At 73.8% G+C, this 55,297-nt stretch carries 54 protein-coding genes and 1 pseudogene (2 of these 55 running past the window's edge); 29 read left to right on the forward strand and 26 right to left on the reverse strand.

Features of this window, described 5'->3' with window-relative positions; translation table 11 throughout:
• The 3 genes from ACFVXH_RS23895 to ACFVXH_RS23905 form a co-directional block, all read left to right on the forward strand.
• Positions 1–327 carry the 3' portion of an FGGY family carbohydrate kinase gene (locus tag ACFVXH_RS23895; protein ID WP_380745223.1) on the forward strand. 1,107 nt of this gene lie to the left of the window's left edge, so 327 of the gene's 1,434 nt are visible here — the last part of the coding sequence; its start codon lies beyond the left edge, outside the window; it ends in the stop codon at positions 325–327.
• A gap of 100 nt (positions 328–427) precedes the next feature.
• Positions 428–1,831 carry a glutamate decarboxylase gene (locus ACFVXH_RS23900; protein ID WP_074000755.1) on the forward strand — a complete coding sequence of 468 codons (1,404 nt, stop codon included), beginning with the start codon at positions 428–430 and terminating at the stop codon, positions 1,829–1,831.
• 433 nt (positions 1,832–2,264) lie between these two features.
• Entirely contained in the window at positions 2,265–3,341 is a 1,077-nt protein-coding gene (locus ACFVXH_RS23905; RefSeq protein WP_387826993.1) for a DUF2690 domain-containing protein, read from the forward strand.
• A gap of 9 nt (positions 3,342–3,350) precedes the next feature.
• Here ACFVXH_RS23905 and ACFVXH_RS23910 read toward each other — a convergent pair whose 3' ends face one another.
• From ACFVXH_RS23910 to ACFVXH_RS23930, 5 genes are all read right to left on the reverse strand, one after another.
• On the reverse strand, positions 3,351–4,505 hold the full coding sequence (locus ACFVXH_RS23910) for an RNA polymerase sigma factor (RefSeq protein ID WP_387826996.1): 1,155 nt from the start codon (positions 4,503–4,505) through the stop codon (positions 3,351–3,353).
• Between the two features lie 171 nt (positions 4,506–4,676).
• Positions 4,677–6,584: a DNA primase gene (gene dnaG, locus ACFVXH_RS23915; RefSeq protein WP_049650216.1), complete on the reverse strand. Its 1,908-nt coding sequence runs from the start codon at positions 6,582–6,584 to the stop codon at positions 4,677–4,679.
• 101 nt (positions 6,585–6,685) lie between these two features.
• A complete protein-coding gene (locus ACFVXH_RS23920) occupies positions 6,686–7,996 on the reverse strand; it encodes a deoxyguanosinetriphosphate triphosphohydrolase (RefSeq protein WP_049650217.1) in 1,311 nt (436 codons plus the stop codon).
• Between the two features lie 173 nt (positions 7,997–8,169).
• Positions 8,170–9,177, reverse strand: a complete 1,008-nt coding sequence (locus ACFVXH_RS23925; RefSeq protein WP_387826999.1) for an SGNH/GDSL hydrolase family protein — start codon at positions 9,175–9,177, stop codon at positions 8,170–8,172.
• Between the two features lie 257 nt (positions 9,178–9,434).
• A complete protein-coding gene (locus ACFVXH_RS23930) occupies positions 9,435–10,379 on the reverse strand; it encodes a PAC2 family protein (RefSeq protein WP_049650218.1) in 945 nt (314 codons plus the stop codon).
• Between the two features lie 765 nt (positions 10,380–11,144).
• Between ACFVXH_RS23930 and ACFVXH_RS23935 the strand changes: the two genes are divergently transcribed.
• Entirely contained in the window at positions 11,145–11,879 is a 735-nt protein-coding gene (locus tag ACFVXH_RS23935) for a GNAT family N-acetyltransferase (protein ID WP_049650219.1), read from the forward strand.
• Here the strand turns inward: ACFVXH_RS23935 and ACFVXH_RS23940 are convergent.
• Positions 11,869–13,143 carry an ADP-ribosylglycohydrolase family protein gene (locus tag ACFVXH_RS23940; protein WP_387827004.1) on the reverse strand — a complete coding sequence of 425 codons (1,275 nt, stop codon included), beginning with the start codon at positions 13,141–13,143 and terminating at the stop codon, positions 11,869–11,871. The two genes, ACFVXH_RS23935 and ACFVXH_RS23940, sit on opposite strands and share 11 nt — an antisense overlap.
• Before the next feature lie 112 nt (positions 13,144–13,255).
• Between ACFVXH_RS23940 and ACFVXH_RS23945 the strand changes: the two genes are divergently transcribed.
• A complete protein-coding gene (locus ACFVXH_RS23945) occupies positions 13,256–14,251 on the forward strand; it encodes a hypothetical protein (protein WP_380779627.1) in 996 nt (331 codons plus the stop codon).
• A 30-nt stretch (positions 14,252–14,281) separates the two neighbouring features.
• Here the strand turns inward: ACFVXH_RS23945 and ACFVXH_RS23950 are convergent, their stop codons facing one another.
• From ACFVXH_RS23950 to ACFVXH_RS23975, 6 genes are all read right to left on the reverse strand, one after another.
• Positions 14,282–14,809, reverse strand: a complete 528-nt coding sequence (locus ACFVXH_RS23950) for a ribonuclease (RefSeq protein ID WP_375876416.1) — start codon at positions 14,807–14,809, stop codon at positions 14,282–14,284.
• 245 nt (positions 14,810–15,054) lie between these two features.
• On the reverse strand, positions 15,055–17,763 hold the full coding sequence (gene ppdK / locus ACFVXH_RS23955) for a pyruvate, phosphate dikinase (protein WP_387827008.1): 2,709 nt from the start codon (positions 17,761–17,763) through the stop codon (positions 15,055–15,057).
• 564 nt (positions 17,764–18,327) lie between these two features.
• Positions 18,328–19,497 (reverse strand): tRNA dihydrouridine synthase DusB, encoded by a 1,170-nt coding sequence (gene dusB, locus ACFVXH_RS23960; RefSeq protein WP_387827011.1) that lies wholly within the window; start codon positions 19,495–19,497, stop codon positions 18,328–18,330.
• Positions 19,498–19,681: 184 nt separating this feature from the next.
• Positions 19,682–20,497: a DUF4097 family beta strand repeat-containing protein gene (locus tag ACFVXH_RS23965; protein WP_387827014.1), complete on the reverse strand. Its 816-nt coding sequence runs from the start codon at positions 20,495–20,497 to the stop codon at positions 19,682–19,684.
• Positions 20,498–20,499: 2 nt separating this feature from the next.
• Positions 20,500–21,147 (reverse strand): response regulator transcription factor, encoded by a 648-nt coding sequence (locus tag ACFVXH_RS23970; protein WP_074000749.1) that lies wholly within the window; start codon positions 21,145–21,147, stop codon positions 20,500–20,502.
• Positions 21,135–22,349, reverse strand: coding sequence for a histidine kinase (locus ACFVXH_RS23975; protein WP_380740172.1), 1,215 nt, complete (start codon positions 22,347–22,349; stop codon positions 21,135–21,137). Before ACFVXH_RS23975 ends, ACFVXH_RS23970 begins: the two co-directional genes overlap by 13 nt.
• A 135-nt stretch (positions 22,350–22,484) precedes the next feature.
• Between ACFVXH_RS23975 and ACFVXH_RS23980 the strand changes: the two genes are divergently transcribed.
• Positions 22,485–23,060: a hypothetical protein gene (locus ACFVXH_RS23980; RefSeq protein WP_117487701.1), complete on the forward strand. Its 576-nt coding sequence runs from the start codon at positions 22,485–22,487 to the stop codon at positions 23,058–23,060.
• On the forward strand, positions 23,057–23,446 hold the full coding sequence (locus ACFVXH_RS23985) for a hypothetical protein (protein WP_049657058.1): 390 nt from the start codon (positions 23,057–23,059) through the stop codon (positions 23,444–23,446). The genes ACFVXH_RS23980 and ACFVXH_RS23985 overlap by 4 nt, the downstream gene beginning before the upstream one ends.
• A 43-nt stretch (positions 23,447–23,489) precedes the next feature.
• Here ACFVXH_RS23985 and ACFVXH_RS23990 read toward each other — a convergent pair whose 3' ends face one another.
• A complete protein-coding gene (locus ACFVXH_RS23990; protein WP_074000746.1) occupies positions 23,490–24,368 on the reverse strand; it encodes a helix-turn-helix transcriptional regulator in 879 nt (292 codons plus the stop codon).
• A gap of 111 nt (positions 24,369–24,479) precedes the next feature.
• Between ACFVXH_RS23990 and ACFVXH_RS23995 the strand changes: the two genes are divergently transcribed.
• On the forward strand, positions 24,480–26,000 hold the full coding sequence (locus tag ACFVXH_RS23995) for an MFS transporter (RefSeq protein ID WP_387827019.1): 1,521 nt from the start codon (positions 24,480–24,482) through the stop codon (positions 25,998–26,000).
• Positions 26,001–26,175: 175 nt separating this feature from the next.
• Here ACFVXH_RS23995 and ACFVXH_RS24000 read toward each other — a convergent pair whose 3' ends face one another.
• A complete protein-coding gene (locus tag ACFVXH_RS24000) occupies positions 26,176–27,024 on the reverse strand; it encodes an alpha/beta fold hydrolase (protein WP_387827022.1) in 849 nt (282 codons plus the stop codon).
• Positions 27,025–27,085: 61 nt separating this feature from the next.
• Positions 27,086–27,448: a MerR family transcriptional regulator gene (locus tag ACFVXH_RS24005; RefSeq protein WP_074000745.1), complete on the reverse strand. Its 363-nt coding sequence runs from the start codon at positions 27,446–27,448 to the stop codon at positions 27,086–27,088.
• A 78-nt stretch (positions 27,449–27,526) separates the two neighbouring features.
• Between ACFVXH_RS24005 and ACFVXH_RS24010 the strand changes: the two genes are divergently transcribed.
• From ACFVXH_RS24010 to ACFVXH_RS24020, 3 genes are read left to right on the forward strand one after another with little or no spacing between them, the layout of a single operon-like run.
• Positions 27,527–28,768, forward strand: coding sequence for an MFS transporter (locus ACFVXH_RS24010; RefSeq protein WP_387827025.1), 1,242 nt, complete (start codon positions 27,527–27,529; stop codon positions 28,766–28,768).
• Positions 28,769–28,799: 31 nt separating this feature from the next.
• On the forward strand, positions 28,800–29,093 hold the full coding sequence (locus tag ACFVXH_RS24015) for a type II toxin-antitoxin system Phd/YefM family antitoxin (protein WP_387827028.1): 294 nt from the start codon (positions 28,800–28,802) through the stop codon (positions 29,091–29,093).
• Positions 29,090–29,506, forward strand: coding sequence for a type II toxin-antitoxin system VapC family toxin (locus tag ACFVXH_RS24020; RefSeq protein WP_387827031.1), 417 nt, complete (start codon positions 29,090–29,092; stop codon positions 29,504–29,506). Before ACFVXH_RS24015 ends, ACFVXH_RS24020 begins: the two co-directional genes overlap by 4 nt.
• A 524-nt stretch (positions 29,507–30,030) precedes the next feature.
• Here ACFVXH_RS24020 and ACFVXH_RS24025 read toward each other — a convergent pair.
• Both ACFVXH_RS24025 and ACFVXH_RS24030 read right to left on the reverse strand, forming a co-directional pair.
• Positions 30,031–30,627: an alpha/beta hydrolase gene (locus ACFVXH_RS24025; protein ID WP_387827034.1), complete on the reverse strand. Its 597-nt coding sequence runs from the start codon at positions 30,625–30,627 to the stop codon at positions 30,031–30,033.
• 314 nt (positions 30,628–30,941) lie between these two features.
• Positions 30,942–31,121: a hypothetical protein gene (locus ACFVXH_RS24030; protein WP_380740177.1), complete on the reverse strand. Its 180-nt coding sequence runs from the start codon at positions 31,119–31,121 to the stop codon at positions 30,942–30,944.
• A gap of 34 nt (positions 31,122–31,155) precedes the next feature.
• On the opposite strand from ACFVXH_RS24030, the pseudogene ACFVXH_RS24035 reads away from it, so the two are divergent.
• A pseudogene (locus tag ACFVXH_RS24035) lies at positions 31,156–31,392 on the forward strand (phosphatase PAP2 family protein); the annotation flags it as partial.
• A gap of 207 nt (positions 31,393–31,599) precedes the next feature.
• Here ACFVXH_RS24035 and ACFVXH_RS24040 read toward each other — a convergent pair.
• On the reverse strand, positions 31,600–32,304 hold the full coding sequence (locus ACFVXH_RS24040) for a response regulator transcription factor (protein ID WP_074000739.1): 705 nt from the start codon (positions 32,302–32,304) through the stop codon (positions 31,600–31,602).
• A 91-nt stretch (positions 32,305–32,395) separates the two neighbouring features.
• On the reverse strand, positions 32,396–33,994 hold the full coding sequence (locus ACFVXH_RS24045) for a sensor histidine kinase (protein ID WP_387827037.1): 1,599 nt from the start codon (positions 33,992–33,994) through the stop codon (positions 32,396–32,398).
• 141 nt (positions 33,995–34,135) lie between these two features.
• Between ACFVXH_RS24045 and ACFVXH_RS24050 the strand changes: the two genes are divergently transcribed.
• The 3 genes from ACFVXH_RS24050 (at position 34,136) to ACFVXH_RS24060 (ending at position 35,545) form a co-directional block, all read left to right on the forward strand.
• Positions 34,136–34,630 carry a MarR family winged helix-turn-helix transcriptional regulator gene (locus ACFVXH_RS24050; protein WP_074000738.1) on the forward strand — a complete coding sequence of 165 codons (495 nt, stop codon included), beginning with the start codon at positions 34,136–34,138 and terminating at the stop codon, positions 34,628–34,630.
• Positions 34,627–35,160: a MarR family transcriptional regulator gene (locus tag ACFVXH_RS24055; protein WP_387827040.1), complete on the forward strand. Its 534-nt coding sequence runs from the start codon at positions 34,627–34,629 to the stop codon at positions 35,158–35,160. Before ACFVXH_RS24050 ends, ACFVXH_RS24055 begins: the two co-directional genes overlap by 4 nt.
• A gap of 151 nt (positions 35,161–35,311) precedes the next feature.
• A complete protein-coding gene (locus ACFVXH_RS24060; protein WP_049656043.1) occupies positions 35,312–35,545 on the forward strand; it encodes a hypothetical protein in 234 nt (77 codons plus the stop codon).
• Between the two features lie 48 nt (positions 35,546–35,593).
• Here the strand turns inward: ACFVXH_RS24060 and ACFVXH_RS24065 are convergent, their stop codons facing one another.
• Entirely contained in the window at positions 35,594–36,721 is a 1,128-nt protein-coding gene (locus ACFVXH_RS24065; protein WP_387827239.1) for a serine hydrolase domain-containing protein, read from the reverse strand.
• A gap of 176 nt (positions 36,722–36,897) precedes the next feature.
• On the reverse strand, positions 36,898–37,344 hold the full coding sequence (locus ACFVXH_RS24070; protein WP_387827043.1) for an Lrp/AsnC family transcriptional regulator: 447 nt from the start codon (positions 37,342–37,344) through the stop codon (positions 36,898–36,900).
• Positions 37,345–37,437: 93 nt separating this feature from the next.
• Between ACFVXH_RS24070 and ACFVXH_RS24075 the strand changes: the two genes are divergently transcribed.
• The 9 genes from ACFVXH_RS24075 (at position 37,438) to ACFVXH_RS24115 (ending at position 45,373) form a co-directional block, all read left to right on the forward strand.
• Positions 37,438–38,247 carry an LLM class flavin-dependent oxidoreductase gene (locus ACFVXH_RS24075; protein ID WP_387827046.1) on the forward strand — a complete coding sequence of 270 codons (810 nt, stop codon included), beginning with the start codon at positions 37,438–37,440 and terminating at the stop codon, positions 38,245–38,247.
• Complete coding sequence (locus ACFVXH_RS24080; protein WP_387827049.1) at positions 38,244–38,681, forward strand: nucleoside deaminase; 438 nt, start codon at positions 38,244–38,246, stop codon at positions 38,679–38,681. The genes ACFVXH_RS24075 and ACFVXH_RS24080 overlap by 4 nt, the downstream gene beginning before the upstream one ends.
• A gap of 107 nt (positions 38,682–38,788) precedes the next feature.
• Positions 38,789–39,424 (forward strand): DUF6939 family protein, encoded by a 636-nt coding sequence (locus ACFVXH_RS24085; RefSeq protein WP_387827052.1) that lies wholly within the window; start codon positions 38,789–38,791, stop codon positions 39,422–39,424.
• 144 nt (positions 39,425–39,568) lie between these two features.
• On the forward strand, positions 39,569–40,432 hold the full coding sequence (locus tag ACFVXH_RS24090) for an alpha/beta fold hydrolase (RefSeq protein ID WP_387827242.1): 864 nt from the start codon (positions 39,569–39,571) through the stop codon (positions 40,430–40,432).
• 91 nt (positions 40,433–40,523) lie between these two features.
• On the forward strand, positions 40,524–41,180 hold the full coding sequence (locus tag ACFVXH_RS24095; RefSeq protein ID WP_387827055.1) for a hypothetical protein: 657 nt from the start codon (positions 40,524–40,526) through the stop codon (positions 41,178–41,180).
• Positions 41,181–41,207: 27 nt separating this feature from the next.
• Positions 41,208–42,317, forward strand: coding sequence for a threonine aldolase family protein (locus ACFVXH_RS24100; protein WP_387827058.1), 1,110 nt, complete (start codon positions 41,208–41,210; stop codon positions 42,315–42,317).
• 88 nt (positions 42,318–42,405) lie between these two features.
• On the forward strand, positions 42,406–42,984 hold the full coding sequence (locus tag ACFVXH_RS24105) for an NADAR family protein (protein ID WP_079271723.1): 579 nt from the start codon (positions 42,406–42,408) through the stop codon (positions 42,982–42,984).
• The gene (locus tag ACFVXH_RS24110) at positions 42,981–44,147 is read left to right on the forward strand and encodes a hypothetical protein (protein WP_387827061.1); all 1,167 of its coding nucleotides are present in this window, start codon (positions 42,981–42,983) and stop codon (positions 44,145–44,147) included. The genes ACFVXH_RS24105 and ACFVXH_RS24110 overlap by 4 nt, the downstream gene beginning before the upstream one ends.
• A gap of 68 nt (positions 44,148–44,215) precedes the next feature.
• The gene (locus ACFVXH_RS24115) at positions 44,216–45,373 is read left to right on the forward strand and encodes a hypothetical protein (protein ID WP_074000731.1); all 1,158 of its coding nucleotides are present in this window, start codon (positions 44,216–44,218) and stop codon (positions 45,371–45,373) included.
• Positions 45,374–45,535: 162 nt separating this feature from the next.
• Here ACFVXH_RS24115 and ACFVXH_RS24120 read toward each other — a convergent pair whose 3' ends face one another.
• Entirely contained in the window at positions 45,536–46,918 is a 1,383-nt protein-coding gene (locus ACFVXH_RS24120; protein WP_030233601.1) for a glycine--tRNA ligase, read from the reverse strand.
• Between the two features lie 191 nt (positions 46,919–47,109).
• Between ACFVXH_RS24120 and ACFVXH_RS24125 the strand changes: the two genes are divergently transcribed.
• Genes ACFVXH_RS24125 through ACFVXH_RS24140 form a run of 4 tightly spaced genes read left to right on the forward strand, consistent with a single transcriptional unit; the run spans position 47,110 to position 50,304 of the window.
• A complete protein-coding gene (locus ACFVXH_RS24125) occupies positions 47,110–48,153 on the forward strand; it encodes a metal ABC transporter substrate-binding protein (RefSeq protein ID WP_387827065.1) in 1,044 nt (347 codons plus the stop codon).
• A 14-nt stretch (positions 48,154–48,167) separates the two neighbouring features.
• Entirely contained in the window at positions 48,168–48,932 is a 765-nt protein-coding gene (locus tag ACFVXH_RS24130; RefSeq protein WP_049651099.1) for a metal ABC transporter ATP-binding protein, read from the forward strand.
• Positions 48,929–49,858 carry a metal ABC transporter permease gene (locus ACFVXH_RS24135; protein ID WP_049651098.1) on the forward strand — a complete coding sequence of 310 codons (930 nt, stop codon included), beginning with the start codon at positions 48,929–48,931 and terminating at the stop codon, positions 49,856–49,858. The genes ACFVXH_RS24130 and ACFVXH_RS24135 overlap by 4 nt, the downstream gene beginning before the upstream one ends.
• A 35-nt stretch (positions 49,859–49,893) precedes the next feature.
• Positions 49,894–50,304 (forward strand): Fur family transcriptional regulator, encoded by a 411-nt coding sequence (locus tag ACFVXH_RS24140; protein WP_049651097.1) that lies wholly within the window; start codon positions 49,894–49,896, stop codon positions 50,302–50,304.
• Positions 50,305–50,381: 77 nt separating this feature from the next.
• Here ACFVXH_RS24140 and ACFVXH_RS24145 read toward each other — a convergent pair whose 3' ends face one another.
• From ACFVXH_RS24145 to leuA, 4 genes are all read right to left on the reverse strand, one after another.
• Complete coding sequence (locus ACFVXH_RS24145; RefSeq protein ID WP_049651096.1) at positions 50,382–51,215, reverse strand: isoprenyl transferase; 834 nt, start codon at positions 51,213–51,215, stop codon at positions 50,382–50,384.
• 4 nt (positions 51,216–51,219) lie between these two features.
• Positions 51,220–51,966 (reverse strand): DNA repair protein RecO, encoded by a 747-nt coding sequence (recO, locus tag ACFVXH_RS24150; protein WP_049651095.1) that lies wholly within the window; start codon positions 51,964–51,966, stop codon positions 51,220–51,222.
• 223 nt (positions 51,967–52,189) lie between these two features.
• Positions 52,190–52,885: a hypothetical protein gene (locus ACFVXH_RS24155; protein ID WP_049651094.1), complete on the reverse strand. Its 696-nt coding sequence runs from the start codon at positions 52,883–52,885 to the stop codon at positions 52,190–52,192.
• Positions 52,886–53,124: 239 nt separating this feature from the next.
• The gene (gene leuA, locus ACFVXH_RS24160; RefSeq protein ID WP_074000729.1) at positions 53,125–54,921 is read right to left on the reverse strand and encodes a 2-isopropylmalate synthase; all 1,797 of its coding nucleotides are present in this window, start codon (positions 54,919–54,921) and stop codon (positions 53,125–53,127) included.
• A gap of 342 nt (positions 54,922–55,263) precedes the next feature.
• Here leuA and ACFVXH_RS24165 point away from each other — a divergent pair, with 342 nt between their 5' ends.
• Positions 55,264–55,297 carry the 5' portion of a M4 family metallopeptidase gene (locus ACFVXH_RS24165; RefSeq protein WP_074000728.1) on the forward strand. 986 nt of this gene lie beyond the right edge of the window, so only the first 34 of its 1,020 coding nucleotides appear in the window; it begins with the start codon at positions 55,264–55,266; its stop codon lies beyond the right edge, outside the window.

Below are 55,297 nucleotides of genomic sequence, written 5' to 3' on the forward strand. Positions count from 1 at the left end.
GCCCTCGACGTGCTGCGCGCCCGGGGCGTCCCGGTGAAGCGGGTGTTCCTGCTCGGCACGGCCGGGCGGCTGCCCGCCGTCCGGCACATCGCCCCGATGCTGTTCGGCGTCCCGGTCGTGGTGCCGCCGCCCGGCGCGCACGCCGCCCGCGGGGCCGCCCGGCAGGCCGCCTGGGCGCTGGCCGGCACCCCGCAGCCCCCGGAGTGGGAGCTGCCGGACGCCGAGACCGTCGAGCCCGACGGGGAGCAGGACCTGGCGATCGGCTCGGCGGTGCGTCAGCAGTACCGGGCCGCCCGCGACCAGGTCCACCCGGAGGCGGCGGCCTGACCCCGGAGCGGGGGCGGCGGACCGCGCGGATGCGTCGCCCGGCACCCGGTGGCAGCGTGGGACGGGACACGGCCACCGACCCGAAGGACGGCAGGACGCCATGGCGCTGCACAAGGGGGCCGGCGGCGACCGCCGGCTGAGCATCGGCCCGTACCCGACCATCGCCGACCCGCTGGGCGCGATGAAGCTGGCCCCGCCGCTGCACCGGCTCGGCGAGGTCCCGGTCGCGGCCGAGACCGCGTACCAGCTGATCCACGACGAGCTGATGCTGGACGGCAACGCCAAGCTCAACCTGGCGACCTTCGTCACCACCTCGATGGAGGCCCAGGCCACCCGGCTGATGACCGAGTGCCTCGACAAGAACATGATCGACAAGGACGAGTACCCGCAGACCGCCGAACTGGAGCGGCGCTGCGTGGCGATCCTCGCCGACCTCTGGCACGCCCCCGACCCGGACGGCGCGGTCGGCTGCTCCACCACCGGCTCCAGCGAGGCCTGCATGCTGGCCGGCATGGCGCTCAAGCGCCGCTGGATGCACCGCAACGCCGACCGCTACGCCGCCGGGGCCCGGCCCAACCTGGTGATGGGCGTCAACGTGCAGGTGTGCTGGGAGAAGTTCTGCAACTTCTGGGAGATCGAGGCGCGCACCGCGCCGATGGAGGGCACCCGCTTCCACCTGGACGCCGAGCGGGCGGTCGCCCTGTGCGACGAGGACACCATCGGGGTGGTCGGCGTGCTCGGCTCCACCTTCGACGGCTCGTACGAGCCGGTCGCGGAGATCTGCGCGGCCCTGGACGCCTACCAGGAGCGCACCGGCACCGACGTCCCGGTGCACGTGGACGGCGCCTCCGGCGCCATGGTGGCGCCCTTCCTCGACCCGGAGCTGCTCTGGGACTTCCGGCTGCCCCGGGTGGCCTCGATCAACACCTCCGGCCACAAGTACGGCCTGGTGTACCCCGGCGTGGGCTGGGCGCTCTGGCGCGACCGGGCGGCGCTGCCGGAGGAGCTGGTCTTCCGGGTCAACTACCTGGGCGGCGAGATGCCGACCTTCGCCCTCAACTTCTCCCGGCCCGGCGCCGAGGTGGTGGCCCAGTACTACGTCTTCCTGCGGCTCGGCCGGGAGGGCTTCCGGGCCGTCCAGGGCGCCTGCCGCGAGGTCGCCACCTACCTGGCCGGGCGGATCGGGAAGCTGGACGGCTTCCGGCTGCTGACCCGGGGCGACCAGGTCCCGGTGTTCGCCCTCACCACCGAGGGGGACGTCCCGTTCGACGTGTTCGACGTCTCACGGCGGCTGCGCGAGCGCGGCTGGCAGGTCCCCGCGTACACCTTCCCGGCGAACCGGGAGGACCTGTCGGTGCTCCGGGTGGTCTGCCGCAACGGCTTCTCCCGGGACCTCGCCGACCTGCTGCTGGCCGACCTCGACCGGCTGCTGCCGGAGCTGCGGCGCCAGCCCGTCCCGCTCCGGGAGCTCGGGGTGCCGCCCCGGCCGGGCTTCCACCACTGACCCCGTCCGCGCGGCCGGGCGTGCATCCGGCCGGTCGTACGACCGGGAGAACGTCACGGCGGGGAGGGCGCAGCGAAGCGCCCTCCCCGCCGGAGCATCCCGGCGGACCCGGGGCAGCCTCCCCCCGCGAGGCTGCCCCGGACCGGTGGGGGCCGGGAGCGGGTGCGGACCGACGACGGGTGATCGATCGGGGTCCGAACGGTTCCACCGACGGGTGGACCGCACCGGCCAGAGAACTCTGCACGATGACCACATGGATGTTCGAGCGTCTCCGGGGGTTGTGAGACACTTCCGTCCGTCTCAGCGCCATGACCTGGGGTTTGGGACGCCAGGCCGATCAGGTTGGAGAAGCGGAGACGCCGAACGGCCCGGACCGGGACCCTGCCGCTCCCCCGTTCCCCGCCCCCCCGTTTCTCGAGTTTGGAGCGCCGCCGTGGGTTCCGCCTGGAAGCAGCTGCCCGACGAGCTGCCCGAGCCCGCCAGACGCCTGGCGGAGGAGCTCCGGGCCGTCAAGGACGCCGCCGGACTGTCGCTGTCCGAACTGGCCGCCCGCACCCACTACAGCCGGGCCTCCTGGGAGCGCTGGCTCAACGGCAAGCGGGTCGTCACCGAGCAGGCGCTGGACGCGCTGGCCGGGGCGGTCGAGTGCGACGGGGCCGCGCTGCGGGCGCTGTGGCGGCGGGCGGTGGCCGGGCCGGAGGCCGTCACTGACGGGCCCTCGGGCGCCGAGGAGCCCGCCGTGGAGGAGCCCGCCGTAGCGGAACCCGCCGCCGAGGAGGCCGTTCGGGAACCCGTCTCCGTCGAGGAGGCGCCGGTGGCCGGGCCCGCCCCCGCCGTCTGGTGGCGGCGCCCGGCGGCACTGGTCTCCGGTGCGGCCGCGCTGGCGCTGCTGCTGGTCCTGGTGGGCCTGCGGATCAGCCGGCACGACGGGCAGGCCGCGGCGGCCGACCGGCCCGCCGCGACGACCGGTGCCTCCGCCGCTCCCAAGCCCGGGCCCACCGCCCCGGCCTGTCAGGCCGTCGGCTGCGCGCACAAGGACCCGAAGACCACCGGCTGCGGCAAGGACGCCCGGACCCTGCAGACCCAGGTGGTCGGCAAGGTGGTCGTCTACCTCCGGTACAGCCAGACCTGCCGGGCCGCCTGGGCGGCCATCACCGAGGGCCAGCCGAAGGACTACGCGACGATCACCGACGGCACCGGCGAGAGCGAGACGGCGCTCATCCACTGGGGCTACGACAACTACTCGGCGATGCTGGACGCGGCGGACCCGACCGTCACCTTCCAGGTCTGCGGCTACCAGCCGGCCGGCCACGACTGCACCGCGGTCGTCTCCGACCTGGCCATGGTGGTGGCCTCCACCCCGATCCCGATCGGGCCCGCCTCTCCCCCGCCGGGCACCGGCGCGGGCGCGTCCACGACCCCGGCCCCGGCCACCCCGGCCGACCCGGCACCGGCCGACCCCGCGCCGGCCGACCCGTCGGCGCCGGCCGCGTCGCCGACCCCGCTCTAGGGTCCGGGCTCAGTCGAGGTAGCCGCGCAGCTGCTCGGCGCAGGCGTGGTCGCGGAGCTTGACCAGGGTCTTCGACTCGATCTGGCGGATCCGCTCCCGCGTCACGCCGAACACCGCGCCGATCTCCTCCAGCGTGCGCGGGCGGCCGTCGTCCAGCCCATAGCGGAGCTGGACGACCTGGCGCTCCCGATCCCCCAGGGTGGCCAGGACGGCCTCCAGGTGCTGGCGCAGCAGCAGGAAGGTCGCGGACTCGGCGGGCGAGGCGGCGTCGGCGTCCTCGATCAGGTCCCCGAGCGCGACGTCGTCCTCCTCGCCGACCGGGGTGTGCAGCGAGATCGGCTCCTGGGCCAGCCGGAGCAGCTCGCGCACCCGTTCCTCGGTCAGCTCCAGGGCGGCGGCGATATCGGCCGCGGTCGGTTCCAGGCCGCGTTCCTGGAGCAGGCCGCGCTTCGCCCGGACCACCCGGTTGATCAGCTCGACCACGTGCACCGGCACCCGGATCGTCCGGGCCTGGTCGGCCAGGGCCCGGCTCATCGCCTGCCGGATCCACCAGGTCGCGTACGTGGAGAACTTGAAACCGCGGGTGTAGTCGAACTTCTCCACCGCCCGGATCAGGCCCAGGTTGCCCTCCTGGACCAGGTCCAGCAGGGTCAGCCCGCGCCCGACGTAGCGCTTGGCGACGGAGACGACCAGTCGCAGGTTCGCCTCGATCAGCCGGCGCTTGGCGATCCGGCCCCGCACCACCAGGGTGTCCAGCTCGCCGCCCAGCGGGTCGGGCGGCGGCGGGTCGCCGTTCAGCCGCTCCTCGGCGAAGACGCCGGCCTCCACCCGGCGGGCCAGCTCGACCTCCTCCTCGGCGGTGAGCAGACGGATCCGGCCGATCTCGCGCAGGTACTGGCGCAGCAGGTCGGCGGACGGCCCGGTGTCGTCGCCGGGCCCGCGGCGCTCGTCCGGGTCCTCGGCGTCGGCCCGCGCCCCGGACCCGGCTTCGGGGTCCGGGCTGTCCGGATGGCCCTCCGGCAGGCCCTGGGCGGGGATCCGGGCACCGTCCGGGGGCACCGCCCCGGCCCGGCCGTGGTGGGTGTCCTGCTCCCCGTCCGGTTCGGCGGGGTTCGCTCTCGTACTGGTGGTGGTCGCTGCGACGACGCCTTGCTCCACGGGCATCCCCTCGGGGCGGGCGCGACTCTGGCGGACCCGCGCAGTACGGAGGTGGGACGCCCTCCAGTGTGCGGTACGCCACGCTCCGTGGCCGAGACTCGTGCGCCGACTTTCTGCGCGCGGGTTCGGGCGCCGGGTCCGGACACCGCGTCCGGGCGGCGGGTGCCGCGGGGCGCGCTACAGCGCCGCCGCGCCCTGGCTGCGCAGCTGCTGCCCGTACTGCTGGAGCTGCCACAGCTCGGTCTGCACCGCGTGCAGCTGCTCGGCCTCGGCCCGGGGGCCGAGCCGCTGGAGGTAGCCGCGGACCTCGGTGATCCGCCGGTCCACCGCCAGCAGGCGCAGCTTGACCAGGAACTCCCCCGCGTAGATCGCGTCCGCCTTGCGGCGCGAGCGGACCGGCTCGACGGTCAGCTCGGTGACCAGCGAGCGCACCTGGTCGTCCGGGGCCGCCTCGCGCACCGCGCTGGTGAAGTCGGGCAGGGTCGCCCCGTACGCGGCGCCGCCGGCCTTGGCGACGGCCTGCCGGACGGCGGTGTACGGCGGGGTCGGGAACTCGTCCTCGCCGTAGTGGTCGAAGGCCGGGCTGACCAGGTCCGGGTGCTGGAGCGCCAGCTTGAGCAGCTCCCGCTCGACGAACTGGGCCGGGTCGCGCGGGTTGAGCCGGTAGGCGGGCTGCGCGGCGCGCTGCGGCTGGGCCGGCTCGGGGCGGCGCTGGGCGGCCGCGCCGCGCGGGTTCTGCTGGCGCTCGCGGTCCCAGCGGGCCAGCTGGGAGATCCGGCGGACGACGAACTGCTCGTCCAGGATGCCGAGCATGCCGGCCAGGCGGACGGCGTACTCGTGCTGGATCGAGCGGTCCTTGATCTTGGCGACGATCGGGGCCGCCTCCTCCAGCGCCGCCGAGCGCCCCTCCGGGGTGTCCACCCGGTGCCGGGCGACGGCCGAGGTCAGCGCGAACTCGAACAGCGGGACCGGGTTGTCGATCAGGTGCTTGACCGCCTCGTCGCCCTGGGCCAGGCGCAGGTCGCACGGGTCCATGCCGCCCGGGCTGACCGCGATGGAGGTCTTGGCGGCGAACTTCTGGTCGTCCTCGAAGGCGCGCAGGGCGGCCTTCTGCCCGGCCGCGTCACCGTCGAAGGTGAAGACGGTCTCGCCCCGGTACTGCGAGGTGTCCATCAGCAGCCGGCGGATGATCTTGATGTGGTCCTCGGCGAAGGCGGTGCCGCAGGTGGCCACCGCCGAGGTGACCCCGGCCAGGTGGCAGGCCATCACGTCGGTGTAGCCCTCGACCACCACCGCGCGGCCCGACTTGGCGATCTCCTTCTTCGCCAGGTCGATCCCGTACAGCACGTGGGACTTCTTGTAGATCGGCGTCTCGGGGGTGTTGAGGTACTTCGGGCCGTTGTCGTCCTCGCGCAGGCGGCGGGCGCCGAAGCCGACCACCTCGCCCGCGATGTCCCGGATCGGCCAGACCAGCCGGCCCCGGAAGCGGTCGATCAGGCCGCCGCGCTGGCCCTGCGAGGCGAGGCCGCCGAGCAGGATCTCCTTGTCGGTGAAGCCCTTGCCGCGCAGGTAGCGGACCAGGTGCTCCCAGCCCGCGGGGGCGTAGCCGACGCCGAAGGTCTTGGCGGCCTCCTCGTCGAAGCCGCGCTCGGCCAGGAAGCGGCGGCCGATCTCCGCCTCCGGCGAGGCCAGCTGCTCCTGGTACCAGGCGGCGGCCACCTTGTGCGCCTCGACCAGCCGGGTGCGCTCGCCCTGCTGGTGGCGGGGGCTGTAGCCGCCCTCCTCGTAGCGCAGGGTGATGCCGGCCTGGGCGGCCATCCGCTCGACGGCCTCGGCGAAGGTGAAGTGCTCGATCTTCATCAGGAAGGCGATGGTGTCGCCGTTCTCCTGGCAGCCGAAGCAGTGGAAGACGCCCTTGGCGGGGTTCACGTAGAAGGAGGCGGACTTCTCGTCGTGGAAGGGGCAGACGCCCTTGTACTCGCCACCGCCACCGTTGGTCAGCTGTACGTAGTCGCCGACCACCGCGTCGATCGGCAGTGCGCTGCGCACCGCCTGTACGTCTTCGTCCCTGATCCGCCCGGCCACCCCGGAAGTCTACTGGGGCGGCGGGGCATTCCGGCCGCGCCGAGGGCTCGGCCCCGGTCGGGGCACGGCCGCACCGGAGCCGTCGCGGCCGCGCCCGGCGGCTACGCCCAGGCGGCGCCGACGAGTTTGGCGTGCAGGGCCAGGGCGGAGGCGTCCGTGAGGGTGGCGATCTGGTCGACGACCGTGCGCAGGGCGGCGCGGTCGTCCTCGGCCTCGTGGTACATGGCGGCGAACACCGGGTCCAGCCCATCGGGGGCGCGCTGGGTGAGGACGTACGCCAGCTCGGCGATCACGATCCGCTGCCGGGCCCGCAGCTGGGCCTGCTCGTCGCGCTGCATCACGAAGCGGACGGCGACCGCCTTGAGCACCGCGCACTCCAGCCGGACGTCCCTCGGCACCACCAGCTCGGCGGCGTAGCGGGTGAGCCGGCCGGGGCCGTAGCGGGCGCGGGTGGCCTGCTCGGCGGCCAGGCAGAAGCGGCCGATCAGCTGGCTGGTGAGGTCCTTGAGCCCGGCCCGGGCCCGGGCGGTGCCGTCGTAGGAGCGGGGCCACCACTCCTGGGCGAGCAGCCGGTCCAGAGCGGCGGCCAGCTCCTCCGGCTCGGCGTCCGGGGCGTAGCGCTCGGCGACCTTGAAGAGTTCGGCCCGCTCGCCGGGGGCGCGCAGCACGGCCGGGTCGATGTGGCCGGCCTGGAGGCCGTCCTCGACGTCGTGGGTGGAGTAGGCCACGTCGTCGGACCAGTCCATCACGGTGGCCTCGAAGCACTTGCGCCCGGCCGGGGAGCCGGCCCGCAGCCAGCGGAAGACCGGCAGGTCGTCGGCGTAGACGCCGTACTTGGAGGAGGCCGGGTCGGTGGGGTGGGCGCCCTTGGTCCACGGGTACTTGCCGGCGGCGTCGAGCGCGGCCCGGCTCAGGTTGAGGCCGACGCTGCGGCCCGGCCAGGGGGCGAGCCGGACGGCCGGCTGCTCCCCCTCGGGCGCGAAGCGCTTGGGTTCGAGCCGGGTCAGGATGCGCAGCGACTGGGCGTTGCCCTCGAAGCCGCCGCAGGCCTCGGCGGCCTGGTCGAGGGCCTCCTCGCCGGTGTGGCCGAACGGCGGGTGGCCGATGTCGTGGGCCAGGCAGGCGGTCTCCACGAGATCCGGGTCACAGCCCAGGGCGGCGCCCAACTCCCGCCCGACCTGGGCGCATTCGAGGGAGTGGGTGAGGCGGGTGCGCGGGAAGTCGCTGCGCATCGGGGCGACCACCTGGGTGGTGCCGGCCAGCCGGCGCAGCGCCGCCGAGTGCAGCACCCGGGCGCGGTCCCGCTGGAAGGCCGTACGGCCCGGGCGCTTGTCGGGTTCGGGGACCCAGCGGGCCTCGGCGGCGTGGTCGTACGTGATCGGGGCGGCGAGGCGGTGCGTGGTGTCGTCCATATGTCCTTCACCGTACGCCGCGCCCCCGACACGCGGGGTGTGCCGCGCACGAAGGGGTGCGGGCCGGGGCGTGAACGGTGCGCGGCGCGCGGGTGCCCGCCCCGGTGGGTCCGCCCCACCCGGCCCGCGCACCCCTCGCGTCCCCTCCATCCCGCGCCCCGGCGCGGGCGTCCTCAGCCCTTGATCGCCTTCAGGACCACCCCGGACATCGCCTCCTGCCCCTTGGCGTTGGGGTGGATCGGCGCCGACCCCTGGGCCGGGAGCGGCGGCTCCACCCAGCGCTTGTCCTCCCCCGCGCACATGTCGTGCCCGGCCGAGGGCCCGGCGAGGTCGACGAACACCGCGCCGGCCGCGTCCGCGCGCTTCTTGAGCATGCCGTTGAGCTGCTGCTGCTTCTCCACCAGGAAGGCGAGGTCGGAGGCGGCCACCGCGTTGCCCAGCACCGGCAGGCAGCTCGCCGGGTCGGCCGGGAGCAGCCCCGGGTAGCCGATCACGTACACCTTGGCCTTCGGGGAGCGCTTCTTGACGTCCTGGAGCACCTGGCCGATCCGGTCGCCGGCCGCGTCCACCTTGCGCTGGACCTCGTCGGTGCCGCTGCCGGCGGCGTAGTGGTCGCGGCAGGGCGAGTCGCTGATCCGGTCCGCGCTGTCGCTGATCACGCCCTTGACGATGTCCACCAGGTTGGCCTTGGCGCACTCCGTCACGACCTCGATGAAGCCGGCGTCGTTGCCGCCGATCCCCAGGGTGACCAGCCGGGTGTCCGCGGTGAGCGCGTCCAGCTGGGCCGGGTTGGTGCCGTCGGCGACCTTCTGCGGGCCGGTCAGGTCCCCGGTGCGGGCGCCGCTGCAGCTGACGTCCTTGAACTGGTCGGCGGCGAGCGAGAGCCCCTTCGCCACCAGGGACGGGTAGTTGGCCCCGGAGCGGTAGCAGGCGCCCGGCTCGCCGACCTGCGGGGAGATCTTCATCCCCGCGGTGTACGAGTCGCCGAGCGCGACGTACGGGCCGGTGGGCGGCGGGGCGGCGGTCGGCGACGCGGCCGCGCCGGCCCGCGCGCGGTCGGACGCCGTGCCCGCGGCGCCGCCGGCCCCGCTGTCCGAAGCGGTGTTGTCGGTGCAGCCGGCCAGCAGCGCTGCGGCCAGTCCGACGGTCAGGGCGATGGTCGGGCGAACGGTCCTCGGCATGGTCTCCCCCCGGGGATACGGGTCACGGTCGGCTCCTTGCGGCGGCCCGTCCCCCGGGCACATCAGGGGCCAACGAACGATCGCGGCCGATGACTCCCGCCCCGGCCGAATCGCCTTACGGCGGGCCCGAACCGGCCGGAAACCGACCCCGGGGCCGTCCGGGCACCGGCTTCCGACCGCTTCCGCGCGCCCTCTCCGGCCGGCGCACCACGAAACCGCGTGCGCGTCGGCCGCTCCGCTCGACTACTCCGCGCCGACTACTCCGCGCCGCGCTCGTGCTCGGCCAGGAACTGCTCGAAGCGCCGCCCCAGTTCGTCCGCCGAGGGCAGGTCCACCGGCTCGGCCAGCAGGCTCTCCCGGCCCTCCGCGCCCGCCACGGCGTCGTACTGGCCCTCCATGCCGCGGATCGCCGAGCGCAACTCGCCGTCCCCCTGGGCCAGCTGCTCCTCGATGTCGGCGTAGACCTCGGAGACCTGCTCGCGCAGCCGGGTGCCGGGCAGCACCAGCCCGGTGGCGGACTGCACCGCCTCCAGGACCTGCACGGCCGCCGCCGGGTAGGCGGAGCGGGCCACGTAGTGCGGGACGTGCACGGCGAAGCCCAGGACGTCGCACCCGGCCTCGGCCAGGCGGTACTCCACCAGCGCCTGGGCGCTGCCCGGCACCTGCGCCTGCTCGAACCACTGCGGGTAGCCCGGGGCGAGGTCCAGCCGGTTGCCGTGCGGCGTCATGCCGACCGGGCGGGTGTGCGGCACGCCCATCGGGATGCCGTGGAAGTCGATCGAGAGCCGGACCTCGAAGCGCTCCACCAGCTCGCGGACGGCCCGCGCGAAGCGCTCCCACTCGACGTCCGGCTCGGGGCCGCTGAGCAGCAGGAACGGCGCGCCGGCGGCGTCGTGGACGAGCTGGAGCAGGATCTCCGGGGGGTCGTAGGACGTCCAGTGGTCGTGGTCGAAGACCATCGCCGGGCGGCGGGCCCGGTAGTCCACCAGACGGTCGTGGTCGAAGCGGGCCACGACCTGCGGCGAGCCCGTCTCCAGCAGGTGGGCCACCACCTGGCCGCCGGCCTCCCCGGCGTCCATGAAGCCCTCGTAGTGCTGCAGCAGCACGAGGCCGGCACCGGTGTCGCGCAACTGCTCGTTGGCCGCGGCGACGGCGGCCACGCCCTGCTGATCCAGCTCGTACAACGCCTGGAAGTCACGCACCGCGCACCCAACCCCGTTCCCTGCTCGTTCCGGTCGACCGGCTTCTCGTCCTCTGCAGCGTGCCGGGCGCCGCCGGAATTCCCGCCCCGGCCCCGCCCCGCCCCCGCCCCGCGGACGGACACGTCCACGGGGCCGCGCCGGGGCCGTTCCGGAGCCGCTCCACGGCCGCTCCGGTACCCGTCCGACGGCTCCCCGGGGGGCGCGCCCGACGGCCTCGGCCGACCGCTCCGGACCATGATCGCACCCGACCGAAGAGCCCCTGGTCACGGCCCTGGTAGCGCCCCCGCGGGAGGCCCGTCCGCGGGGCCCCGGAACGGCCCGCGCGGCCATTCGCGTGCCGCGAAGTGACGCACCGCCTTCTGGCGGGTATCGTCCTCTCGCTGCCTCGCATCGTCGCGTCGTCGCCACGTCGTCCGTAACGCCGTCGGCCACGTCCCGGTCCGCTGCTCGGCCAGCCCCCACGACGCATCTTGCCTTCACCTGGCCGCCCGCTTCCCTTCGCGCTCTCGTCTCCTCTTCGGCCATTTCGCGGACGCACACTGTCCCCTCGCTGTTCCCGCCGGACCGGTCCGAGGACCCGTGTCCGTTCCGGCACCCCCGCGCCGCCCGCTCCGGGCCGCCGCCCCCACCCCGTTCGACCGGACCTCCGGCGTGCGCGGGTACCCGGCGGACGGACCCGGGCCCAGGCGTACCCATGTCCAGCGCACCCCGTGCCGTACCCCGGCCCGGGAGGCTCCCTCCGACCGATGAAGGACAGAAGGTTCCGTGCCCGTACCTGTCACCCTCACCGGCCGCACCGTGCGGCTGGAGCCCCTCGCCGCGCACCATGCCGAGGCCATCGCCGAGGCCGGCGCCGAGGACCGTACGACCTACGCCTTCACCCCCGTCCCGCACGGCCTGGAAGCCGCCCGCGACTACGTCGCGCGGGCGCTCGCCGACCAGGCCGCGGGACGGTCGCTGCCGTTCGCGACGGTGAACGTCGCCGACGGCCGGGTCGTCGGCTCCACCCGCTTCCTGGAACTCGACTACTGGCAGGGCCCGATGGTGTGGCCGCCCGTGCCCGGCGTCCCGTTCGGCGATCCGGCCACGGCCGTCCCGGACGCGGCCGAGATCGGCAACAGCTGGCTCTCGCCGCGCGCCCAGGGCACCGGCATCAACACCGAGGCCAAGCTGCTGATGCTGCGCCACGCCTTCGAGACCTGGGGCGTGCAGCGGATCTCGATGCGCGCGGACGCCCGCAACATGCGCTCGCGCGCCGCCATCGAGCGGCTCGGCGCGACCTCCGAGGGCGTCCGCCGGGCGCACTCGCGCGGGCTGGACGGGGTGGTGCGCTCCACCGCGTTCTACTCGATCCTCGACGACGAGTGGCCGGCCGTCCGGGACATCATCGAGCTGCGGATCGCCGCCGCCACCTCGCCGAGCGCCCCGGATCCGGCGATCAACCAGGAGTGCCTTAGACAGGGCGGCAGCGGCGCCGGGCAGCTGATGATCACGGTCTGAGGCCGGCCCGGAGCGGCTCGTAGCCGAGGCGCGCCAAGCCCAGGACGGCCGGCAGGGTCGTGCGGTCGTCCCAGGCCCGGTGGCGTCCCGGGTGCGCCTCGACCAGCGCCTCCACCGGCCGCCAGCCGCCCCGCACCCGGGCTACCCGGACCCGGTAGACCTCCGCGCCGCCCACACTGCGGTGCAGGTGCAGCACGCCCTCGGAGACCACTGACACCCAGCGCTCGTCCACGTCCCGGGCCCGCAGGCCGCGCCTGATCCGCTCCCAGTCGGCGTCCGACCAGAGCAGGTCCGGCACCGGGTGCGGGCGGGGCAGGCGGATCGGCGTCAGGTGCGGCTCCCCGGCCGCGCGGACGCCGCCCGGCTCCGGGAACGCCCACGCGGGCAGCGGCTCCCGGGCGGCCAGCCAGGCCCGCGGGATGCCTCCGGTGCCGGTGTGCGCCGCCACCACTCCCCCGGTGATGGCGGCGACGGTGTCCATGTCGCCGCCGGCCGCGACCGCCTCCCACACGGCGGTGCGGTAGTCGGCCAGGTTCCGGGCGGCGCACCACAGGGCGTACGGGACGGTGTCGGCCGCGGAGGTCCGGCTGCCGTTGCCGAGCACCTGCGCGGCGAGCCGGAAGTCCGGCCGGGCGAGCAGCCCGCGGGCCTCCTCCAGGCCGTCCCTGACCGCCCCGTTCGGGGTGAGGTCGGCGACCGCCGCCAGGAAGGCCTCCGGCGTCATGGCCTCCGCCCGCGCCCGCACCGCGTACGCGGCCGCCACCGCGACCGCGATCGCGCCGTCCACGGCCTGCGGGTGGGTGTGGGTGATGACGGCGGTGTCGGCGGCGGGCCGGACGACGGCGGCCGGGTCCTCGGCGTACGCGGCCCCCAGCGGGGCGACCCGCATCGCGGCGCCGTTGCCGTACGAGCCCTGGCCGTCGAAGAGTTCGGCGGCCAGCCGACGGGCGTCGCCGCCCTCGCGGACCAGCCGGAGCAGCCGGTTGGCGGCCGGGCCGTACCCGCGGTCGAAGTCGTGGCGGAGGGCGAAGGCGTGGGTGAGGTCGAAGGTGTCGATCGCGCCGCGCTCGGTGTGGGCGGCGTGGACCGAGCAGGCCATCTCGGTGTCGTCGGTCCAGGGCCAGGGACCGGGCGGTTCGGTGCGGGCGGCGAGGTGGGCCCGGGCGGTCTCGGGGACGAACATCTGGGCGCCGAGGGCGTCGCCCACGGAGAGGCCGTTGAGGGAGTCCAGCGCGGGGCCGGTGTGCGTGGATGGAATGGTCATATGCCCTCCAGCTCAGCGGGTTGACCGCCGTCCCGTCAACACCCGTGGCCGGCGTCCCCACCGACGGGGGATGTTTCGCATACCTCCGATTCCGGCGGGCAGGCACCGGGGCATGACCCGCGCGAACCCCCTCGACCCGGTCGCCCTGCTCGGCGCCGACCAGCAGCACATCGCCACCCGGGCGCAGCTGCGCCGGCTCGGGGTGCCCTCCGGCACCATCGCCCACCGGCTGCGGCCGGGCGGGCCCTGGCAACAGGTCCTGCCCCGGGTGATCTGCCTCCAGAGCGGCCGGTTGACGTTCCACCAGAAGCTGCGGGCCGCGCTGGCGTACGCGACGCCGAAGGGCCGCGACCCGCGGGCCGGGGAGGTGCTGCTGACCGGCTTCGCGGTGCTGGCCGAGGCCGGGCTGCCGAGCGCCGGGCACCCGTCCGACCTGAACGCCGTGGACATCCTGATCCCGACTCAACGGCGGGTCGGGGACAGGGAGTTCGTCCGGATCCACCGGGCCTCCGGGGCGATGCCGGGCGGCTTCGAGCGGGACGACGGGCTGTGGAGCACCACCGTCGCCCGGGCGCTGGCCGACCTCGCGCCGGGGGAGACCGGGCAGCGCCGGTTCCGGGCGCTGTGCGCGGAGGCCGTCCAGCGGCGGCACTGCGAACTCGGCGAGCTGCTCGACCAGTTGCTGTCCCGCCCGGGTGCGCTCGGACTGCCCCAGGTGGCCAGGGTGGTGGAGGACCTGACGGTCGGGGTGCGGTCGGTGGTGGAGGGCGAGGCCCGCGAGCTGCTGGCACACGCGGGGCTGCCGGAGCCGCTGTGGAACCCGGTGCTCTTCCTGGACGGCCGCTTCCTCGCCGTCCCGGACGCCTACTGGCCGCACGCCTGCGTGGCCCTGGAGATCGACTCCCGCGCCTGGCACCTGCGCCCCGCCGAGCACGAACGGGGCCTCGCCCGCGCCAACCGCCTCACCGCCGCCGGCCTCCCGGTGGTCCGCACCACCCCGGTCCAGCTCCGCCGCGACCCGGCCCCGGTGCTCCACGAGCTCACCGCCCTGGTCACCACCGGCCCGCACGCCCCCCACCCCCGCGTCACCTGGCGCCGGGCCCGGTGAGGGGCGCGGCGAGGGCTGCCCAGGCCCCGCTCAGCAGCGGGAGTCGATCTCCTGGAAGGTGGCGTAGTGGTCGGCGGACCAGTACTGCTCGCCGGAGTCGCCGGTCACCACGCGGCGGGTGCCGCGGTCGTTGGAGCCGGGGGTGACGACGGTGTACTCGTGGTAGTAGCCGCCGGACTTCTTGGGGAGGCGGCTCTCGCGGTTCTCGAAGACGATGCCGTCGCGGTTGTACGGGTAGGGGCCGCCCTTGGCGATCAGGCCGAGGGTGTCCTGGGCCTGGCTGGGGAGCTTGGTGCGGCAGACGTCGGCCATGGCCGGGTCGGTCGGGACCCAGGTGCCGGCCGCGGCGGGGGTGGTGCCGGCGCCCCCGGCGGGCGGGCTCGGCTTGGGCGCCGAGGGCTTGGGCGCCGTGGACCCGGACGTCGTGGCACCGGCGGCCGCGCTCGCGGCGGCCTTGGGGTGGCCGCTCCCCTGGTTGGCGAGGAGGTACCCGGCCCCGGCCAGGACCGCCAGGATCAGCACGGCCACGGCGACGAGCGGGTTTCTGCGGTTGGTCATGCGGTCCAGCTTGGCAGGCGGCCGGGCCGGGCCGGGCCAGGTACACACGTGGCCGCCGCCACACCGGCCGGTGCGCCGGCCCGTACGCGGACGTACGGCCGGGCGGGAACGGACGCCGTTGTCCGTTCCCGCCCGGCCGTGTCACGTACGCCGGTTCTCCTGCGCCGAGCTCCGGTGTACGCCCTCCCGACGGGAGGGGAAGCGGTCAGTCGTGCCCGCGCGTGAGGTGGGGATGCCTACCCTCCTCAGCGCGAGTCGCTGCCCGCCGTCTCGATGGCGGCGCGGCCTGCCTCCAGGCGCGCCACCGGGATCCGGAAGGGGGAGCAGGAGACGTAGTCCAGCCCCACCTCGTGGAAGAAGTGGACCGAGTCCGGGTCGCCGCCGTGCTCGCCGCAGACGCCGAGCTTGAGGTCGGGGCGGGTGGCCCGGCCGGCCTCGACGGCGTGCTTGACCAGCGAGCCGACGCCGTCGCGGTCGATGGTCTCGAACGGGGAGACCCCGAAGATGCCCTTCTCCAGGTAGGCGGTGAAGAACGAGGCCTCCACGTCGTCCCGGGAGAAGCCCCAGACCGTCTGGGTCAGGTCATTGGTGCCGAAGGAGAAGAACTCGGCGGCCTCGGCGATCTGCCCGGCGGTCACCGCGGCGCGCGGCAGCTCGATCATGGTGCCGAGCTTGATGTCCAGCTTGACGCCGGTGGTCCGGGCGACCTCGGCGAGCACCCGCTCGCACTCGTCGCGGACCAGCTCCAGCTCCTGGACGGTGCCGACCAGCGGGATCATCACCTCGGGGCGCGGGTCCCCGCCGGCCAGCCGGCGCTCGGCGGCGGCCTCGGCGATGGCCCGGACCTGCATGCCGAACAGGCCGGGGATGACCAGGCCGAGGCGGACGCCGCGCAGGCCGAGCATCGGGTTCTGCTCGTGCAGCTTGTGCACCGCCTGGAGCAGGCGCAGGTCGTTCTCGTTCGGGTCCTTGCGGGCCTCGGCGAGGGCGACGCGCACCGACAGCTCGGTGATGTCCGGCAGGAACTCGTGCAGCGGCGGGTCGAGCAGCCGGACGGTGACCGGCAGGCCGTCCATCGCCTGGAAGAGCTCCAGGAAGTCGCCCTTCTGCAGCGGCAGCAGGGTGGAGAGGGCGAGCTCGCGGTCCTTGTCGTTGTCCGCCAGGATCAGGTGCTCGACCTCCTTGCGGCGCTCCTCGCCGAGGAACATGTGCTCGGTGCGGCACAGGCCGATGCCCTGGGCGCCGTAGCGGCGGGCGCGCCCGCCGTCCTCGGCGTTGTCGGCGTTGGCGCGCACCGCGAGGCGGCGGCGGCCGTCGGCGTGGGACATCAGCCGGTGCACGGCCTGGACGAGGCCGCCCTGGACGTCGGCGCCGGCGTGCAGGGTGCCCTCGAAGTACTCCACCACCGCGGAGGGGAGCACGGGCACCTCGCCGAGGTAGACCTTGCCGGTCGCGCCGTCGATCGAGACGACGTCGCCCTCCTCCAGCACCAGGCCGTCGGCGGTGGTCATCCGGCGGCGCTTGGTGTCGACCTCCAGCTCCTCGGCGCCGCAGACGCAGGTCTTGCCCATGCCGCGGGCGACGACGGCGGCGTGCGAGGTCTTGCCGCCGCGCGAGGTGAGGATGCCCTCGGCGGCGATCATGCCGTCCAGGTCGTCCGGGTTGGTCTCGCGGCGGACCAGGATGACCTTCTCGCCGGAGCGCGACCACTTCACCGCGGTGTAGGAGTCGAAGACGATCTTGCCGATCGCGGCGCCGGGCGAGGCCGCGAGGCCCCTGGCGATCTGCTTCGACTCGGAGTCGGGGGCGAAGCGCGGGAACATCAGCTGCGAGAGCTGGCCGCCGGTGACCCGCATCAGGGCCTCGTCCAGGTCGATCAGGCCCTGGTCGACCAGCTGGACGGCGATCCGGAAGGCGGCCGCGGCGGTGCGCTTGCCGACCCGGGTCTGGAGCATCCAGAGCTTGCCGCGCTCGATGGTGAACTCGATGTCGCAGAGGTCGCGGTAGTGGTTCTCGAGCGTCTGCATGATCGCCATCAGCTCGTCGTACGACTTCTTGTCGAGCTTCTCCAGCTCGGACAGCTGCAGCGTGTTGCGGATGCCGGCGACGACGTCCTCGCCCTGGGCGTTGGACAGGTAGTCGCCGTAGACGCCCTGGGTGCCGGTGGAGGGGTCGCGGGTGAAGGCGACGCCGGTGCCGGAGTCCTCGCCGAGGTTGCCGAAGACCATGCTGCAGACGTTGACCGCGGTGCCCAGGTCGTTCGGGATGCGCTCCTGGCGGCGGTACAGCCGGGCGCGGTCGCCGTTCCAGGAGTGGAAGACGGCGTGGATGGCGAGGTCCATCTGCTCGCGCGGGTCCTGCGGGAAGGCCCGGCCGGTCTCGCGCTCGACGATGCCCTTGAACACCTCGACCAGCGTCTTGAGGTCGGCGGCGTCCAGGTCCAGGTCGTTGACGGTGCCCTTGGCGTGCTTGGCCTCGTCCAGGGCCTCCTCGAACAGCTCGCCGTCGACGCCCAGCACGGTCTTGCCGAACATCTGGACCAGGCGGCGGTAGGAGTCCCAGGCGAAGCGCTCGTTGCCGGACTGGGCGACGAGGCCGACCACCGAGGCGTCGGAGAGACCGATGTTGAGGACGGTGTCCATCATGCCGGGCATGGAGAACTTCGCGCCGGAGCGGACCGAGACCAGGAGGGGGTTGTCGGCCTGGCCGAGCTTCTTGCCCATCTCCTGCTCGAGGGCGTCCAGGTGGGCGCTGATCTCCTCGTGCAGGGAGGACGGCTCGCTGCCGGTCTCCAGGAAGACCTTGCAGGCCTCGGTGGTGATGGTGAACCCCGGAGGGACGGGGAGGCCCAGGTTGGTCATCTCGGCCAGGTTCGCGCCCTTGCCGCCAAGAAGATCCTTGAGGTCCTTGTTTCCTTCGGTGAAGGAGTAAACAAACTTCTGCTGGGACGGCACGGGTCGGTCTCCTCGTACGCGGTTGCCCTGACGCCGGAGAACATACCCATTTCGAAGGCACTTCTCTGCCCTGAATAGGCCACCCGAGGCTGGTACCCAGCGGTAACCCGCTAGATCGAAAGCACATAAAGGCGTTCACCTCTGTTGGTGAAATCGTCCGCCTGACGCGAGCAAGCATTCAACTCTTGAAGGCATGCACCCGCGAAGATCGTGCGATCCGGACGCACCGTAGCGACCGCGGGTCCATGGCGTTGCCCCGGCTTGATTTCCTGCACCCGGATCGCCCGATCACCGGTCGACCGACTTCGGGAAGCGATTCACAGCCGACCTGTCCATTTCGTCCACTGACCGGCCGTCAGCCCCCACCGCGTGTGGCAAGCGTCACCAGAGCGTCTCAGCGGTCGAACGTAGAGCGCCTGCGCCGATCGTCGCACTGCGTCCAGAAACGTGCCCGCTCCGTGATGTTCGGACGCCGAAAAGGAGCCCTCTTGTCCAGGATGGACAAGAGGGCTGGGACCGGGTGGCCATCGACCCGAACGGGTCATTTTCGCCAGGTCGTACAGATCATCCGCCGGAGGTGTCCGATTCGGCGTCAACACCCGGGCGGGCGCAGTCGTACGGATCGTCCAACCAGCCCTCCGGCAGGACCACCCGGTTGTTGCCGCTGGTCCGCCCGCGCGGGCCGTCCGCACCGTCCGGCCAGCCCTGGGACTGCTCCACCTGGGCGAGGGTTTCGGCCAGTTCGGCCAACGAGGAGGAGCCGGCCAGCCGCACCCGCAGCTCGGAGCCGACCGAGAAGCCCTTGGTGTACCAGGCCACGTGCTTGCGGAAGTCGATCACGCCGCGCGCCTCGTCGCCCAGCCACTCGCCGAGCAGCTGCGCGTGCCGCACCATCGCCGCGGCCACGTAGCCGAAGTCGGGGCGGGCGTAGTCCACGTCGCCCTCGAAGATCGCGACCAGGTCCTTGAACAGCCACGGCCGGCCCAGGCAGCCGCGGCCCACCACCACGCCGTCGCAGCCGGTCTCGCGCATCATCCGCAGCGCGTCGTCGGCCGACCAGATGTCCCCGTTGCCCAGCACCGGGATGTGCGCCGGGACGGACTCGCGCAACCGGGCGATCGCCGACCAGTCGGCCGTGCCGCCGTAGTGCTGGGCGGCGGTGCGCCCGTGCAGGGCGATCGCGGCCACCCCCTCCTCGGCGCCGATCCGGCCGGCGTCCAGGTAGGTGAGGTGGTCGTCGTCGATGCCCTTGCGCATCTTCATGGTCACCGGCAGGTCGCCCGCGTTGGCGACGGCCTCGCGCAGGATCTCGCGCAGCAGGTTGCGCTTGTACGGCAGCGCCGAGCCGCCGCCCTTGCGGGTGACCTTGGGGACGGGGCAGCCGAAGTTGAGGTCGATGTGGTCGGCCAGGCCCTCCTCGGAGATCATCCGGGCGGCCTTGCCGACGGTCACCGGGTCCACCCCGTACAGCTGGATGGAGCGCGGCTTCTCGCTCGGGTCGAACTTGATCAGCTGCATGGTCTTGGCGTTGCGCTCGACCAGCGCCCGGGTGGTGATCATCTCCGAGACGTACAGCCCCTTGCCGCCGCTCTGCTCGCGGCACAGGGTGCGGAACGGCGCGTTGGTGATGCCGGCCATCGGCGCCAGCACGACGGGCGGCCACACCTGGATCGGGCCGATGTCGAGCGGCGCGAACTCGGTGCCGGACGCGGTGGGTGCGGGCGTGACTGTCATGCGCGGCTGACCTCGGGTGGTGGGGACGGGACTCTCCATTGTCCCCCACCCGGGTGAGCGGCCTCCGCCCGCGCCGGGGCTCCCCCGCTACGGGGCGCCTCGGCCACCGGCCGCCTCCCCTTACCGGCCGCCTCCGCTACCGGCCACCTCCTCGGCCGGACGCCTCCGGAACGGGCCGCCTCCGCTACGGGGCCGACGGAGCCGCCGGGGCGGTGGGCGCCGACGAGGCCGGCGCCGGAGCGATGGAGATCGACCCGGAGGTGACCGCGGCGTGCACCCGGTTCGGGCTCGCCGAGTCCGCCAGCCCCGGGTCGATCCGGCCGTTGCCGCTGCCGACCTCGCTGGAGACGGCGTACCGGCTGTCCTTCGGCAGGCTCATCTCCACCGAGCCGGAGGTGGCCGTGGCGTCCACCTCGCGCGGAGCCCTCGCGAAGCTCAGCTGCACCGAGCCCGAGGTGAGCTGCGCCGTCAACCGCGGGGCGCTCAGGTTGGTGCCCTGCACCAGACCGGAGGTGGCGTGCACGGTCACGTTCCCGGAGGTGTCGGACAGCAGCAGCTGGCCGGAGGTCAGGTCCAGCCTCACGTCCCCGCTCAGGCCCTCCACCTGGACGGAGCCGGAGGTCACCGAGCCGGACACCTCGGTCGCGGCCGGCACCTCCAGCTCGATCTCGGCACCGCAGCCGAGGTCCACGAACGGCAGGACCAGCCGGCAGTGCATCCCGACCGTGAGCACGCCCTTGTCGAAGACGGCGGACACCACCGGCTTGCGCACCAGCCAGTCCAGGCTCTGCCGGACCACCACGTGGCCCTCCCGTCCGGCCCGCACCCGGACCGACGCGGGGCCGGTCTCCAGCTGGACCCGGTGGATCTCCTCGTCGTACGGCCGACTGCTGCTGGTGCGCTGCTGCACCGCCATCGACCAGGTCTGCAGTCCGGCACCGATCATGACCAGGACGATCACGAGCGTCCCGGTGGCCCGCCAGCCCTTCACCCCCTTCACCGCTACCCGACCTCCAGGAAGCGCAGCACCGCCATCACCCGGCGGTGGCTGTCCTCGGCCTGCGGCAGTTCGAGCTTGGTGAAGATCGAGTTGATGTGCTTGGCCACCGCGCTGTCGCTGACCACCAGCGAGCCGGCGATCGCCGCGTTGGAGCGGCCCTCCGCCATCAGGGCGAGCACGTCGCGCTCGCGCGGGGTCAGCTTCTCCACCGGGTCCCGGTGCCGGCGGCGCACCAGCAGCTGGGCGACCACCTCCGGGTCCAGCGCGGTGCCGCCCTCGGCGACCCGCTGGAGCGCGTCCACGAAGTCGTCGACGTTGGCGACCCGCTGCTTGAGCAGGTAGCCGACGCCGCTGGTGTTGGTCGCCAGCAGGTCCGCGGCGTAGCGCTCCTCCACGTACTGGGAGAGCAGCAGGACGGCGGTGTCCGGCCACTGCCGGCGGATCACCATCGCCGCCTTCACCCCCTCGTCGCTGAAGCCCGGGGGCATCCGGACGTCGGCCACCACCACCTTCGGGCGGTGCTCCTCGACGGCGGCCAGCAGTTCGGTGGCGTCCCCGACGGCGGCCACGACCTCGAAGCCCACCGCCTCCAGGACCTTGACCAGGCCGACCCTCAGCAGGACCGAGTCCTCGGCGATCACAGCGCGCACGGCAACTCCACGGTGATGGTGGTGGGGCCCCCGAGGGGGCTGAGAACGGACATCGTGCCGTCGACCGAGGCGGCGCGCTTGCGCAGACCGGTGAGCCCGGTGCCGCGCGAGGCGTCCGCGCCGCCCACGCCGTCGTCGCTGATGACCAGGCGCAGCCGGCCGCCGGTCGTCCGCACCGAGAGGTCGACCCGGCGGGCCCTGGCGTGCTTGGCCACGTTGGTGAGCGCCTCGGAGACGGTGAAGTAGGCGACCGCCTCGACGGTCGGGGCGATCTGCTCGGAGAGGTCGACGTCCAGGTGCACCGGCAGCGGGGCCCGGGCGGCGATGCCGGACAGCGCCGCGTCCAGGCCGCGGTCCTCCAGGACGGCGGGGTGCAGGCCGCGGACCAGGTCGCGCAGCTCGTCGATGGCCGCCTGGGCCTCCTCGTGCGCGTCGATGATCACCTGCATCACCTCGGGCGGCACGTCCTTGAGGGTGCGCCGGGCCAGGCCCAGGTTCATCGCGAGGGAGGTGAGCCGCTGCTGGGCGCCGTCGTGCAGGTCGCGCTCGATCCGGCGGCGCTCGGCGTCCACCGCGTCGACCAGGCCGGCCCGGCTCTCGGCGATCTCCTCGACCCGCCGCTCCAGCGCCTCCGCCCGGTCCGGGCCGAGCAGCCGCCGGGCCACCCACACCTCCAGCCGGGCCAGCTGGGTGCCCGACAGCGGGAGCACCGCCAGCAGCAGCACCCCGCCGAGGGTGAGCAGGACGTCCTCCCCGGCCAGGCCGGTGCGCAGCGCGGTGCCGGCGGGCAGCAGCCAGATCCAGCCGTACACGGTGGCCAGCACCACGGCGGCCGCCCAGGCGTACAGCACCACCAGGGCGCCCGCCGCCAGCAGCGGGCCGGCCACCAGGTGGTGGAGGACCTGGCGCCAGGTCACCCCGAGCAGCCAGACCCGGCGCCCCGTCGGCGGGCGCAGCCGCGGCACCTCCACCCCGTACAGGGCGCGCAGCCGGCCGCGCTGGACGGCGGTCAGCGGGTGGGTGCAGAGCAGGACGGCGGCGAGCACCGGGAAGAGCAGCTTCGACTCGGTGACGGCCAGCCAGACCGGCAGCGCCACGGGTATCCCGGCGGCGGTGAAGCGGACGTCCCGCCAGACCTCGGGCGACCACGGGGGGCGCCGGAGGCTCCTGACGAACGCTCGGCGCAACGTGGTGGAGGGCATGGCCGACAGCGTAGGGCCCGGTGATCACGAGCCGCCATGAAGGGGGGTTCCCGATGGGGGTGTAGCTAGCTACACCCCCGATTCGGTGTGGAGCACCACCGACAGGAGGGGGGTCCGGGCGGAAGGCTTGAGGGCATGACGAGCACTGCATCGCACTCCGCCACTCCGCCGCACGGGCGGCCCGGCCCCGGGAGTGCCGCCGGAGCGGCGGCGGCCCAGGAGGCGCTGCCGGAGCGGGCGCTGCCGGCAGGAGCCCTGCCGGAGGAGACGCTGCAGGAAGGGGAGCTGCCGGAGGGCGCGCTGCCCGCCGGGGCCGGCCCCTGGTCGGTCCGCTGCGTCGCGTCCGGCCGCGGCCGCGCCGCACTGGAGCTGTACCAGTACGGGGAGTTGGCCGATGTCCTGGTCGCCGCCCGGCTCACCCCGCACCTGCTGCGCGGGGCCCGGCACTGCCCCTCCGCCGGGCGGAGCCGGCACGTGCTGGCCTGGGGCCGGCTGGCGGCCGACGGCACGGCGCCCGCGGTGGTGTTCACCGGGCGGCGGCCCTTCCGCCGGGTGTGCTCGACGGCCGAGGCGGTCACGGTGGCCGACCGGTTCTGGGTCGCCTGGGCCGAGGGGCCGTTCGACGCGGTGCGGGTCGAGCACACGGCGGGCGGGGCCGCCGAGCGGCTGCCGCTGGAGCGGGTCCGGGAGCGCGGCCGGGGTGCGGCGTGAGCGGCACCTTCGCCCTTGCCCTCGGCCCCGCCCGTTCGTCCGTCCTGCCCGCGCGCTTCGCCCAGGTCCCGGTCCTGGCCGCGGTCGCGCTGCTGCCCTGGCTGGCGGTCCTCGCCGTCTGCCACGAGACCCCGTGGGTCGTGCTCGACCTCACCGAGTTCGCCGCCCTGCTCTCGCTGGACGCGCTGCTGCGCCGCCGCAGCCCCGCCGCGCTGTGGGCGGGCGCGGCGGTGGCCCTGCTGCTCACCGGGGACGCGCTGGCCGACATCGCCTGCGCCGGGCCGGGCCACGCGGTGCTCGCCGCGCTGGTCATGGCCTCCTGCATAGAACTGCCGCTCGCCGTGGTGTGCCTGCGGCTCGGGCGGGACGCGGCGGTACGGGGCTGAGGCACGTCGACGCCGCCCGGCCGACGCGAGCCCGAGGAACTCCCTAGGCCCCGGTGGGCAGGCGGTCCATCAGCGCGCGGGTCTCGTCGTCCAGCGGGGTGTACGTGATCATCCGTGTCCCCAGCTGCGGGCTGAGCCAGAAGTTGGTGTACTCGCAGCGCAGCAGCCCGACGTCCGGCACCTGGAAGCGCTTGATCCCGTTGCCCGGCCGCATCACGTCGTGCCGCTGCCAGACCTCCGCGAAGTCCGGAGAGGCCTTGAGCAGCCGGGCCAGCAGCGCCTTCCAGGCCGGCTCCGAGCTGTGGTCGGCCATCGCCGAGCGGAACCGGGCCACCATGCCGAGGCGCTCGGTGCGGTAGTCGATCAGCACCTCGCGGAACTGCGAGGGCGTGAACGCCATCCACATCAGGTTCCGGTCCTCGGGAGCCATCCGGTCGAGGTCGCCGACGACCGCGGTGTACTGGGCGTTGTACGCCAGCACCTGGTAGCGGGAGTTGAGCACCACGGCGGGGTACGGTGCCAGCCGCTCCAGCAGCAGCCGCACGCTCGGGGTCACCGAGGGGCACTCCTTCACCGGCGCCGGGTCGTCCGTGCCGGCCAGGGTGAACAGGTGGGCGCGCTCACTCGGGTCCAGCAGCAGCGCCCGGGCCACCGCGTCCAGCACCTGGGCGGACACCTGGATGTCCCGCGCCTGCTCCAGCCACGTGTACCAGGTCACCCCGACCGCGGCGAGCTGGGCGACCTCCTCCCGGCGCAGCCCCGGTGTCCGGCGGCGGCCGGTCATCGGCAGGCCCACCTGCTCGGGCCCGAGGCGCTCCCGGCGGCTGCGCAGGAACGCGGCCAGCTCGTGCCGACGGGCTTCGCCGGGGGCGCTCCGGCGCTGTGCGGCGCTGTGCGCGGCGTCTTGCGCGGCGGGGGTCATCAGGCTCATGCTCCCCAGCATGCGCCAGCCGTAAGCCTGTTGCCAGGTACTTCTTATACCTGGATAACCACACTCTGGTACCAGGGTACGGCGCGGCGGATCGTAGGAGCCGTGACCCAACCACTCACCGTCGCCCCCGCATCGAGCCGCACCGCCACCACCCCGGGCAGCGCGGCCGCCCGTACCTCCGGCACCGGGCCGGCCGGCTCCACCGGTCCCGCCGGTCCCGCCACCGGCTCCACCGGTCCCGCCGCCACCCTCGGCACCGCCGGACTGGTCACCGTCCTGCTCGGCGCCTTCCTGCCGATGCTCGACTTCTTCATCGTCAACGTCGCCCTGCCCACCATCGACCACGACCTGGCCGCCGGACCCGCCGTCCTGGAACTGGTCGCCGCCGGCTACGGCATCGCCTTCGCCGTCCTGCTCGTCCTCGGCGGACGCCTCGGCGACAGCTACGGCCGCCGCCGGCTCTTCGTCATCGGCGCCGTCGCCTTCGCCCTCACCTCGCTGGCCTGCGGCCTCGCCCCCGGCGCGTGGTCCCTGGTCGCCGCCCGGGCCGCCCAGGGCGCCTCGGCCGCACTGCTGATCCCGCAGGTGCTCGGCACCATCACCGCCGCCACCGAGGGCGCCCGGCGCGGCCGCGCGCTCAGCGTCTACGGCGCCGTCGGCGGGATCTCGGTGGTGATCGGGCAGGTGCTCGGCGGGATGCTGGTCGCCGCCGACCTGTTCGGCACCGGCTGGCGCTCGGTGTTCCTGCTGAACGTGCCGTTCGCGCTGCTCGCCGTGGTGCTCGCGGTCCGCTACGTCCCGGAGAGCCGGTCCACCACGGCCGCCCGGGTCGACGTCCCCGGCACCGTCCTGCTCACCGCCACCCTGCTCTCCCTGCTCGTCCCGCTGATGGAGGGCCGGGCCGCCGGCTGGCCGCTCTGGTCCTGGGTGCTGCTGGCGCTGTTCCCCGTCTTCGCCGTCGCCTTCGGTGTCGTCGAGCGGCGCGCCGAGCGGCGCGGGGACACCCCGCTGGTGCCGCCGTCCCTGCTGCGCATCCCGGAGATGCGGCGCGGCCTCGGCATCGCGCTCCCCTACTTCGCGGGCTTCGGCGGCTTCATGTTCGTCATCGCGGTCGCCCTCCAGCAGGGCCTCAGGCTCGGCCCGGTCGCGGCCGGCTGGGCACTCGTCCCGATGGCCGTCGGCTACTTCTCCGCCTCGCTCGCCGGCCCGCGGCTGATCGGCCGCTGGGGCAGCCGGGTGCTCAGCGCGGGCGCCGTCGTCCAGGCCACCGGCCTCGCCACCCTCGCCCTGACCGTCCTGGCCGACTGGTCGCACTTCTCCCCGCTGCGGATGGCCCCGGGCGTCGCCCTCGCCGGCATCGGGCAGGGCCTGATCGGCACCCCGCTGTTCCGGGTCGTCCTCGCCAAGGTACCCGCCGCCCGGGCCGGCGTCGGCAGCGGCGTCCTCGCCACCGGCCAGCAGTCCAGCCTCGCGCTCGGCGTCGCCACCCTCGGCACCCTCTACCTCTCCCTCTCCCCCGTCCTCGGCATGGACCGCGCGCTCGCCCTCTGCCTGGGCATCCAGCTCCTCGGGTCCTTCACCATCCTGTACCTGACCACCCGCCTGCCCCGCTCCATCGGCTGAGCCGTGGCTCCGGGGGCTCCGGGGGCCGGTTTCCAGGTTCTGGGCTCCGGGCTCCTGCTTCCAGGTCCGGTTTCCGAGCTCCTGGCTCCGGGCTCCGGGCTCCTGCGACGGCGGTGGACGGCCTCGCGACCGGTACGACCGGTCGCGGGGCCGTCGGCGTTCCCGGGGCCGGCCCTCAGCGCCGAAGTGCGTCGAGCCAGCGGCCGACCAGCGTGCGGACGGTGCCGGCGGCCTCGACCTGGGGGTTGTGGCCGACCCCGTCGAGGACGGCGGCGGCCATCCGGGGGTAGTGGTCGAGCAGGGCGAGCTGGTCGCGCCAGCCGACCAGGGCGTCCTGCCGGGTGGTGACCAGCAGGTGGCGGCCACGGTGCCGCGCGGCCCGGTGCTCGGGCCAGTGCGGCAGCAGGAAGTCGGCTTCGAGCTCGGCGGCGGCCGCCCGGTCGTGCGCCTCCCAGCCGGGCCGGACGTACCGCTGGAACAGCTCCCAACTCGGGCCGGTGTGGCGGGCCATGACGTACCGGAACAGGTCGCGGTCGGCCGCCGGGAGCCGGGCGAGGAGGTCCTCGTCGCGTTCGACCACGGACTCCTCCGGCAGGTCGCGGTCGGCACCCCAGCGCACCACCGGCACCAGCAGCGCCGAGCCCAGCACCTGCTCGCCGAAGCGCGCGGTCACCGCCCGGGCCAGCTGGCCGCCGAAGGACTGCCCGACCACGGCGAAGGGCCGCCCGCCGACCTGGGCCTCGATCCACTCGGAGAGCACCTCGGCCAGGGCGGCCGCCGAGGTCGGGCCCGGCAGCCGGGGGCTGGCGCCGTGGCCGGGGAGGTCGACGTAGAGGCGCCGCCAGCCGGGGCGGTCGGCGAAGGCGGGTTCGAGCGGGAGCAGGACGCGGTGGTCGACGGTGTAGCCGTGGATCAGGACGATCGGGGTGCCGTCGCCGAAGGCGGTGTGGTGGATCGCAGGGGCGGTCGCGACGGTCGTGTCGGTCGCGGCGACGGCGTCGTTCAGGTCGGTCGTGTCGGTCATGACGGCAGCGTCCAACCCTGACACCCGTGGCAAGGTCAAGCCGTCGAGTTCGGGTGGTGGATCAGGAGAGGCCCTTGACCACGTCCAGGTACTCCCGGATGGCGTCCCGGTTGCGCGTCAGGCACAGGATCCGGCGGGTCATCCGGTCCGTCTCGGACTCCAGGGTGGCGAGCATCTCCGGTGTGGCGTCGGCGAAGTGGATCGTCCGCGGGGCGTCCAGGCAGGGCAGGATCTGCTTGATGATCCGGGTCGGCAGCCCCGCGTCCAGCAGCCCGCGGATCTGCAGCACCCGGTCCACGAGGTACTCGTCGTACGCGCGGTAGCCGTTCGCCTCACGGCGCGGTGTGATCAGCCCCTGCTGCTCGTAGTAGCGCAGCAGGCGCGGAGTGGTCTCCGCCCGCCGGGCGAGCTCGCCGATGCGCATGTGTGACCACCCTCACCCCTGGCCGGCGCCATCCCGGCTGGACCTTGACACGAATGTCAACGATAGACGATCGGGCCCATGCCCACTCCCGAACTCCGCACCCCCGCACAGCCGGTGACCCCCGCCCCGAGGCTGCCCTGGCCCGCACTGCTGGCCATGAGCACCGCCGGATTCGTCACGATCATGACCGAGGCCCTGCCCGCCGGAGTACTGCCCGCGATGAGCGCCGACCTCGGCGTCGGCCAGTCCGCCGCCGGGCAGTCCGTCACCCTCTACGCCGTCGGCTCCATCGCGGCCGCCATCCCGCTGACCGCCGTCACCGGCCGCCTGCCGCGCAAGCGCCTGCTGCTGGTCGCCGTCGGCGGCTTCGCCGCGGCCAACGCCGTCACCGCCGTCTCACCCGACTACCCGCTCACCATGGCCGCCCGGTTCGCGGCCGGCCTGGTCGCGGGACTGCTCTGGGCACTGCTGGCCGGGTACGCCCGGGGCATCGTCGCGCCGGAGCAGCGCGGACGGGCGATGGCCGTCGCCATGGCCGGCTCGACCGTCGCCCTGTCGGTGGGCGTACCCGCCGGCACCCTGCTCGCCGGCCTGGTGGGCTGGCGGGTCACCTTCGGGCTGATGAGCGTGATCGCCGTGGCACTGGCCGGCTGGATGCTGCTCGCGCTCCCGCCACTGCCCGGCCGCGCCGACCAGGCCCGCGTCCCCGTCCGACGGGTACTGCGGACGCCGGGCGTGGCCACCGTCCTGGCCGTCACCGCGACCTTCGTGCTCGCCCACAACGTCCTCTACACGTACGTCGCCGCCCTGCTCGCGCCGCTGGGGCTCGACGGCCGGACGGACACCGTCCTGCTCGTCATCGGACTGTCCTCGCTGGTGAGCATCCTCGGCACCGGCGCCCTCATCGACCGGTACCTGCGCCCCCTGACCATCGCCGCCTCCGTCCTCCTCGCGGCCGCGGCCCTGCTCCTCACCGCCGCCCTGCTCGGCTCGACCGGCCGGCCCGCCTACGCCGCCGCCGCACTCTGGGGCCTCGGCTTCGGCGGCGCCGCCACCCTCCTCCAGACCGCCGTCGCCGACGCGGCCGGCCCGGCCGGGGACATCGCCCAGTCGCTGCTCGTCACCTGCTGGAACCTCGGCATCGCCGTCGGCGGCCTGGCCGGCGGCCTCCTCCTCGACCACGCCGGGCCGACCGCCCTGCCCTGGTCCGCCCTCGTCCTGCTGGCCGCCGCCCTCGCCACCACCATCGGCGGGCGCCGGCACGGGTTCCCGGGGCATGGCGGCACTCGTTCGTGTGAAATCGACGCACATTCCTCGTGATCGCCGCACGCTTGGCTCTACCGTGAGTCGTATGGCAGCCAGAGTCCCCATCCGACAGCTCCAGCAGCACGCCAGCGAGTTGATCGACCGGGTCGCGGCCGGCGAACGCGTGGAGATCACCCGCAACGGGCGGCTGATCGCCGTCCTCGCGCCGCCCGACCCGGAACAGCGGGTGCTGGAGGACCTCGTTCGAGACGGCACGATCGCCCCCGAGAACGCCGCCACCGCGCGTGGCCTGGCCGACTGGACGTTGCCCGAATCCGGCGCCGGGCTCGCGTCGGCCGCCAACGCCCTGCACGCCATGCGGGAGGAGGAAGGCCATTGATCTACCTCGACTCATGCGCGATCCTCAGGCTTCTGGTACCTGCCGACGAATCCACCGCACTGCGCACGTTCCTCTCCTCGCACGGCTCCGAGGGCCACGCGACCAGCGCGCTGGCCCAGGTCGAGGTGCCGCGCGCGCTGATCCGGGTCGGCGCACCACAGGAGTTGCTGGACGCATCGGTGGACCTGCTCGACCGGCTTCTCCGCATCCGGCTCTCCGAACCCGTCCTCAGGGCCGCCTGCCAGTCCCCCACCCGACACCTCCGCACCCTCGACGCCATCCACCTCGCCACTGCCGAGCACCTCGAGCACGCGCTCACCGCCTTCGTCACCTACGACAAGCGCCTGGCCGACGCAGCCGAGGAGCGAGACCTGCCAGTGGTCGCGCCCGGACGGCCGACCGACTCCCGGTAAGCGGGCATCCGGGCGCCCTTGGCCACATCGGCGCCGGACGGTGGCACCGGCGGGCGATGACCGGCTCGCTGCCGCGCTTCCACGAAACCAGGCAGTGATACCTGTCGACGTCGTAGCCGCGGTCGGGGAACAACCGCCACGGCCGTTGGCGCGGCCGACCGGTCTTCCCGTGGATGCGCGGAATCGCGTACGGCAGCGGCAGCAGCCGGGTGACGTCGTGGCGGTGGCCGGCGGTGTGCCCCGGCCGGCGGTGACCACGTGATGCTTCAAGCGGCCGGGCGCGGCCGCTCCCTGGCCTGGTGCCGGTCCCCGCGGTCGGCGCCGGCAGGTCATGCCCGAGCCGAAGCCGGGCTCCCGCGGCAGCCGATCCCCTTGGATCCCGGTATGCGACACGAACAGGCTCCCCTGCGGACAGCCCCGGTCGCCCGGCGACCGACGGCCGGGCTTGCGAAGCCGGTGCGGCCGCACCGGTAGCAGCGGCTCGGCCCGGCCACGGCGGTCTCTGCCCCGCAGGGCTTCCGTCCCTACGCCCCCGTCGCCAGAGAGGCGACGAAGCGGTCCAGGCGGGAGGTGACCTGCCGCAGGACGTCGATCGAGCCCAGGGGGTCGTCCGGCAGCTCCAAGCCGTGGTCGGCGGCGGGTACTTCCAGGACCTCGTGTCCGGTCGATCCGGCGATCCGGCGGTCCCACAGCTTGTCGGCGCCGCCGCCGACGAGGAGGGTCGGGGCTTCGGCGCGGGCGAGGGCGCGGGCGACCGGCTCGGAGGTCAGGACGGGGGTCAGCCAGGCTGCGGCGAGGCCGCGGTCGGCGGCGACGCCGCAGGCGAAGGAGGCCAGGGACTTGCCGACGAGCAGGCGGCAGGCGCCGCGCTCGGCGTCGACGGCCTCGGCGACCTGCCGCTCGACCCAGGCGGTCCGGTCCTCCGGCTCGAACGCCCGGAAATCGTCTGGGAGTTGCCACCACAGCTCCTGGACCGTCCAGCCGTGCCGGAGGAGCACCGAGCGGGCGAAGTGGAGGAGGGGCCTGGCGGGCGTGTACCCGACACCCGGGACGACGAGCGCGACACGGTCGGGGGCTCCGTCGAAGCGGGTGGGGACGACGAGCGGGGAGGGATCCGGCATGGGCGCAGGGTACGTGGCCAGTCGCTGTGACGTGATGTCAACCCTGACCATCGTCAGGGGCATTGCTTGACTTTCGGGTCGGGTGCCAAGGGGGTCTCGGCCTCTACCGTCCGGACCATGACGTACACGGACAGGGATTCGAGGCAGACCGGCGCCACCAGGGTCATCGCCAGGCCCAGGGCCAAACCCGGAGTGAGGCCCAGGCCCGTCCTCGCCGTGGCCCTGCTCTGCGCGGGGGCCGGGGTGGTGGCGTGGCTGGCGCCGGAGCGGGGTGGCGGGGCGGGGCCGGTGTCGGCCGGGTGGTCGACCGGCGGCTACCGGCGGGTGGCGGAGGCCGTCGGCGAGGCCCCGCACGCGGTGGCCTCGCTGCTGGAGCCGGCCACCGAGGTCGGGCTGCTGGTGCTGGGTCTCCTGCTGGCGTTCTGCTGGTGGACGGCCCGGGCCCGGCGGGCCACCGGGGTGGTCGCGGGGGTGGCGCTGGTCGGGCTGGGCACGGTGCTGGCCTACGGGGCGAGCGAGGTGCTGAAGGTGGTCCTCGACGAGGAGCGGCCCTGCCGGGCGCTCACCGGGCTGCCGGGCACGGCGGTCGCCGCGTGTCCGCCGCCGGGCGACTGGTCCTTCCCCAGCAACCACGCCATCCTGGCGGTCGCGCTGGCCACGGGGCTGGTGCTGCTGCGCCCGCGCTGGGCGCTGCTGGTCATACCCGTCGGCGGCGCCACGGCCGCGCTGCGGGTGGCGGCCGGGGTGCACTACCCGCACGACGTGATCGCCGGTGCCGCGCTCGGCGGCACGGTCACGGCGGCGGTCCTCGCCCTGCGGCCGACGACCACCACTGCCGTGACGGCCCTGGCCGGGGTGCCGGTCCTCGGGCGGCTGCTGTCGGCACCGCCGATACCGTCGGCCCCGGGCTCGGGCTCCAGCTCAGGCGCGGGCTCCGGCTCCGACTCCGGCACCGCCCCGGGCGCGGCGGCCTCAGTCCCGTGGACCGCCCGCGCAGGTCGCGCCGAGGGTCAGTCCGGCCTCGTGCGCGAGGACGGCGGCGGCCGCCCGGTTGGCCACGCCCAACCGGGCCAGGATGGAGCTCACATGGGCCTTCACGGTGCCTTCCACCACCCCCAGCCGACGGGCGATCTGACCGTTGGACAGCCCGGCGGCGATCAGCGTCAGCACGTCCCGTTCCCGGGTGGTCAGGGCGGCCACCTGCTCCCGGGCGCCGGCACGCCGGTCGGCGGGGCCGCCGGCCCCGGTGGCGGCCAGGTGGGCGACCACCCGGGCGGCCACTTTGGGTGAGAGGTAGGCCGCCCCTCCGGCCACCGCGTGCACCCCGGCGAGCAGTTCCTCGGGCTCGCCGGACTTGATCAGGAAGCCGTTCGCGCCGCCGCTGAGCGCGCGCAGGATGTAGTCGTCCTCACCGAAGGTGGTCAGCATGAGTACTCCGGTAGCCAGGCCGTTCCGGCGGATCTCGGCGGCGGCCGTGATGCCGTCCGTCCCGGGCATCCGGATGTCCAGTACGGCGACGTCCGGCCGGTGGCGCCGGACCAGTTCGACGGCCTCCCGGCCGTCCCCGGTCTCGGCGACGATCTCGATGCCCGGGTCGGTGGCGAGCACCGCGCGCAGTCCCGCGCGGATCATGGGCTCGTCGTCGGCGAGCAGCACCCGGATCGGTGCGGTGGTCATCGGCGGCTCCTGTCGGTCGCTCGGTACGGAGGTGGTGGGGAAAGGGAGTTGCGGCGGGAACGCGGGACGTGGAAGGCCGGAAGACAGGGCTTCAGGAGACGAGCACGTCCCGCGAGACCAGCCGGGAGTCCTGGAAGCAGAGCCGGTAGGCATCACCGGCCCGGTCCACGAACAGCTGGGCGGTGATGGCGTAGTACGCGCACGAGACCCCTTCCCCCGGCGGCGGCGCGGGCGTCGCCGGCCCGCTCGGCGGGCGGTACGGCAGCCGGTGGCCCGGCAGCAGACGCTCGACGGAGGCCTGGTCCTGCCCCATCTGGAGGGCGGCGTAGACCTCCGGGTCCAGCACCGACAGGCTGACCACGTAGAGCGTCCATACTCGCAGCGCCACGGTCAGCAGTACGGCCGTCCCCAGCGGGACGAGCACCACGGCGGCCAGCGTACGGCCCACCCTGCGCCGCGCCCGTCGCAGCTCGCGCACCGGCGACGACGGGGCGGCGGGCGGCAGCGGGACGGGCCCGGCGGCGCGGCGCGGCAGAGTGGCCTCGACCTCGAACCCGCCGTCCGGGCGGGCCCCGTGGGCGAAGGTGCCGCCCGCGAGCCGGACCCGCTCGGCCAGCCCGACCAGGCCGCAGCCACCGGTGGGCGGCACGGCAGGCGTCGAGGCGGACCTTCCCGCGGGTGCGGCGGACGTGCCGACGAACGCTCCGGTGAACGTTCCGGTGGGCGTTGCGCCGCGCGGGGTTGACGCGGGTGCCGAGCCCGTCGCCCGGGCGACGGTGAGCGCGGACGCAGGTACGGGCATGGGCGCGGGCGCAGGCGCGGACGCAGATGCAGGCATGGGCGCGGGCACAGGCCCGGGGCCGTTGGCCACCCGGAGGCAGGCGCCGTCGGCCGAGTACGCCACCTCCACGGTGACGGCCGCTCGCGGTGCGTGCTTGGCGGCGTTGGTCAGCGCCTCCTGCACCACCCGGTACGCGGCGTGCTCGGTGGCGCGCGGGAGCCCGTCCGGCTCACCGGTGATCTCCGAGCGGACGTCCAGGCCGGCGGCGGCCGCCTCGGCGACCAGGTGCGGGATGTCCGAGTCGGCCGGTCCGTGGGCCGCGCGGGCGGCGGCGCCGCTCTCGTCCCCGTCGCGCAGGATGCCGATCACCTCGCCGAGCCGGTCGACGGCGGCGGCCGCGCCCGCCCGGATCTCCTGGACGGCCTCCCGGTGGGGCGGGGCCAGGTCGGGGGCGAGCTTGAGGGCCCCCGCGCGCAGGGCGATCAGGCTGAGGTCGTGGCCGAGGGCGTCGTGCATATCCTGGGCGATCCGGGCCCGTTCGCGCAGTCGGGCCTGCTCGGCGACGAGTTGCTGCTCGCGCTCCAGCCGCTCGGCCCGCTCCCACCCGGCGCGCACGAGTTCCTGCGACTGCCGCCAGAACCGGCCCAGCAGCCAGGGGCCCATCCCGGTGCTCACGGCGAGCGCGACGAACCGCAGCCCCAGGACGATCCAGGAGGGCACCGCCCCGACCACCAGTACCCCGGCCGCGACCAGCACGGCGAACACCACCGCCGCCGGCCGCACCCGTTCCATCCGCAGCCCGGCCAGGAAGGAGAACCCGATCGCCGGCAGCGCCCACCAGAGGCTCGTGACACCGAGCCCGATACACACCGACGCCACCACGGGCAGCGCCGCCCCACTCATCCGCATGCCCACGACCCTACGAGGGCCGCCGCCGCACCGGATCTGTCGAAAGTCATGCCCGAGGCGCTCCGCCCGGCGCCCCGAGCCCCATTCCCCGGCCCCGAAAAATAGTAGCCATGGACATAGTAGCTATGTACTGTATTCGCCGTGAGTTCAACAGCTGAGGGCGCCACCGCAGGATTCCTGGTCTGGCGCCTGTCGATGAAGTGGCGGGTGGCGGTCGACCGGGCGGTCGCGCCGCTGGGTCTGACGCACGCCCAGTACGCGGTGCTGGCCTCCCTGTACGGCATGTCGCGCTCCGGGCTGCGCCCCAGCCAGCGCCGCCTCGCCGACCACACGGGTCTCGAAGCGCTCTACGTCTCCAAGCTCGCCCGCGCCCTGGAGGCCGCCGGGCTGGTGGCCCGCACCCGGGACCCGGACGACCCGCGCGCCATGCAGCTGTCGCTCACCGAGCAGGGCGGCGACGTCACCCGCCGCGCGATCACGGTGGTCCAGGGCCTCCTGGACCAGCTGCTGGCGCCACTCGGTGGCCAGGACAGCCCCCGCGCCCGGGAGTTCACCCGCGAACTGGCCGCCCTGCTCGACGCACCTCTGGATCCGCCGCACGCCGAGACCGTCGAGAACGCCGAGGAGCCGTCATGACCACCGCCGCCGCGCCCGACACCGCCACCAACACCGCCGCCACGGCCAACGCCGCACCGGCGACGGCCCCCGCCGCCCCCACGGCCCCCACGGCCCCCACCGCCGTCAACGGCCGGGTCATCGCTCTGGCCCACTACGCGGCGCGCGCCCTCCTGGAGGGCGTGCTGGACCGCCACGGAGCGACCTTCCACCAGAGCGTGACGCTCCGGGTCGTCACGGTCGCGGGCGGCTCCATCGCCCGGGACGCGCTCGTCCGCGACGTCACCGGGTCGCTGAAGGCCGAGGAGTCGGTCGTCCACGGCGTGATCGGGGAACTGACCTCCGCCGGGCTGCTCTCGCAGGACCCGGCGGAGGCGTCCCGGCTGCACCTCACGGCGGCCGGCCGCGAACTGTACGAGCGCACCACCACCGAGGCCGCCGGGATCACCGCCCGCCTGTACGCCGGCATCCCGGCCGAGGACCTCGCCGTCGCGGGCCGCGTCCTGGCGCTGGTCACGGAGCGCGCGAACGCCGAACAGGCCCGCCCCTGACGCCCCGTACGGTCGCCGGAACAGTCGGCCGTCGCGACGGTCTGCCGTCCCGACCACCCGACTGTTCCGGCTGTTCCGACGACTCGGGTGCGACCGCCCTACGCCCGTGAGATAAAGGTTGGACGCATTCGAACGGGGGGAAGGTGACGGCATGGTCTTCGTCACGGTGTTCCTGGTCGCGCTCGTCGGCGCCATCGTCGGTGCCACGGCCTTCCTGGTACTCCGGGAACGCGCGCGGCGGCACCAGTCCGACAACGCCGAGGGAATGCTGATCGAACAGCACCGGACGGCTCACGCCACGCGCATGCGGGCGACGTACTCCAGCGTGTCCGTCCACCACGGGAACGGTGTGATCGGCGACGAGGGGAACCACCACCGCTCCTGACCGCTCACGGCCCGGCTACCAGCTCAGCGGCACAGGGCGGCTATCACCTCAGCGGCACAGGGCGGCGTCGACGACGCCTTCGAGGTGCCGGGTGACGGCGTAGTCGGCCGGGATGGTGGTCATCGCGATGTTCACGGCACGGCCGTCGTCGGTGGCGCCGCCCCGGGTCTCGTAGCCCGGGATGTCGCCGCCGTGCCCCCAGTAGACCCCGCCGCAGGTGAGCGTCCGGCTGAAGATGCCCAGTCCGGCGGCCATGCCGTCCCCGACCGGGACGGTGGTGCGCATCTGGGCGAGTTGGGCCGCGGGCAGCAGGCGGTCCGGGACCAGCAGTTCGGTGAAGAAGCGGTTGAGGTCCGAGTTGGTGGAGATCATCTGCCCGGCCGCCCAGGCCGCCGACGGGTCCAGCTCCGTGAAGTCGGCCAGCGGCGCGTCGGCGGACTCCCTGCGGTAGCCCTTGGGGTGGGTCTCCCGGATCGTCCGGTCGCCCACGGCCGGGAAGTAGGTGTGCCGCAGCCCGATGCGCCGGATGATCCGCCGGTCGATCTCCTCGGCGATCGGCCGTCCGGTCACCCGCTGGACGATCAGGCCGGCCAGCACGTAGTTGGTGCTGCTGTAGCCGAACTTCTCCCCGGGCGCGAAGGCGGGCTTCTGCCCGAGGGCCATGTCCAGCAGCTCCCGGGGCTCGAAGTACCGGGTCCGCAGGGCGGTTTCCTCCAGCAGCCCCTCGTAGTCGGGCAGTCCGCTGGTGTGCTGGAGCAGCTGCCGGACGGTGATGCCGTGCCCGTCGATGCCCTCGCCGCGGACCAGGCCGGGGAGGTACGTGTCGACGGAGGCGTCGAGGTCGACCTTCCCCTCCCCCGCCAGCTGGAGCACGACGACGGCGGTGAAGGTCTTGGTGTTGCTGCCGATCCGCACCTGCCCGTCGACGGGGACCTTGGCGCCGGTGGCCAGGTCCCCCACCCCCGCGGTGTAGTCGCGGGTCCGGCCCCGCCCGTCCCGGACGGTCGCGAGCGCGGCGGGTATCCCGTCCGTCCGCACCAGCGCGTTCAGTCCCTGCTGCACGGCGTCCGAAGAAGCCGCGGCCGGCGCGGCCGCCGGTGCCGCCATGGCGGACGGTGCCGCCGCCCCGACGGCCGCGACGGCCCCAGCGGTCGAGAGCGTGAGGGCGAGTGCCATGTGGCGGATGCGCGAACGACGCACGGGTCAACTCCTGTGGAATCGTGGGGGGTAGGAAACCCCCGGTCACGATCGCCAGTCTGTCCGCGCGACGGCCGGCCGACCTCCCCCGATCGAGGGAGCACCTTTCCCTCCCGACTCCCCTCCGACGACTCCCCTCCGACGCCCCTCCGACATCAGGGCCGAGCGGGCCCGCGCAGCGGCAGCGTCCGGCTGTAGACGACGCTCGTCGTGGTGCTGCCGAAGCCGGCCAGCTCGTCCACCAGGGTCTCCAGGTGCTCCATGGAGGTCGCCGCCACTTTGAGGGTGTAGCAGTCGTCGCCGGTGGTCCGCAGGCACTCCAGGACCTCCCGCCGCTCGGCGAGCAGTCGCCGCAGCGGCTCGTGCCGGTTGCCCGGGTACTTCAGCCGGACGACGGCGAGTACCGGGTAGCCGACCTTCGCCAGGTCCACCGTCGCGTGGTAGCCGGTGATGACGCCCAGCGACTCCAGGTTCCGCACCCGTTCCGTGGTCGCCGACGGGCTGAGGGACACCCGCCGCCCCAGCTCGCTGAGCGAGACGCGGGCCTCCTGTTGCAGCTGCTCGATGATCGCCCAGTCGGTGTCGTCAAGATTCACGGCCATGGCGCGAATCTACCGGGAAATCCCCGGCGATCCGCAGGTGACAGAGGGAGGATGCCGTTCCGTCCGCCATGATCACGGGGATAGCCTCGATCCATGCAACTTGGCGTCAACGTACCGAACTTCGGCCCCGGGACCGACCCCGGCGTGCTGCGCGAGTGGGCCCGGACCGCGGAGGGCCTCGGCTTCGACCTCCTCATGGTGTCGGACCACGTCGCGGTGACCCCGGACGTGGCCGAGCGGTACCCGGAGCCGTTCTACGAGCCGTTCACCACGCTGTCCTGGCTCGCCGGGACCGCCCCCGGCCTGCGGCTGGGCACGACCGTCCTCGTCCTGCCCTACCGGCACCCGCTGCTGGTGGCGCGGACGGCGAGCACCCTCGACCGGCTCAGCGGCGGCCGGTTCGTCCTGGGCGTGGGGATCGGCTGGGCGCGCCGGGAGTTCGAGGCCCTCGGCGTGCCGTTCGGCGCCCGCGGCAGACTGACCGACGAGTACCTGGCCACGCTGCGGGACACCTGGGCGGGCGAACCGGGCCACCGGCCGGTACCGGTGTGGGTCGGCGGCCACAGCGAGGCGGCGCTGCGCCGGGCGGTCCGGTTCGGCGACGCCTGGCACCCGCTGCGGCTCCCCGTCGCCCGGATGCGGTCGGTCCTGGCCGAGCACCCGGTGCCGGGGTTCGCCCCCCGCATCGCCCTGCGGCTGACCACCGCGCCGGTCGACGACCCCGAACGACCCGCCGGCGTCGGCACCCTCGACCATGTCCTCGACGACCTGTGCCAGTTGCGCGACCTCGGGGCCGAGACCGTCGTGTTCGACCCCTACCACGGCGATCCGGAGGACACCCGTCGTCCGCAGCAGGCCTGGCGGGCCCTCACCACCGTCGCCACCCACTGGAGGACCGCGTGATCACCGAAGCCGACGAGGCCCTGCTGCGCCGCGCCATCGCCATCGCCGCCCACGCGGTCGCCCTCGGCGACGCCCCGTACGGCTCGCTGCTGGCCGGCCCGGACGGCGAGGTCCTCGCCGAGGCCCACAACACCGTCCGGCGCGACGACGACATCACGGCCCACCCCGAACTGAAGCTCGCCCGCTGGGCCGCCCGCGAACTCACCCCGGACACCGCCGCGCGCACCACGATGTACACCAGCTGCCAGCCCTGCGGCATGTGCGAAGGGGGCATCCTCCGCTCCGGCATCGGCCGGGTCGTGTACGCGCTCGCCACGGAGCAACTCGTCGAGCTCAACCCCGACTCGGGCGCCTGGCCGGCGGTGCCGACGGACGGCCCCGCCCTGCCCGAGGAGGCCCGGGCCCCGGTCGCGGCCTACTACCGGCGCACCTGACCACCGGCCCCGCGCCGGATCCGCTCGTCCGCCCGCACTCCGGCGAGGAATGTCAGTGGCACCGGGGACACTCGGTGGCCCGCGCCGTCGAGCAGGAGAGCCCGCACATGCCGATCCACATCGCCGGCCGTCGCCGTACGGCGGCCGCACTGACCGCCGCGTTCCCCGGCGCGGAGATCATCGACGTCACCTCCAGGGCGCCGGACCCGTGGGTGCGGCTGAGCCCGTTCTACCCGCACGGCGGCATCCCGGTCCCCTACGGCGACGGCGCGACCAGCCAGTCCGTGGAGGGGATCTGGCAGGCCCTCAAGGTCTTCCGGGACGCCGATGTCGACCCCGCGAAGCTGCACGTCACCTCGATGAAGGGCCTCAAGCGGACGGTGCGCCGCTTCGGCCCCGTCCAGGGCCACCGGACCGGCCTGCACGGCGACCGGCTCCTGTCCTACGAGACGGCCCGCCGCCGGATCTACCTGCCGACCTACCGATGGGTCCTCGAACACCGCGCCGCCGACCTGGTCGAGCGGCTCCGGGAGAAGGACGAGGTCGTGCTCCTGGACTACACCACCAACGGCGACGTCGCCGACCCCAGCAGCCCGCTCTCCCACGCCGCGCTCGTCCGGCTGTACGCGGAGGGCCGCTGGCCCGCCGAGGACGGCACGGACCCGCACGCCGAGCAACCCCGGGGTGGGCGGTGGGGCACCGAAGCCGTGCCGCCGGAGGGTGGGCTGATGATCATTCACTGAGTAGGGTGAATCACCGGACCGTGGGCAGCCGTTCGCACGCCGCCCTCGCGCGTCCGCAGGTGACCGCCGGCGCCTGCCACGCACGAAGCAGTCCCCGCGGCCGGCCAGTGCGGCGCAGGGGACCGGAAAGTGAGCAGTAGACAGATGCAACCCACCTTCGTCCTGGTCCACGGGGCTTTCGCGAACTCCTTCTCCTTCGCGCCGCTCCAGGCCGAACTCGGCCTCCTCGGACACCGTTCCGTCGCCGTCGACCTCCCCGGCCACGGCTTCGCCGCGACGTACCCCCGGGCCTACCAGGCGCCGCAGGACCTCGAAGGGCTCGCCACCGCGCCCGGCGCCATCAAGGGCGTCACACTCGCCGACAACGTCGCGCACCTCATCGGGATACTGGAGCGGGCCAAGCGGAACGGGCCCGTCGTCCTCGTCTCCCACAGCCGCGGCGGCCTGACGGCCACCGCCGCGGCCAACCAGCGGCCCGACCTGGTCGACCGCATCGTCTACGTCTCCGCCTGGTGCCCCGTCGACCTCGACATCAACGCCTACTACGCCGAGCCCGAGATGGCCACGGCCGACGCCGCGGGGCTGATGGCGGCGCTGGTCGGGAACCCGGCCGAACTCGGCCTGCTGCGCATCAACTTCCGCACCGCCGACCCCGGCGTCCTCGCCTCCTTCAAGGCGTCCTTCCTCGCCGACGGCACGGACGACGAGTTCATGCTCTTCCTCAACACCTTCCAGCCCGACGAGAACCTCGACACCGGCACCCCCGACGACCGGGCCCGGCCCGACACCTGGGGGCGGATCCCCAGGTCGTACGTCCGGCTGGCCGAGGACGCCGGCATCCCGCTCGCCATGCAGGACCGCATGATCCGCGAGGGCGACGCGCTGACCCCGGAGAACCCCTTCGACGTCCACACGCTCCCCGGCAGCCACCTGAAGTGGCTGGTCGACCCGGCGCCGGCGGCCCGGCTCCTGGAGGACATCGCCGCGCTGCTGCCCGCCGCGTCCTGACCGGAGCCGGAGGCCGTCCGCCGCGTCGATCCCGGCGTGGGCGGACGGCCTCGCGGCCCCGACCCGCTCCGGCCCCACCCCGAGGAGGACGATGAACCCCGACGGCCCGCGGAACATCCTGGAGGTCGGCTCCCCCACCTCCGCCGCCCACCCGCCGTACGACGGGGTCCGCGCCACCGACCCGGTCCGCCTGATCCCCTACGGCTGGGTACGGCAGACCAGGCCCGGCGGCACCGTCTCTGCCGTCCTCGGCACCTGGCAGGAGGGCGCCGGCCGGGTCGAGCTCACCGTGCTCCCCGACGGCACCGCCGAGGGCCGGATCACCGGCCGGGCCGCCGTCCCGCGCCCGTCCCGCCCGCCGTTCCTGCCCGGCTGGTCCGGCGCCGACGACACCGGGCGTCCGACCGACACCTCCCCCACCCTCCTCAACGACCCAACGCCCGCCTTCCTCGTCCAACTCGCCTTCCCCGAGGCGTGGTTCTGGGTCACCACGGGCGAGGACCTGGAGTCGGTCTACTGCCTCTCCGTCCCCGGCGCCTCCGCCCAGATCCAGGACGACACCTACGGCTGGACGGTCCACCAGGGCGGCCGGCCCGCCCTCTGGGACGAGATCGAGCAGCTCCTCGCCGCCTGGCAGGAGGCCGGGCGCCCCGACCTCACCGCCGTCCGGCTCCGCGTCACGGCGGACACCCAGACGGCGTGGGTACCCGGACACCCCGCCCTGCGGTGGGAAAAGCGGTTGGTCTGACCGCGCCACCGGGCTGACAATCGCCGGATGACCGACGACCAGAGTGAGTTCCACCGGCGCCGCGCGGCCCGCATGACCTGCGAGCGCTTCCTCTCCACCGACCGCGTCCTCAGCATCCGCGAACGCCTCGCCCAACTCTCCGCCCTGGACGATCTGGACGTCCTCCCCGACTTCTACGGCAGCGACGGGCCGGTGCGGCAGCTGGAGGAGCGGACCGCCGCACTGCTCGGAAAAGAGGACGCGGTCTTCTTCCCCACCGGGACGATGGCCCAGCAGGTCGCCCTCCGCCACCACGCCGAACGCACCGGCAACCCGGCCGTGGCGCTGCACCCGCTCAGCCACATCGAGCGGCACGAGCGGCACGCCCACACCCAGCTCACCGGCCTGCGCGGCCTCTGGCCCACCACCGAACGGCGCCAGCCGACCCCCGGGGAACTCCACGCGGTCGGCGAGCCCTTCGGCACCCTCGTCGTCGAACTCCCGCTGCGCGACCCCGGCTACCTCCTCCCCACCTGGGACGAGCTGACCGCCCTCGTCGCCGCGGCCCGCGAGACCGGCGCCCGGGTGCACTTCGACGGCGCCCGGCTCTGGAACACCACGGTCCACTTCGACAAGCGGCTCGACGAGATCGCCGCCCTCGCCGACAGCGTCTACGTGTCCTACTACAAGGACCTCGGCGGCATCAGCGGCGCCGCCCTCGCCGGCGACAAGGCCCTCACCGCCTACGCCCGCACCTGGCGCCACCGCTACGGCGGCCAGCTCTCCCAGCAGTGGCCGGCCGCCCTCGCCGCCCTCCACGGCCTGGACACCGCCCTCCCCCGCATCCCCGCCCACATCCACCACGCCGCCACCGCCCTCACCCCGGCCCTGGCCGCCCTCCCCGGCGCTCGCCTGTACCCCGAGGTGCCGCCCACCCACGAGTACCAACTCTGGCTCCCCCACCCGGCCGAGGCCCTCAACGCCGCCCACCTGGCACTGGCCGAGGAGGAGGGCATCTGGTTCGTCTCCCACTGGGAGGACGCCGCCCCCGGCCTCGCCGTGGCCGAAGTCAGCCTCGGCGAACCGGCCCTGGGATGGACGGCGGACGAGGTGACGGAGGTCGGCCTGCGCTTCCTGGACATGGCCGCCAAGGCCTGACCGGGGAAGTCTCGCCGGGTCACCACCCCGAGGGTGATTCACCGCGAAACGGTTCGCGGCACCCACCCCTTCATGTCAGACTGACGATATGAGCGAGATGCACGTGGGGGACCTGTCCACCGTCCGCAGCCGCGAGGAGTTGGCCGTGGCGATGGCCGACGGGGTGCGGCCGAAGTGGGTGATGTTCTGGGGGCACACCGAGCGCAAGGGCGGCGGGACCCGGCAGGAGTGCCTGAGCCAGTGGTGGCCCGGCGAGTTCACCGTCGACGGGGTCGCGTACGCCTCCGCCGAGCACTGGATGATGGCCGGCAAGGCCCGGATGTTCGGTGACGAGGAGATCGTGCGGCAGGTGCTGGCGGCCCGCACGCCCGCCGAGGCGAAGAAGCTGGGGCGGCTGGTCAAGGACTTCGACGAGAAGGCCTGGGTGGACGGCCGGTTCGAGCTGGTGGTGGCGGGCAACGTCGCGAAGTTCGGGCAGGACGAGGCGCTGCGCAGCTACCTGCTGGGCACGGGTGACCGGGTGCTGGTCGAGGCCAGCCCGGTGGACCGGATCTGGGGCATCGGGCTCGCCGCCGACGACATCCGGGCCCAACAGCCCGCCGAGTGGCGCGGGTTGAACCTGCTCGGCTTCGCCCTGATGGAGGCGCGGGCGCGACTGGCCGCATGAGCGGGATCGCTCCGCTGCTGGACGGGACGGTCGTGGCCTCGGCCGCCGCCGCCCTGTTCCTGGCGCCGCGGGTGCTGCGGCGGGAGGCCGGGCCCGCGCGGCGCGGGCGCTCGTACGGGCCGGAGCCGGTGCTGGCGGCCGTCGTCGCGCTGATCTACCTCAACCAGGTGCTCGTCGCGGTCTACGTGAACCGCGTCCACCACGGCGACGTCTCCTTCATCACCCGCTACCTCCAGCCCGGCTGGTTCGACGTGCCCCGCCTCGACGCCCTCGCCGCCCGCTTCCCTGCCCCGGAGCTCCTCGCCCCGTCCGCCCTGCGGGTCCAGGCGTTCCTCGAACTGCCGCTGGTACTGCTGGCGTTCGTCGCCGTCGTCCGCCGGCTGGACCGCGCGCTGTACGTCCGGCTGGCCCGCTCGCCGCTGGTCCCGCTGGCCGCCGCCTCGTACACGGTGGCGTTCTGCGCGGTGGAGTGGGACCTGCGGAACCCGTACACCGTGGACGACCTCGTCCTGCGTACGCTCGCGGCCTGCCTCACCCCTCCCCTGATCGCCTGGCTGGCCCGACGCGAAGCCGGAGCCGAACCCGGAGCCGGAGCCGAGCCCGGCGCCGAGGCCACACCCGCACCCGCGCCCACCCGCAACCTGTTCCGCTTCGCCCTCGACCTGTGGGCGTACGGCCAGCTGATGCTGGTGCTGTACGACACCGCGCTGCTCTACAACCTCGCCCGGCTCGGCGACCATCTCCCGTCCGCCGCGGCCGCGTTGGCGGTGCTCGTCGCCACCCGCACCGTCCCACCCCGAGGCCCGCACCCGCGCCCGCAACCCGGCCCGTACACCACCACCCTCGCGGGGACGATCGGTCGGGCGCTCGCGCTGTTCCTCGTCCCCGCCCTGTCGATCCGCTACGCGGAGTCCTTCGGCACTCCCGAACTCGCCGCCCTGGCAGGGCTCCTGGTGATCGGCGCGGCGGCCCGCCGGGACGCGCCGCGGCTCCTGCTGCCCGCCCTGGCGGGCGCGGTGGTCGGATACGCCGTCGCGGCCCTCGCGCCCGGCCCGTACTACGAGGCGACCCTCCTGCGGAGCGCGACCGGCGCACTTCTCGCAACGACCGCCCTCTGCGCGCTCCTTGACACCACTCGGGCACGACTGGTCGTGCGCTCGTAACTCCCCAGCCACATACTGTCGCCAAGATGTCACGCAGTCAGGGTCCGGATGGACAGGTTGGGGCGATCATGCGCATGCGGCCGACGGAACAACCCGCGGGCGGGCAGCCGGAGGGCGAGCTGCAGGCCGCCGAACTCCGCGCGGAGCTGGACGAATTACTCCGCGCGAGCCGCTACGCGAGCCAACGCGAACGGCGCCTGAACGAGGCGATCCGAGCCACCCCGGGCCGTCAGCGGCCGGACGGGGAGCTGCTGCGCCAGCTCGCCCAGGCCCGGACCCTGCGCGAGGGCCTGGGCGCCCGCTGCCTCCAACTCAGCGACCAGCTGGAGGCGTTGGAGAGCCGGATCCGCCACCAGCACCAGCCGCCACCGCCACCGCCACCGCAGCAGCACCAGCACCCCCAGCAGCAACAGCCGGCCCCGCAACCGCCGCGACAGCACCACCAGCCACCCCGGCACCAGGCCCCGCCGCCGCCCGTCCGCCCCGACCTCGGCGCCCTCACCGAGCGGATCACCGCCCTCCACCGGGCCGGCTCCCTCGCCGAGGCCACCGAGGTGATCGACACGGCCGCCGCCCGCCTCACCTCCGCCGACGCGGCGCTGCTGGTCGGCATGCTGGCCCGGTACGGCCCGACCGGCGGCTCGCTCCACCTCGCCCGCAGCATCGCCCGGACCGCGCCCGACCACTCCGTCGCCGTGCTCGCCGAGCTGCGCGAACTGGGCCTGGCCGAGGAGGCGGCCGAGGTGTTCCACGCCTTCTGGGGCTACCCGGCCGCCTCCGTGCCCGGCCTGCTCTCCGCGCTGGACCAGGCCGGACTGGCCGCCGACAGCGCGACCCTGCTCTGGGAGTGGGGGTCGGCGCCGATGCCCGAGCTGACCTCCCTGGCCGCCTGCCTCCAGCAGCACGGCCGCGCCGACGACGTCCGGACGCTGCTGCGCCAGGCCGCCGGCCGCTCCACCGCCGACCTCGCCGCCCTCGCAACCGGACTGCCGCCCGCACTCGCCACCCTCCTGCTGGGCGAACTGGCCGTCCTGCGCCCGCCCGCCGAGGTGGTCGGGCTGGCCACCGCCCTGGACGGCGCGGGCAACTCCGAGCTGTACGCGCAGCTGCTGGCCGCGCTGCTCGCCGACGAGGCCCGCCACCGCACCACCCTCGCCGCCCTGCGCACCGCCGGCCTGCCGACCCGCCCGCCCGCGGCCCCGCGCTCCCGCTGGGGACGCCGGTAGCGGCAGCACCGGCAGGCGGCCCGAGGACAGGGCCGAGGGCAGGCCCGAGGGCAGGAACAGGAGGCGCACCAAGGGCCCCGAAGCCCCTCGAACAGCAAGGAGCCCCCGCCCGCCCCACCAGGGCGGACGAGGGCTCCCCGAGCGAAGCTCGGCCACCCGCTGCTAGCAGCCGATCAGCCGCGCGCCCAGGTACGCCTTGACCTGGTCCAGCGACACGCGCTCCTGCGACATGGTGTCGCGGTCGCGGACGGTCACCGCGTTGTCCTCGAGGGTGTCGAAGTCGACCGTGACGCAGAACGGCGTGCCGATCTCGTCCTGGCGGCGGTAGCGCTTGCCGATGGCGCCGGCGTCGTCGAACTCGACGTTCCACGCGGTGCGCAGGTCGGCGGCGAGGCCGCGGGCCTTCGGGGACAGGTCGGCGTTGCGCGACAGCGGCAGGACGGCGACCTTGACCGGGGCCAGGCGCGGGTCGAGCCGCATGCCGACGCGCTTCTCCATGACGCCCTTGGCGTTCGGCGCCTCGTCCTCGAAGTAGGCGTCGATCAGGAAGGCCAGCATGGCGCGGTTGAGGCCCGCCGCCGGCTCGATGACGTACGGGAAGTACCGCTCGCCGGACTCCTGGTCGAAGTACTTCAGGTCCTGGCCGGAGGCCTCGCTGTGCACCCGGAGGTCGTAGTCGGTGCGGTTGGCGACGCCCTCCAGCTCGGAGAACTCGCTACCGCCGAAGTTGAAGCGGTACTCGATGTCCACCGTGCGCTTGGCGTAGTGGGAGAGCTTCTCCTTCGGGTGCTCGAAGAAGCGCATGTTCTCGGTGCGCAGGCCGAGGCCGACGTACCAGTCCCAGCGCTGCTGGAGCCAGTACTCGTGCCACTGCTCGTCCTCGCCCGGCTTGACGAAGAACTCCATCTCCATCTGCTCGAACTCGCGGGTCCGGAAGATGAAGTTGCCGGGGGTGATCTCGTTGCGGAAGCTCTTGCCGGTCTGGGCGATGCCGAACGGCGGCTTCTTGCGCGAAGTGGTCTGGACGGCCTTGAAGTTGGTGAAGATGCCCTGGGCGGTCTCGGGGCGCAGGAACGCCAGGCCGCTCGCCTCCTCGGTGACGCCGAGGTGGGTCTTCAGCATGCCCGAGAAGTCCTTGGGCTCGGTGAACTGGCCCTTGGTGCCGCAGTCGGGGCAGTTGACGTCCTTGAGGCCGTTCGGCGGCGGGAAGCCGTGCTTGGCCTCGTACTTCTCCTCCAGGTGGTCGGCCCGGTGGCGCTTGTGGCAGGAGAGGCACTCGGTCAGCGGGTCGTTGAAGGTGGCGACGTGGCCGGAGGCCTCCCAGACCTCGCGGGCGAGGATCACCGACGAGTCGAGTCCGACGACGTCCTCGCGGGCCTGCACCATCGCGCGCCACCACTGGCGCTTGATGTTCTCCTTGAGCTCGACGCCCAGCGGCCCGTAGTCCCAGGCGGCACGCGTGCCGCCGTAGATCTCGCTGCAGGGGTAGACGAAGCCACGGCGCTTGCTCAGGCTGACGATCGTGTCGATCTTGTCGGCGGCCACAGTGCTCTCTTCAGTACGTACGGCACGGTCAGGGCACGGCTGGTTGCGCGTACCCGAATACCTCAGGTTACCGGCCATACGGGTACGTGATTCAAATCGGTATCGTCCGGCCGCTCCCACCCTCCGTCACCTCTCGTTCACCCGTCCGAGTGATTTGACAATCATTTCCATGTGAGATGAGAATGATTGTCATGATGATCGGACTGCCTCGACTCGGACTCTCCCGCCGCACCCGCCGCTCCATAGCCCTCGGCACCACCGCGCTCGCCGCCTCCCTCGCCCTCACCGCCTGCGGAGGCAGCAGCAGCGCCGACAGCGGCGGCGGCCGGCTGAAGGTCGTCGCGTCCTTCTACCCGATGGAGTTCCTGGCCCAGCAGATCGGCAAGGAGCACGTCGCGGTCACCGACCTGACCGCCGCCGGCGTCGAGCCGCACGACCTGGAGCTCACCGCCAAGCAGGTCGGCACGGTCCAGAAGGCCGACGCGATCATCTACCTCAAGGGCCTCCAGCCCACCGTCGACCAGGCCGTCGCGCAGTCGTCCAGCAAGCACAAGATCGACGCCACCGCCGCCAGCCCGCTGGTCGACCACCACCTCGACGAGGGCACCGAGGCCGGGGGCGGCGCCGACGGGGCCCACGGGGCCGACGGCCACAAGCACGAGGACACGGCCGGCGACCCGCACATCTGGCTCGACCCGACCCGCTACGCGGCGATCGCCAAGAGCGTCGGCGACGAGTTCGCCAAGGCCGACCCGGCGCACGCCGAGGACTACCGGAAGAACACCGACGAGCTGGTCGGCAAGCTCACCGCGCTCGACCAGGAGTTCCGGGACGGGCTGAAGGACGCCGGGACCCGGACCTTCGTCACCAGCCACGCCGCCTTCGGCTACCTCGCCGACCACTACGGCCTCACCCAGGTCGCCATCAACGGCGTCGACCCGGAGTCCGAGCCCACCCCGGCCCGCCTCGCCGCCGTGCAGAAGGCCGCCAGGGACAACGGCGTCACCACCGTCTTCTTCGAGACCCTGGTCAGCCCCAAGCTCGCCGACACCGTCGCCAAGGACCTCGGCCTCAAGACCGCCGTCCTGGACCCGCTGGAGGGCGTCAAGGACCCCGCCAAGGACGACTACCTGACCGTCATGAAGCAGAACCTGGCCAACCTCCAGGCCGCCCTCGGCGCCCCGGCCGGAACCGCCCCGGCCGCCACCACCCCTGCCCCCGCCCCCGCGAACTGACGGGACCGAGCACCATGACCGACCCGATACCCCCAGCCGTCCGCCTCCGTGACGCCGTCGCCTCGCGCGGCGGCCGGCCGGTGCTGCGCGGCGTCGACCTCACCGTCCGCCCCGGCGAGGTCGTCGCCCTGCTGGGCGCCAACGGCTCCGGCAAGTCGACCACCGTCAAGGCCGTGATCGGCTCCGTCCCGCTGGAGCGGGGCACCCTGGAGCTGTTCGGCACCCCGTACGGCTCCTTCCGCGCCTGGCACCGGATCGGGTACGTCCCGCAGCGCACCACCGCCGCCTCCGGCGTCCCCGCCACAGTCCGCGAGGTGGTCTCCACCGGACGGCTGCCGCAGCACCGGCTGCTGCCCTTCCGCCGCCGGGACCGCGAGGCGGTGGACCGCGCGCTGGCCGCCGTCGGCATGCTGGAGCGCGCCGGGGACGGCGTGGCCGACCTGTCCGGCGGCCAGCAGCAGCGGGTGCTGATCGCCCGCGCCCTGGTCGGCACCCCCGACCTGCTGATCATGGACGAGCCGATGGCCGGCGTGGACGCCGCCAGCCAGCAGGTGCTCGCGGACACCCTGCGCGCCGAGGTCGGCCGCGGCGCCTCCGTCCTCCTCGTGCTGCACGAACTCGGGCCGCTGGAGCCGCTGATCGACCGCGCCGTGGTGCTGCGGGACGGCTGCGTCGCCCACGACGGCCCGCCCGTGCCCAACACCGGGCTGCACGCGCTGCCCGGCCACGACCACGTCCACCCGCACGCCGACCTGACCCCGCCGAGGCTGCTGGCATGACCGAGATGCTCTCCTACGACTTCATGCAGCGGGCCCTGCTCGCCGCCGTCCTGGTCGGGATCACCGCCCCGGCCGTCGGCATCTACCTGGTGCAGCGCCGCCAGGCGCTGATGGGCGACGGCATGGGCCACGTCGCGATGACCGGCGTCGGCCTCGGCTTCATCTTCCAGACCAGCCCGGTCTGGATGGCCGTGCTGGTATGCGTGCTCGGCGCCGTCACCATGGAGCTGGTCCGCTCGCGCGGCAACCAGCGCGGCGACATCGCCCTCGCGATGCTCTTCTACGGCGGCATGGCCTGCGGCAAGCTGCTGGTCTCGATGTCCGCCCAGGCCGGGGCCGGCTCGCTGGAGAGCTACCTGTGGGGCTCGATCCTCACCGTCGCCCCCGCCGACCTGGCCACCATCGCGGTGCTCGGCGCGGTGGTCGTCGCGGTCACCGTGGGCCTGCGCCGCCAGCTCTTCGCGATCTGCCAGGACGAGGACTTCGCCCGGGTCACCGGTGTGCCGGTGCGCACCCTCAACCTGCTGCTCGCGGTGATGGCCGCGGTCACCGTCACGGTCGCCATGCGCGTCGTCGGGCTGCTGCTGGTCAGCGCGCTGATGGTGGTCCCGGTGGTCGCCGCCCAGCAGCTCACCCGGTCCTTCGCCGCCACCCAGGCCGCCTCGATCGCGCTCGGCGTGGTCGTCTCGCTGGCCGGCGTCACCGGCTCCTACCACCTGGACGTGCCCTCCGGCCCGGCCATCGTGCTGCTCGCCATCGCGGTCTTCGCGGTGTTCAGCCTGCTCGCCGCGCCGCTCGCCCGGCGGCGCCACCGCGGCACCGGCGAACACGGGCCGAAGGTGTGCGACGTCGAACTGCCGGAACAGGCCTCCGGCGAACCGTCCGGCACGACCACACCTGAGGGGCGGGCGGGGCTGGCACAATGATGTGCGAGACGCCCACGACCCCAGGAGGACCCACGGTGACCACCGCAGGCCCGTCGCCGCGCGCCCGCTCGACCCGGCAGCGAGCCGCCGTCTCGGCGGCCCTGGACGAGATCGCGGACTTCCGCAGCGCGCAGGAGCTCCACGACCTGCTCAAGCACCGCGGGGACTCCGTCGGTCTGACCACGGTCTACCGCACGCTCCAGTCGCTCGCGGACGCCGGCGAGGTGGACGTGCTGCGCACCGCCGACGGCGAGGCGGTCTACCGCCGCTGCAGCAGCGGGCACCACCACCACCTGGTCTGCCGGCACTGCGGCGCGACCGTCGAGGTGGAGGGTCCCGCGGTGGAGCGCTGGGCCAACTCGGTCGCCGCCGAGCACGGCTTCAGCGACATCGCGCACACCCTGGAGATCTTCGGGACCTGCGCGGAGTGCGCCAAGAAGGTCTGAGGCTCGTCCGCGCGCGCGTACGGCGAAGGGGACCCACCGGGCAGATCCCGGTAGGTCCCCTCCGTCGTATGCGCCCGTCAGCGCGGGGACGGCACCGGCGCGCCGACCTCGTTCGGGATCGCCCCGCCGAAGCGCCGGTCGCGCATCGCGTACTGCTCGCAGGCGCGCCACAGGTCGCGGCGGTCGAAGTCCGGCCAGAGCACGTCCTGGAACACGAACTCGGCGTAAGCCGACTGCCAGAGCAGGAAGTTGGAGGTGCGCTGCTCCCCGCTGGGGCGCAGGAACAGGTCCACGTCCGGCATGTCCGGGTGGTACATGTACTTGGCGAGGGTCTTCTCGCTGACCTTCTTCGGGTCGAGCTTCCCGGCCGCGACGTCCAGGGCGAGCGCCTGCGCCGCGTCGGCGAGTTCGGCCCGGCCGCCGTAGTTGACGCACATGTAGAGCGTGACGGCGTCGTTGTCCTTGGTCTGCTCCTCGGCGACCTGGAGCTCCTGGACGACGCTCTTCCACAGCTTGGGCATCCGGCCGGCCCAGCGGATCCGCACGCCCATCGCGTCCATCTCGTCGCGGCGGCGGCGGATGACGTCCCGGTTGAAGTTCATCAGGAACTTCACCTCGTCGGGCGAGCGCTTCCAGTTCTCGGTGGAGAACGCGTACAGCGAGATGTTCCTGACCCCGAGCTCGATCGCGCCCTTGAGGACGTCCAGCACCACGGACTCGCCGACCTTGTGGCCCTCGGTGCGGGGCAGTCCGCGCTCCTTGGCCCAACGGCCGTTGCCGTCCATCACGATGGCGACGTGGTCGGGGACCAGCTCGCCGGGGATCTTCGGGGGCTGTGCGCCGCTGGGGTGGGGGGTCGGGGGGACGTACGTCCTCTGCTTGCCGCCGCCGAAGAGCCGTCGCGCTGCCATGTGCTCACTTCTCCACGTATCTCATCGAGCGGATGCCCCGCTCCAGGTGCCACTGCAGATAGGCCGCGACCAGGCCGCTGCCCTCCCGCCAGTACCGCGGCTCGCAGGCGTCGGCCGTCTGCCAGTCCCCTGACAGCAGCGCCCCGAGCAGTACCAGTGTCTCAGGGGAGGGTACGGCACATCCGGGCACTCGGCAGTCGCCGCAGAGCACCCCGCCCGCGGGGAGGGAGAAGAAACGGTTCGGCCCCTCCAGGCCGCATTTGGCGCAGTCGGTGAAGCTCGCGCCGTACCCGTTCACCGCGAGCGAGCGCAGCAGGAAGGCGTCCAGCACCAGGTGCGACTCGTGCACCCCGGCCGCCAGCGTGCGCAGCCCGCCGACCAGCAGCAGGTACTGCTGGACGGCCGGTTCGCCCTCGTTCTCGGCGAACCGCTCGGCCGTCTCCAGCATCGCGGTGCCGGCCGTGTAGCGGCCGTAGTCGGTGACGATCGAGCCGCCGTACGGGGCGATCGTCTCCACCTGGGTGCAGAGCGGCAATCCCCGGCCGAACAGCTCACTCCCCCGGCTGAAGAACTGCACGTCCACGTGCGAGAACGGCTCCAGCCGGGCGCCGAACTTGGACTTGGTCTTCCGCACCCCGCGCGCGACCGCCCGCACCTTGCCGTGCTGGCGGGTCAGCAGGGTGATGATCCGATCGGCCTCGCCGAGCTTCTGCGCCCGCAGCACGACGCCGTCGTCCCGGAAAAGACTCATGGGGACCATTCTCCCCCACCCGCCCCCGGCTCCGGACGGCCCCGCCCGCCCGCACCGGGCTCCGGACAGCCGTGTTGCCCGCACCGGCGGTCGTGGGGGAGACCACGGCGGTGCGGGTCACGGCGGGCCCGGGGTGGGGAGGCCAGGCCCGTTGTGGGGGATTCCGAGGTGGTCTGAGGTGGTCCGCGGATCTTCGGAGGTGGACGGTACGGAGAGGCGGTCGCTACTGGTACGGCGTCCTGGTCGCCGCCTCCAGCAGCGCCCCGACCCGGGACCGCGGCAGGTCCAGGCAGCGCCCGACCGCGGCCAGCGCCTCGCGCTCCTGCGGCAGGTAGCGGCCGTCCGCCAGCGCGATCGCCGCGCCCTGCAGCAGCAGCCGCTCGCGGCCGGAGTGGGCCAGGTGCGGGGTGAGCGGTTCGACCACGGCGTGCAGTTCGACGGCCAGGCCGCCGGCCTCCGCCAGCCCCCGGCCGGGCGGCGCCTCCAGGTCGTGGGCGTGGTAGAGCTCGCCGCCGAGCCCGGAGAGCGCGGCGAGCGCGGCCAGCACCTGGGCCTCGCCGCAGTCCTCGAACCCGGCCTCGCGGACCGCCGCGCAGGCCGCCTCGCGGGCCGCCCGGTGGGCGGTGCCGCCGGCCGCGAGCATGGCCAGCGCGATGGTGTACTGGGCGTCCCGCAGCATCGCGCCGAGGCGCACGCAGGTGGGCTGCTCCAGGCTCTCGACGCCGTACCGGCCGTGGCAGCTGGTGCACTGCACGCTGCCGAGCACCGGCCCGAGCGGGACCACCGGGGTCCCCAGCAACCGCAGCCACCGCCGGCCGTGCTGCCGGCGGTAGTTGCGGTCCCCGCCGCAGCCCGGGCAGAAGAAGTCACCGAGAACGTCAGTCCGCCACCGCGGGCGAACACCCCACAACCTGGTCACGGCGCCACTCCCCAGACATGGCAGGCGGCCTGCTCGACTATGGGCAGGTCACGCGACCGGACACCGAGGCCGTCCCACCGACCCGGCTTTCCGGTGGATCGATGTTGCCACGGTTACCGGCACGTGTCAGTACCTCGAACGGCTTCCGATTCGAAAAAATGTGGCGCAGGCCACAATCCGGGGCGGGGACGACGAAGGGCCGCCCCGTGGGACGGCCCTTCGCATACCACCCGTTCGAATTAGCCGCGCTGCGAGCGGTTGACGGCGCTGATCATGGCCTTCAGCGAGGCCAGCACGGTGTTGCCGTCGATGCCCACGCCCCACAGCACCTTGCCGTCCACCGCGCACTCCACGTACGCGGCGGCCTGGGCGTCGCCGCCCTCGCTCAGCGCGTGCTCGGCGTAGTCCAGGACGCGTACGTCCACGCCGATCCGGGCCAGCGCGTCGGCGAAGGCCGAGACCGGGCCGTTGCCGGTACCGGTCAGGGTCACCGGGGCGCCGTCCAGCCGGGCCTCGGCGGTCAGCGCGTCCCGGCCGTCCTCGGTGGTCAGGGTGCGCGAACCGCTCAGCGAGATCCGGCCCCACGGGTTGCCGGTGGTCGGCAGGTACTCGTCCTCGAAGACCCGCCAGATCTCGGCCGGGCTGACCTCGCCGCCCTCGGCGTCGGTCTTGGCCTGGATGATCCGGGAGAACTCGATCTGCATCCGGCGCGGCAGGTCCAGCTTGTGGTCGTTCTTCAGCACGTACGCCACGCCGCCCTTGCCGGACTGGCTGTTGACCCGGATGACCGCCTCGTAGGTGCGGCCGACGTCCTTCGGGTCGATCGGCAGGTACGGCACGCCCCAGGTGTGCTCCTCCAGCGGCACCCCGGCCGCCTTCGCGTCCGCCTCCAGGGCGTCGAAGCCCTTCTTGATGGCGTCCTGGTGCGAGCCCGAGAAGGAGGTGTACACCAGGTCGCCGGCGTACGGGTGGCGCGGGTGCACCTCCATCTGGTTGCAGTACTCGGCGGTGCGGCGCACCTCGTCGATGTCGGAGAAGTCGATCTGCGGGTCGATGCCCTGCGAGAACAGGTTCATCCCCAGCGTCACCAGGTCGACGTTGCCGGTCCGCTCGCCCTGCCCGAACAGGCAGCCCTCGATCCGGTCCGCGCCCGCCATGTAGGCCAGCTCGGCGGAGGCGACGGCGGTGCCGCGGTCGTTGTGCGGGTGCACCGACAGGCAGACGAACTCGCGGCGGGACAGGTGGCGCGACATCCACTCGAACTGGTCGGCCTGGACGTTCGGGGTGGCCCGCTCGACGGTGGCGGGCAGGTTCAGGATGATCTCGCGGCCCTCGCCCGGCTGCCAGACGTCCATGACGCCCTCGCAGACCTCCAGCGCGAAGTCCAGCTCGGTGTCGACGAAGATCTCCGGCGAGTACTGGTAGCCGAAGACGGTGTCGTCGCCCAGCAGCTTCTCCGCGTACTCCATCACCAGCCGGGTGCCCTCGGTGGCGATCGCCTTGGTGGCCGCCCGGTCGTTGCGGAACACCACCCGGCGGAACAGCGGCGCGGTCGCGGCGTACAGGTGGACGGTCGCCCGCGGGGCGCCGACCAGCGCCTCCACGGTCTTCTCGATCAGGTCCTCGCGGGCCTGGGTCAGCACCGAGACGGTGACGTCCTCGGGGATCGCCCCCTCCTCGATCAGCGACCGTACGAAGGCGTGGTCGGTGGCCCCGGAGGCGGGGAAGCCGACCTCGATCTCCTTGTAGCCCATGGCCACCAGCAGGTCGAACATCTTGCGCTTGCGGGCCGGCGACATCGGGTCGATCAGCGCCTGGTTGCCGTCCCGCAGGTCGGTGGACAGCCAGCGCGGCGCCTTGGTGATCACCTTCTCCGGCCAGGTGCGGTCCGGCAGGTCGACGGTGCCGAACGGCAGGTAGCGCCCGTGCCGCATGCCCGAGGGCTGCTGGCGCACCGAGGCGGCGGTGATCGGGGTGGGGCGGTCGACGAAGGGGCGGCCGGCGGGGACGGACGCGGCGGAGTTCTGCTCGGTCATGGAGGTGACTCGGCTTCCTGTGATGCGTGGTGCGGGCGGGTCGGGGGTGGTCAACACCTGGTCAACACCGACTGGCCGGCCTCTGCTGCCGCTCGCGATACACCCTTGGATCGCCGATTGCGCGCACAGCACGTTCCCCGCGGCGAGGGTGCCGGCCCCAGTGGACTACAGGCCCTCGACGCGGCAGCTAAGAAGAAGCAGCCCGTTGCGCATGATGGGCCCAGCGTAACCCAGCACCGCGCGCCCCCGAAGTGATCCGGGCCACCGTTCCACTCCTTGAGACGCCGACCGGTCCTGCCGGAGGTGGTGACAACCGGTCATCGAGGCCTCACCCTGGGCAACATGACCGCAGCAGCACCGTTCTGCACGATCGTCC

This window comes from Kitasatospora sp. NPDC058184, from assembly GCF_042883725.1.
Classification (GTDB): Bacteria; Actinomycetota; Actinomycetes; order Streptomycetales; family Streptomycetaceae; genus Kitasatospora.

What these genes read in the sequence shown, in the direction of transcription:
- ACFVXH_RS24005 (WP_074000745.1), bottom strand. Translation starts at nt 27,448, where the DNA reads ATGCGCATCGGCGAGCTCGCCCGGCGGGCGGAGACCACTCCGCGCCTG.
- ACFVXH_RS24085 (WP_387827052.1), top strand. Translation starts at nt 38,789, where the DNA reads ATGCCGATCCACATCGCCGGCCGTCGCCGTACGGCGGCCGCACTGACC.
- ACFVXH_RS24045 (WP_387827037.1), bottom strand. Translation starts at nt 33,994, where the DNA reads ATGCGGATGAGTGGGGCGGCGCTGCCCGTGGTGGCGTCGGTGTGTATC.
- ACFVXH_RS24095 (WP_387827055.1), top strand. Translation starts at nt 40,524, where the DNA reads ATGAACCCCGACGGCCCGCGGAACATCCTGGAGGTCGGCTCCCCCACC.
- ACFVXH_RS23910 (WP_387826996.1), bottom strand. Translation starts at nt 4,505, where the DNA reads ATGCCCGTGGAGCAAGGCGTCGTCGCAGCGACCACCACCAGTACGAGA.
- ACFVXH_RS23990 (WP_074000746.1), bottom strand. Translation starts at nt 24,368, where the DNA reads ATGACCCCCGCCGCGCAAGACGCCGCGCACAGCGCCGCACAGCGCCGG.
- ACFVXH_RS23925 (WP_387826999.1), bottom strand. Translation starts at nt 9,177, where the DNA reads ATGCCGAGGACCGTTCGCCCGACCATCGCCCTGACCGTCGGACTGGCC.
- ACFVXH_RS24125 (WP_387827065.1), top strand. Translation starts at nt 47,110, where the DNA reads ATGATGATCGGACTGCCTCGACTCGGACTCTCCCGCCGCACCCGCCGC.
- recO (WP_049651095.1), bottom strand. Translation starts at nt 51,966, where the DNA reads ATGAGTCTTTTCCGGGACGACGGCGTCGTGCTGCGGGCGCAGAAGCTC.
- ACFVXH_RS24115 (WP_074000731.1), top strand. Translation starts at nt 44,216, where the DNA reads ATGCGCATGCGGCCGACGGAACAACCCGCGGGCGGGCAGCCGGAGGGC.
- dusB (WP_387827011.1), bottom strand. Translation starts at nt 19,497, where the DNA reads ATGACAGTCACGCCCGCACCCACCGCGTCCGGCACCGAGTTCGCGCCG.
- ACFVXH_RS24065 (WP_387827239.1), bottom strand. Translation starts at nt 36,721, where the DNA reads ATGGCACTCGCCCTCACGCTCTCGACCGCTGGGGCCGTCGCGGCCGTC.
- ACFVXH_RS23900 (WP_074000755.1), top strand. Translation starts at nt 428, where the DNA reads ATGGCGCTGCACAAGGGGGCCGGCGGCGACCGCCGGCTGAGCATCGGC.
- ACFVXH_RS24135 (WP_049651098.1), top strand. Translation starts at nt 48,929, where the DNA reads ATGACCGAGATGCTCTCCTACGACTTCATGCAGCGGGCCCTGCTCGCC.
- ACFVXH_RS24145 (WP_049651096.1), bottom strand. Translation starts at nt 51,215, where the DNA reads ATGGCAGCGCGACGGCTCTTCGGCGGCGGCAAGCAGAGGACGTACGTC.
- ACFVXH_RS24015 (WP_387827028.1), top strand. Translation starts at nt 28,800, where the DNA reads ATGGCAGCCAGAGTCCCCATCCGACAGCTCCAGCAGCACGCCAGCGAG.
- ACFVXH_RS24100 (WP_387827058.1), top strand. Translation starts at nt 41,208, where the DNA reads ATGACCGACGACCAGAGTGAGTTCCACCGGCGCCGCGCGGCCCGCATG.
- ACFVXH_RS24060 (WP_049656043.1), top strand. Translation starts at nt 35,312, where the DNA reads ATGGTCTTCGTCACGGTGTTCCTGGTCGCGCTCGTCGGCGCCATCGTC.
- ACFVXH_RS24130 (WP_049651099.1), top strand. Translation starts at nt 48,168, where the DNA reads ATGACCGACCCGATACCCCCAGCCGTCCGCCTCCGTGACGCCGTCGCC.
- ACFVXH_RS23940 (WP_387827004.1), bottom strand. Translation starts at nt 13,143, where the DNA reads ATGACCATTCCATCCACGCACACCGGCCCCGCGCTGGACTCCCTCAAC.
- ACFVXH_RS24040 (WP_074000739.1), bottom strand. Translation starts at nt 32,304, where the DNA reads ATGACCACCGCACCGATCCGGGTGCTGCTCGCCGACGACGAGCCCATG.
- ACFVXH_RS23945 (WP_380779627.1), top strand. Translation starts at nt 13,256, where the DNA reads ATGACCCGCGCGAACCCCCTCGACCCGGTCGCCCTGCTCGGCGCCGAC.
- leuA (WP_074000729.1), bottom strand. Translation starts at nt 54,921, where the DNA reads ATGACCGAGCAGAACTCCGCCGCGTCCGTCCCCGCCGGCCGCCCCTTC.
- ACFVXH_RS24000 (WP_387827022.1), bottom strand. Translation starts at nt 27,024, where the DNA reads ATGACCGACACGACCGACCTGAACGACGCCGTCGCCGCGACCGACACG.
- ACFVXH_RS23980 (WP_117487701.1), top strand. Translation starts at nt 22,485, where the DNA reads ATGACGAGCACTGCATCGCACTCCGCCACTCCGCCGCACGGGCGGCCC.
- ACFVXH_RS24025 (WP_387827034.1), bottom strand. Translation starts at nt 30,627, where the DNA reads ATGCCGGATCCCTCCCCGCTCGTCGTCCCCACCCGCTTCGACGGAGCC.
- ACFVXH_RS24090 (WP_387827242.1), top strand. Translation starts at nt 39,569, where the DNA reads ATGCAACCCACCTTCGTCCTGGTCCACGGGGCTTTCGCGAACTCCTTC.
- ACFVXH_RS24105 (WP_079271723.1), top strand. Translation starts at nt 42,406, where the DNA reads ATGAGCGAGATGCACGTGGGGGACCTGTCCACCGTCCGCAGCCGCGAG.
- ACFVXH_RS24110 (WP_387827061.1), top strand. Translation starts at nt 42,981, where the DNA reads ATGAGCGGGATCGCTCCGCTGCTGGACGGGACGGTCGTGGCCTCGGCC.
- ACFVXH_RS23920 (WP_049650217.1), bottom strand. Translation starts at nt 7,996, where the DNA reads ATGGACGACACCACGCACCGCCTCGCCGCCCCGATCACGTACGACCAC.
- ACFVXH_RS23950 (WP_375876416.1), bottom strand. Translation starts at nt 14,809, where the DNA reads ATGACCAACCGCAGAAACCCGCTCGTCGCCGTGGCCGTGCTGATCCTG.
- ACFVXH_RS24070 (WP_387827043.1), bottom strand. Translation starts at nt 37,344, where the DNA reads ATGGCCGTGAATCTTGACGACACCGACTGGGCGATCATCGAGCAGCTG.
- ACFVXH_RS24010 (WP_387827025.1), top strand. Translation starts at nt 27,527, where the DNA reads ATGCCCACTCCCGAACTCCGCACCCCCGCACAGCCGGTGACCCCCGCC.
- ACFVXH_RS23975 (WP_380740172.1), bottom strand. Translation starts at nt 22,349, where the DNA reads ATGCCCTCCACCACGTTGCGCCGAGCGTTCGTCAGGAGCCTCCGGCGC.
- ACFVXH_RS24075 (WP_387827046.1), top strand. Translation starts at nt 37,438, where the DNA reads ATGCAACTTGGCGTCAACGTACCGAACTTCGGCCCCGGGACCGACCCC.
- ACFVXH_RS24055 (WP_387827040.1), top strand. Translation starts at nt 34,627, where the DNA reads ATGACCACCGCCGCCGCGCCCGACACCGCCACCAACACCGCCGCCACG.